Consider the following 57,671-nt stretch of genomic DNA (forward strand, 5'->3'; position numbering starts at 1 on the left):
ATGTGGAAATGGTTAAAAGGAAGCGTCATCGCCAATTGTTTCTATCAAAATCGAGCTGAAATCTGTTCTGCCGTTGATGAATTTGTACGTTTCATTCAGGATGTTCCTCAACAAGTACTAAAAAGAATTAGCGATATTCATATGTCGATAAATTAACCTGAACTTATATATTTCAAAATACCCTAGCACAATTTCATGGAAGACCTGAATTAGTAGAACAAATGAATTGAGAGAACTGCTGTAAAATATAGTTATTTCTTACTGAAAAATCAGGTGACTTTTCTTGAATTTCTGTAGAGAATGGATATTCAAGAACGATCTTCCATCTTCCATTAAATGACGCATTGCTTTAATATGGAATGCGCCTAGCAGGATTTAAAAAGTTTCCTCCTTATTCTCCTTATTATGTTTTTTAATAAACTGACTAATTATTTTATTTAATTCATTCGACGCTTTTGTAGGAATACGATGGTTTACATTTTCAATGAAATATAATTCGTTACATGGTAATTTCTCATGTAATAGTTTGGCATAATAATGAAATTGTTTATCCTTCTTCCCATAGACCAGTATAGTTGGAAGATTGATGTTACCTAGCTGATAGGTACTATTATAGTGCAAACTATAATGGTAGTACTGCTCGATGTTTCTGGCATCTCCTTTTTGAGCAGCTGTAAACATCTTTTTGAACAGCTTTGGAGTATTTGAGTTACTCCAGGATATAGACCACGCCAAAACAGGCACAGCTCCAGCCTTAGCAAGCTTTATTCCAAAAGAAATCTTCTTCTTTAGATGCGCATCACTTACTTCAGACATTCCGCTGATTAGAATCCCTCCTAAAGCTCGGTCTACAGAAGTCAGCAAAAATTCCAATACAATAGATGCCCCGGTAGAATAGCCGCAAATAAATGCTTTTTTAACTCCCAAATGATTCAATAATAATTTTATATCATCAACAATAAGAGGATAGGTTATTGGCTTGTTTGAATAATCACTTCTTCCGTGACCTCTAATGTCAAAAGTAATTACTTGAAAATTACGCGATAATTCCTCTATTTGGTATTCGAAATTAACAGAAGTAAGTACAGGCGGGTGAATAAAAACAATAGGAATCCCTTTTCCCTTAACAGTAAAATATAGGCTAGTCCCATTAACATCCAACATTGGCATGTATTTAATCACCTCAAGTTATTAAAAAAATTAATCCATTTGTTATAAAAGGATAATATAAATCGGTTCATAATATACAATAAATCATTATAGAACATTTCTTTACTTGAAGATTTTCATCTTTCTATACAGACCAAAAATAACAATATATTACAACCTTTTTTTAGACATCGACCATTTTAATCAGTTAAGTTTTTAATATTATTCTATTGTCAGATTTTAAATATACAAAAGTTCCTTAAAGAATGTTTTGGTGAGGTTCCTTAGTATAAGAAAATGTCACTTTGTTATTCACATATTTAATAATATTGTTGAAATGGTACAGTACCCTTTCAGATAATTTTTGAATGGATGCTTTTAATGCAATTACAAAAACGAGGTGAAGGCATTAAAAATGGAAAAAGATAACCGAAATAGTAAAGCGTGTGAGTATTGTGGTAAGGTTGGAATGAATCAATTTAAAAGAATTAAAGTGAATGAAGCGACTATCCATTATTATTGCAGTCATTGTTTAGAGTTTGTTAGAAAAGTTAAAAGTAAGGAATGAATTTAAATTAATGGAGTAATAAAGTTTTTTATATTTTACAGCTTTATGTCTCTCAATAGAAATGAGAGACATATTTTTTTGTATTAAAAGAGTAAAAATTTGCAAAATGTATATATTAAAACTGTTTTCACTTTAACAATGTAAGGAGGTTAAATAATGAAACAGAAAGTAATGTTCTTAATCATGTCGGCTCTTCTTTCATTAAGTATGTTATCTGCATGTAATTTAGATAACAATAATGAAATAAATGATCCTGAGGATGTGAACTATGAACCAGTTCGCTATGACCGTACTAACGATAGAGAGATTGACACCAGAGGTGCAGATTTAGATACGGACCCTCGAAATGTACGTGATCGACAAGAGCCTGATACACCATTTAATATGGATGAAGAAGAACCAGATTTAGATGAAGAACCATCAGAAGAACGACGTGGTTGGTAATTGTGTATAACGTCTTTCTCAATTGAAATTTATAGTTAATATAGAGAGGAAAGAAGTACTTAAAAGAAAAGTACAAATTCTTTAAACTTCATTCTCCCTCTAAAAAAATTCCTGTAATTTAGTACAGGAATTTTTTTATGTATAAATCGGTTAATCGATCTGTTTAATCGTGAAACCTGCTATAAAGATTATTGTACCGTGTTTTCACAATAATAAAGTAAACTCCATTATAAAAGGTTGACTGCTTCTGGGTATGGATACCCATAAATTTACAATGAAATATGCTGTTATTATTAGTTATATTGCAAATCCTATTCTAGAATAAATCTAGTAGAGGTGTAGATGGTGGAAAAGAAAGTGTTGATATTATCGGAGGCCGTTGGTAATGGTCATACAAAAGCTGCAGAAGCGCTAATGCAAGGGATTTCTAATCTTGATCCTTCTATCCATACAGAAATTTTAGAGGTTGGGCAGACACTTCATCCTATTACCACGAAGCTGTTCGTTAATTCTTATCTCAAAATGATCATTTTGTCTCCTCCATTATGGAGAAAAATATATGACTATAAGCAAAACAAGCCTCTTTCCAAATGGAAGAAATTTATTATTCATCAACTGTTTCACCGCAAAATTGAAGTTCTCCTTGATAAGGAAAAGCCAAACCTTATCATCTGTACGCATCCATTTACCAGCTCATCTATATCTCGATTAAAGAGACTAGGTTATCGGTTTACTTTTTGCACAGTGATAACCGATTTTCATGTTCATGGAGCATGGGTTCATTCTGAAGTAGATATTTACTTGGTATCGAGTGAGGATGTGTATCATCAATTAATACAGATGGGAATACCTAAAAGTCGTATTGCCGTTACAGGGATGCCTATAAGACCTAATTTTTGGATCAAGAAAAATAAACAGGAAATGAGAAAAAAATTAAAATTAAAGAATATTCCTTCTGTCATGATCATGGGAGGAGGATTGGGTTTAGGTGGAATCAAAGGGCTCGCTCATGCTCTTTTAAAATGGAAAGAAAAACTTCAAATCATAGTATGTACAGGGAACAACCAAGCACTGAGAAGTGCTTTGTTACGAAATGAAAAGTTTCATCATCCTCATGTCTGTATTTTAGGGTTTGTTAATTTCATTGACGAGTGGATGGAAGCTGCTGATTTACTCATTACAAAGCCAGGTGGATTAACCTGTTTTGAGGCATTATCAAAAGGGATCCCTATGTATATATATCGACCAATTGCCGGTCATGAAGAAAAAAATTGCGACTTTTTAGTAAATAATCATTTGGCTGTAAAAATTGATGATACGAATACAATTGATCGTTTGATTCAAAAGTTACTCTTCTCCCCCCAAGAGATGAAATTTTTGAACAATAGAATAAAGGAATTTCAAGAAAACATAAATCCACTGGCAAGTGCTGAATTTATTACGAACCTCCTTTTTCAACAAGATGATTTGAGTGATGTTCGATACGAAAAATAAATAAACATAGAGTTGTCCTAGGACGATGGAAGAAGTTTATTTAAATCTCAATTTAAATGAACAAATTGGAGCTATTTAGTGATTATTGTAATAAAATGATTGATTTAGTAGTTCTTACATACTTTTGATGAAAACATATGAGAAGAAGTAATAAAAAGTGAGATCATTACTAAAAGTGCGTAAGAACCTTAAAATTAAATTTTTTCATGAACAAACCATTCTGATTATACTATTAGTACTCATAATTTTTTGGAGAGGGTTTCATTATGCATATTACTTCCTTATTTCTTGGACTAGTTATTGTATTGAATATTTTTTTTGCGATTATTGTTATTTTTCGGGAAAGACGAGATGCTAGTTCCTCATGGGCTTGGTTATTGGTTCTGTTTTTTATTCCTGTACTCGGATTTGTTTTATATCTCCTTTTTGGACAAAATCTCAGCCGTCATAATCTCTTTCAATGGGAGGGTCGTAAAAAGATTGAAAGCGAAAAAATGTTAGAAATACAATTAGCTCAGCTTAGTTCTCAGCAATTCCGATTTCGTAATCAAGCAGTAAGAAACAGTAAAGATTTAATATATATGCATTTGATGAACAATGCTGCTGTCTTAACTGAAGACAATTCAGTGGAATTGTTTGTAGATGGTCAAAAGAAGTTTAACGCGTTGTTTAAAGATATCGAAGGGGCAAAGGACCATATTCATTTGCAATATTATATTATCAAGAAAGACGAGCTTGGTAAAAAACTTATAGAAGTTCTAACTAGGAAAGCAAAAGAAGGGATTAAAGTACGTGTTTTATATGATGAACTAGGTTCGAGAAGATTAACTAAACGATTTTTCAAAGAATTTCGTGGAGCTGGTGGTGAGGTGAGCGTTTTTTTTCCTTCCAAATTCCGCCTCATCAATCTACGATTAAATTATCGAAATCATCGTAAGTTAGTTATTATTGACGGGAAAATTGGTTATGTAGGCGGTTTTAACGTTGGCAATGAATACCTTGGCTTAGATCAGAAATTTGGATATTGGCGAGATACACATTTAAGGATACAGGGAACAGCTGTTCATGCGATTCAGACCCGTTTTATTCTCGATTGGAATCAGGCATCTCATTGTCATGATATTAGCTATATTCCAAATCACTTCCCAGGAGATATTTCTCAAGGAAATGTCGGAATGCAAATTGTTACAAGTGGACCTGATTCTGAATGGGAACATATAAAAAATGGATACATAAAAATGATCTCATCAGCCAAAAAATCTGTCCTCATCCAAACGCCTTACTTTATTCCAGATGCGAGTTTATTAGATGCTCTCCGAATTGCATGTTTATCAGGCGTTGAGGTGAAAATTATGATTCCTAACAAACCGGATCATATGTTTGTATATTGGTCAACTCTTTCCTATAGTGGTGAATTACTTAAGGCTGGGGCAACGATCTATATATATGACAATGGTTTTATTCATGCCAAAACCATTATTGTAGATGAAAAAATATCATCTGTTGGAACAGCGAATATTGATGTAAGAAGCTTTAAATTAGATTTTGAGGTGAATGCTTTTCTATATGATCAGGAAATTGCTCAAAGATTGACCAAAACATTTAACGAGGATGTAAATGTGTCTAGGGAGCTCACCCTTGAACAGTATCAACAACGTTCACTATGGATACATTTTAAAGAATCGATATCTAGGTTATTATCCCCTATCTTATAAAAGTAACAGATACTATTCTGAAAGTGTAAAAAACATATCTGTATTAGGGGGGCGCCATTTTCGGTTGTTCGTACGTTAAAACTAATTATGCCAATGCCTCGCATAATTTTTTGTAAATAATGTTTCGCTCTTTTACTCTTTGCATAGTAAATTTGCGTAAAACGACAATCCTGTTCTCCTTAATCTACTCAAATTTGTTTAAAGATGAGTATGTTGTACAGAATTAAGTGGTCACCCCCTCAAATGAAGGGGACACTTTTTTCAACTGATTAGGGTCAAATACAATGTAACTTTCTTTTTTTACACACAAGTTCCTTTTCTTCCATGTTTTCCACGGTAAAAACAGCATAATAACCCCTAATATCTTTCGTAATGAAAAGCGTCTTCAGCTTTTCATTTTCAGCTACAATCATCTATTAGTAGAGGTGATTTATCAAAGTTGAAAGATCAACTTTTCCGTTTCTCATTAATTCAATCGCAACTTCTAGTGCTTTCATCTTCTTTTCTTGATACTCTTCAGTACTATAGGCAAATCTTCCTTGTTTAATGTTAAGCTTAACAATTACTAGATATATTAGATCAATTATTTTTTAAAGATAGTGTTGCTTTAAACGGTAAATGGTCAGATGCGTTGGGACTTTGTGTTACCACTTCTGTTTCAACAACTTGAAAATGACGGCTGCAAAATATGTAATCTAATCTCATTCTCGGTTGAACTGATGGATAAGTCCAACCCTTTCCCTTTCCTGTTCCTGCAGCAATATGCCAAGCATCTTGCATTTCATCGGTTACTTTTTTCCACCCTCTTGATCCCGGTTTCATATTCCAATCCCCCATAATAATAACAGGATGAGAATTCCGATGAAGCTGATGTACAATAAAATCTGTTTGCTTTTTATGAAGAAAGGGATTAAGACTTAGGTGGGTCACATTTATTTGGCATAACTGTTTATTTAGCTGAATGGCTGTTTCAAGTAAGGATCTTCCTTCAATGAGTCCACGGATAAAATCAAACGGATAACTCTTTTTTGTGACAATCTGATATCGAGATAAAAGGGCATTCCCATATTGACGTACTGTTGTTGAATGTTTGGGTTTTAAAGAGAGAGAGGGACTGAACGCCTGATTCATGTTCAATTGTTTGGCAAGCCAACTGATTTGGTCTTCATAGTGACTCCGTTTAGAAAAATGTTTATCAACCTCATTAAGACCAATGATATCTGCATTACTTTTTTCAATAACTTCCGCGATTCTGTCCAAATCTAATTGTTTATCTATTCCTTTACCATGGTGGATGTTATAGGTCATGACCTTGATTTCCATCATATTTCCTCCTTTAACTCCTGCTCATTAACGTTATTTACATAAAAAAGAAAAAGGATTCCATATTAATAACTAGTAAGAGATAGATGGATTGTAAATTAATGTTATTTTTATTCGTTTATTTAAAGAAAAAAGAAACGGAGAGGAGTAATGAATGTACTGAATCAATTATTTTATAAGAAATAAACAAATTTTATTTAAATAAATGGCTAAAAGGATGAAGAAAACATGGATACACAAGCTAAAAAGAAACATGTTATCATGCTTATTATTGATTCCTTGATGAATCCGCCCCTGCAAGAAGCTGTTAAACAGGGAAAAGTTCCCGCACTAAGTTTTTTTATGGAACATGGACATCATTATCCAGATATCGTCAGTTCTTTTCCGACGATGTCTGTTAATATTGACAGTACGCTTCTAACCGGTACGTATGCTGATGTTCATAAACTTCCTGGATTAGTTTGGTTTAATGATAAAGAAAAGCGCCTTATTAGCTATGGCGGCCATATAAGAGAGCTGATAAAACTTGGTCTTGTAAAGTCACTGAAAGATATTCTTTATCATTTAAACAATACTCACTTAAGCAAAGAAGTGAAAACTATTTATGAAGAACTCGCTGATAGAGGAAAATTATCAGCTTCGATTAACGGGCTGATGTACCGCGGGAGCACGGAGCATCTCTTAAAAATCCCCAAGTTAATAACCCTTTTTATGCCGCTTGGAAATATGACAACAAACGGACCACACTTGTTTACTTACGGAGCTTTATCTCAGCTTAGTCAATTGAACCGAAATAATCATTTTTGGCAAAAATACGGATTCAATGATAAATTTGCTGCTCAAGAATTAAAACATCTTATTCAAACAGGCAATCTTCCAGCTTTTACACTCGTTTATTTTCCGAACCATGACCAAAGTGTCCATAAAAACGGCCCGATGGATATAAAAGGAATTGAAAAAGTAGACAGACATCTTCAAAACGTGTTAGATGCTTATGAGTCTTGGGAAGAGGCTTTACAAGATAATATTTGGATTGTGATGGGAGACAGTGGACAAGCCGCCATCTATGGAGATCGAAAAACAGCATTAATTGATTTAAAACAATTATTCAAATCTTACCGGGTGATGAAATTAAAAGAAGGTGTACAAGAAAACGATCAAATTGTACTCGGTGTCAATGAGCGAATGGCGTTTATTTATTCTTTAGACCTCAAGCGTTTACCGCTTGAGAATATAGCGAAAGTTTTACAAATGGACGATAGAATCGATGTGATTGCTTGGAAAAATAAAGAATATATTGATGTAATATCTTCTGGAAGCGATGAAAAGCTCCGTTTTAAACCTAATGGAAAATATATTGATCCGTTTGAACAATCTTGGTCTTTAACAGGTAATACAGATATTTTAGACCTTACATTAAAGAGTAATGAAGTTTTTTATGATCACTACCCGGATGCATTGGCTCGATTATACAGTGCCCTCACTTCTCATGAAGGCAATTATCTCGTTATAAATGCAAAACCAGGATTTGAATTTATTGGTGAAGGCTCTCCGACTCATGTTGGAGGGGCAAGTCATGGAGGATTGCATAAACGGGATTCGCTCGTACCAATGATTGTGGCTGGAACCAATTCTTCTCCAAAACATTTACGAATGATCAATTTGAAAGATTGGATTTTAACGCTTATCAATTAATAAACTAGGCTCTTGCAATTTCAATTCAGTAGCTAAGTCGTTTTTACTTTTTAATAAGAGACCGTGTTCATTTCAGTAGGGTTCTTGAAAATAAGGTCGGAAATCCTAGGAAAATGAATATCCTTCACTGCCTACATGCATATGCTTACAATACAATGAGACCATTATGTGTCATCAATAATCAAGAATGTAGCTGTCATTACATCTCTTTGTTTTAATCGAGATCGAGCATGTTGAATTTTCCTAATTAAGAATTGAAGACGATACCTTTCCATTCGGTTTGAACAATAGAGAGATTCATTTAAAAACGTGTCATAATTACGATATTGGCTTGTAGATCGACAAATTTGGTTAATATTCATGCGGTCATCACAAAAGTGTATAGATCTGTTAGTCCAATTCACATCGAAGCCTCTTCTAGCTCATTTAGTCACTTTCTCTCTACCTTTACTTTCATGGGATTTTTAATTTTGGTAATAATATCTATAATTTTGGAAAAATCTAAGAGAAGTGTGATTTTTGTCACTATTTTTATTTAAACAAAAAAATACATCTATGTGAGGTTAGCTGAAGTGGAAACAATTATGATTGGAATTGATGTTGGGTCTACTACGGTAAAAGCAACCGTAGTCGATCCAAATACGAAAGAGATTCTATGGTCTGATTATCAGCGCCACAATACAAAACAGGCTGAAAATGTGTTAGAATTTTTGGTTCGTATCGGCAATGAATTTTCTGAAGTACCGAAAGAAAAGATTCGAGTGTTTATTACGGGATCCGGCGGCGGCCCAATTGCTGAGCATATCGGTGCCAAGTTTGTTCAGGAAGTGAATGCGGTTACGATGTCAGTTGAACAACTGCATCCTGATGTAGGGAGTGTAGTTGAACTCGGAGGACAAGATGCCAAGATCATTATTTTTAAAGAAAATGAGGAGATAGGTGATAAGCAGGCGATTACTTCGATGAATGACAAATGTGCCTCTGGTACTGGTGCTACGATTGATAAGTGCGTAATTAAGGTAGGAATGCCGGAAGCAGAGGTCGCAAAGCTTGATTTTGATGACTCCAAGCTGCATCATGTGGCAGCGAAATGCGGTGTTTTCGCAGAAACGGATATTGTGAACCTCGTGAAAAGCAGCATTCCTTCTTCGGAAATCATGTGTTCTTTGGCGGATGCGATTGTGATGCAGAATCTTTCTGTATTGACCCGCGGGAATACATTGCGGCATAAAGTTCTCTTGTTGGGTGGTCCGAATACATACTTACCGTTTCTTCAGCAATGTTGGCGCAAGCGAATTCCTGAATCGTGGGAACAGCGGGGTTACAATTATCCGAAAGAGTTACCGATCGATGAACTCATTTTTGTGCCGGAAAATTCTCAGTATTATGCTGCATATGGTGCTGTCATTTACGGACTTCATGAACCGAGTGAAGTTGGCCGCTACAAAGGGTTAGAAGAATTGAAGACATTTATTACCCATGGACGAAAGGCAAAGCTCGGCGAAAAAGCCGGTGCGCCGTTAGTAAAAAGCGCAGAGGAATTGGAAGAGTTTCGCCGTCAGTACAGTATTCCTAAATTTAAGCCAGCTTCCTTTGAACCGGGGCAAACAGTTAGGGCAGTCATTGGTCTTGACGGAGGTTCCACTTCATCAAAGGCTGTGGTAGTTGATGAAGACGGAACGATTCTCCTTAAAGAATATCAGCTTTCGAAAGGAAATCCGATTCAAGATACGAAGGAGCTTCTCGGGAAGATTTATGAAAAAGTTCATGCAGCTGGTGCGAAGCTGGAAATTATCGGTTTTGGGGCAACCGGCTATGCTGCGGATGTCTTGGAAAAAACATTAAAAGCGGACGTCAATATTGTGGAAACAGTTGCTCATATGATGAGTGCCGTTCATTTTTTCGGAGATATTGACGTGATCTGTGATATTGGCGGCCAAGACATCAAAGTCCTTTTTCTGAAAAATGGCGATATCCGAAACTTCCGCTTGTCAAACCAATGTTCAGCTGGGAACGGCATGCTGCTGCAGGCGATGGCTGACCAGTTTGGGATTCCTGTTCAAGAGTATGCCGAAACCGCATTCAAAGCTGACCTGAGTCCGAAATTCTCTTATGGTTGTGCCGTATTTCTTGACTCCGATCGAGTAAATTTCCAGAAGGAAGGCTATGCAAAGGAAGAGCTGTTGGCGGGACTTGCCTTAGTGCTTCCGAAAAACGTCTGGCAGTATGTCGTACAAATTCCGCGTATGGCAGAACTTGGCCGCAAGTTTGTCCTGCAGGGAGGGACACAGCATAATCTAGCTGCTGTGAAAGCGCAAGTTGACTATATTAAAGAGAGGGTTCCGGATGCTGAGGTGTATGTACATCCACATACGGGGGAAGCCGGCGCAATTGGAGCTGCTATGGAAACGCTTCGTGTCGTAAAGCGGCGTGGGTATTCCACTTTTCTTGGGCTTGATGCAGCGATTGGCTTAAGTTATACATCCCGCAATGATGAATCAACCCGCTGCAACTTTTGCCCGAATAACTGCAGCCGCACGTTTATCGATACGACTGCACCTAATGGGCAAACCGCTCGCTATATCTCAGGTTTTAGCTGTGAAAAGGAACGGTTGAAAACAAGGAAGCAATGATTCAGCTGACCCAAGAGCGCAACCAGCTGAAAAAACAATATCCTAATCTGATTGACTATGAATCACGAAGAATGTTCAGGCATTTCTACGATCAAGCTCCGATGCCTTCACCAGAGCAACCTATAGAGGATGTCAAAGCTAAAACGGGTTTATTAGGTCTTGGGATACGAAAAAGTAAATTTACTCGTCAGTTTCAACGTTCTTCTACAGAGGCGATGGAACGACGGAAACAGCTCCGTATAGGCATCCCGAAAGTGTTGAATATTTGGTCGACAGCCCCATTTTGGCGAACTTATTTTGAAACACTTGGCATCGAACAGAAAAATATCGTATTCAGTGACAATACGAGTGAGGAAATGTGGCAGGAGGGCGGCAAGTATGGTTCGATTGATCCTTGTTACCCGTCAAAGGTAGCACAAGCGCATATTCATAATTTGCTGTTCAAACACCATACAGAGCACAAAGCGCTGCACGCAATCGTTTTCCCGTGCATCACCCATATTCCAACTCATCTGCAGAATGTAGTGGATTCCACCAGCTGTCCGATTGTTGCCGGGGCACCGAATGTCATTAAAGCCGCTTTTACGAAAGAAACAGACTTTTTCAAGGAAAGAGGAATTACTTATTTCGATCCGGCGGTGACATTTACAGAACCGAATATGCTGAAAAGCCAGTTATATGAAGCGTTTAGTAATTTCTTACAAATAACAGAAGATGAAAGTAATTTTGCAGTAGATCAAGCATGGAAGGCAATGGAGATGTTTGATCAGGAGATGCAGGAAAAAGGAAGAATGATCCTTGAGCAAGTCGAAGAGGAAAATCGCATTGCCATTCTTATGATCGGACGTCCTTATCATTCGGACCCAGGACTTAACCACAGCATATTGGATGAATTTCAGGTGTTAGGCTATCCGATTCTATCGATGCGCTCGATTCCGAAAGATGAAGTTTGGCTGCGCCGCTTTTTCAAGGCTGATTTAGAAGGTGGAAGAAAAGATCGATTTTCTGGCTTCAAGACGTGTTTTGTACGTTGTTTGATACACAAGTTCTTTCTTAAGTATTCCGTGAAAAGATTCAATACAAGCATTATCATAACAGTTTCCTTTGCGGCTCATGCTGCTTGTCATTTCATATTCTTTTAGTAGTTTCTGATAGTCATTGGAGGCATATTGAACGCCACGATCGGAATGATGAATGAGGCCTTTCCCAGGTTTCTGACGGTTGTAAGCCATTTTTAACGCATCCATGACCAACTCTTTTGTCATGGTGTGATTCATCGACCAGCCAACAATTTTACGAGAGTAAAGGTCCATCACGCTCGCCAAATACAACCAGCCTTCGTTGGTCGGGACATACGTGATATCGGCTACCCAAGATTGATTTGGCTGATCCACACGAAACTGACGGTCTAATACATTTTCACTTACAGGGTGTTTATGGTTTGAATTTGTCGTCGCTTTGTATTTTTTGACTGTACAAGACTTCCACTGGTTGGCTGTCATAATACGCGAAACCGTTCTCCCACTGACCTTTACACCACGCTTATGTAACGTTTTCGTAATCTTTACACTTCCATATCGCTGCTTAAATTCTAGGTGTGTCCGTAAGATGATTTGGGTCAGTTGTTCATGTTTCTTTTGTCGATCACTTTTAGGACGATTTAACCATTTGAAATAGCCACTTTTTGAAACTCCCAAAACGAAGCACATCTTCTCCACTCGGTAATGGGAGCGATTCTTATGAATAAATTCAAACTTTACCGAGGGCTTTTCGCGAAGTAGTGCATCGCCTTTTTTAGAATCTCATTTTCCTCTTCCAACTCACGTAATTGCTTTTTTAATGCTTTTAATTCTGCATCTGAGTCTGAAAAGGTTTGGGCAGCTTTCACTTCAGGCTGCTGGCTGTATTTCTTTATCCAACCATGTAACGTGTTTTCATTGACACCTGTTTCTCTCGCCACTTGTGCCACAGGTTTATTGTTCTCTAAAATATATTTGACCGTTTCTTGCTTAAATGTTTCATCGTAACGTTTTCCTTTTGCCATAGAGGCACACCTCACAAATTGTTATTTAGTTTATTATAACAATCCGTGTCCACTTTTTAGTCTAGCATCATAAGCGATCCATCTCCCTCTCAATTGCTTTTGACAATATTTCATTGCATATCTTTCGCATCCATTGATAAAGAAGAAATTAAATAGGGCGATCATTAGTAGAAATTCTAGTAATAATGAACAAAATGGCTATAGTATAAACGCCTAGCTCCTTAAGAGTATTAAAAATAGGGAAAGAGGATATAATAGATAACTAGATTAGACATACAAGCATTCTTCTAACGAATAGGTATGAGGACGAAAGTAGATAAAAAATAAATGAGAAGACCAATGATAATACGGGAAAAAAGGAGGTCTTCTGTTCGGCTATGGAGAAAGCAAAAATTGGTGCCATTCAACTATTTGCCATGATGTTTATATTTGAGATGGGAACTGCAGTGGTTATAAGTTATGGATCAGCTGCTAAAAAGGATGCCTGGCTTGCTATTCTTTTAGCAATGTTTGGTGGAATTATCTTTTTTTTTTATTTATTACTTTTTATTTCGTCACTATCCCAACCTATCATTCATTGGACATGCTAGAAAAGCATTTGGTAAATATTTGGGATGGATTATTGGATTGTTATACACCCAATTCTTTTTATATATTTCTGCTAGAAATGTGCGAGAGTTTGGTGAACTTCTGCTTACGTCGACATTACCGACTACACCCTTATTCGCAATTAATGCCTTATTGGTTCTTGTTATTTGTTATGTCCTTTATCTAGGAATTGAAGTAGTAGGGAGAACAGCAGAAGTATTTATTGTCATATTGTTCTTGTTTGGAATAGTAGGGAATTTTTTGATCCTTATTTCAGGTAATATCAATCTTAATAATTTGCAGCCGTTTCTAGCAGATGGATGGAAGCCAATTTTAACGACAGCATTTCCACATCTGATTATTTTTCCTTTTACTGAACTAATTGTTTTTCTAATGCTTCTTCCTTACTTAAACAGACCTAAGGCTGTAAAAAAAAGTGTGGTTGTCTGTCTTGATTTCATCCGGTCTTATCTTAAGTTGGACAGCAAGTTTAAATATCGCTGTTCTTGGAATCGACCGAGTGGAGCGGTCCATCTTTCCTTTATTATCTACGATGGGTATGGTAAGTATCGCGGAATTTTTGCAGCGACTTGATGCTATTGTTGTCTTAACCATGTTAATAACAGTATTTTTCAAAGCATCTATCTATTTATATGGTACTGTAATCGGAGTGACTGAGTTATTCAAGCTAAAAAATTATCAACGAATCCTTTTACTAACTGGGGTTATTCTTGTTTTTTTCTCAATGGTAATAGCCCCACATACTATCGAACAGTACGAAGAAGGTTATAGCGTTGGTCATTATTACCTTAACCTTCCTTTTCAAATAATTGTTCCTTTGCTAATGACGCTTCTTGTCATGTTTCGTAATGGTTTCAAGAAGAAAAATAAAGCTAAGGATAAGAAATAAACTAACATCACTTATACCAAAATACCTATTATTTTGTATTAAAAAACAAATTCCAAATAAAAAGAGAATGTGATACTTCTTTTTGGTACCAATGAAATGATAATAGCATACCAACTAATGCAAGTTCTCCAGCTAAGTAAAACACTGTAACAAAGCCTGTTTGCTGACTAAGAGCACCTGCCATAAATGGTCCAAGGAAAATGCCTAATACATAAAGAACTTGGAAAAGTTCCATTGCTGTTGCTCTTTTAAAGAAATTGATTGAATAGCCATTCCCATTAAGAGTGGGATCGTCATTCCTTGTACAAAGCCGTTAAATGCTTGTGTGATATGTAAATGGGGATATGTTCAATCAAAATTAATATGTTTTTCCTTCACAAAAAAATTCACACTCCCCATCTAAAAAGACAAGAACTTCCATCACATCATGACTGTGTAAGCGGAATAACGAATCTAATTGAGAAAATTTTTCTGCTGATTTGTTATGTTTCTTAAGTCTCCTATAGGACTGCGGATGTTTGCTGAAGTAATAAATTTCAAAATATTGGTTGATGAAAGGCATAAAAATAGATTGCTCCATATTGGCGCTCTCCTCTCATACAGCAATATTTACAATCTTTTTAGCAATAAGTATCATTTTTTTTACGTTTTTTGTTGTTATTATAACACTATAAAAGAAAACGATAACAAATTTATGAGCGAGATGACGGGTAGAAGCAAAGAAACCAACTCTTCTTATGAAATTTTATCTCGATTGAGTTTGTTACAAAAATATGTGTGAGATACAAAAATTGGGTACGCTATTATAAGAGATATTGAAGTTAAAAAGCCAATTGATTTATTTCGAGGGATCATGACGGGAAGTCCATTTTAAGGAGGAATTAAAGTGGAAGTAAAAGTAAATCATAAACAACCAGATTTAGAAGTTCGATCAAAGAATGTTATTGAGGTGGATGGTTTAAAATTTAAAGATTTAAATAACGATGGAAAGCTCGATCCGTATGAGGATTGGCGTTTAAGTCCGAGAGAACGTGCAGAAAACTTAGTGTCCTTGATGACTATCGATGAAAAAATCGGTATGATGTTAATTAATTCGCGTAAAATGGGACTTGCTCAGGAAGATAAGAAAAAGACAAGTCATGATGGTATATTAGACGAGGCAATTATAGAAAAAGGCGAAAATATCTTTGCGCAATCAAAAGTATATGGAACTACACATACAATTGAGAAAAGAAATTTAAGACACTTCATTTTAAGAGACAATTACAGTCCTTCTGAAATAGCGGAGTGGATTAATAAAATGAATGAAGTTGCTGAGGGAACGCGCTTAGGTATTCCTGTCTTAGTTACATCTAATTCAAGAAATGAAAATGCAGAATCGATCTTCGGTATGAATGATGCAGGGGGAGTGTTCTCTACATGGCCGGGAACGTTAGGACTTGCAGCAGCAGCAAAAGGTGATATAAAAAATGGCGGCGATGCATCATTAATTAGCGAGTTTACTAAAATTGCTCGCAAAGAGTGGAATGCTGTTGGTATTAGAAAAGGGTATATGTATATGGCTGACACTGTAACAGACCCAAGATGGCAGCGAACGTATGGTACATTTGGTGAAGATCCTGAATTTATTTCTGATGCGATTGGTCGTCTTATTGATGGATTCCAAGGTGAGGAATTAGGCAAGCACAGTATTGCAATGACAACGAAGCATTTTCCTGGCGGAGGAGCAAGGGAAAACGGGTTTGATCCGCATTATAAAGAAGGAAAGTGGAATCTTTATCCAACCCCGGGAAGCTTAGAAAAGTATCATTTACCGCCATTCAGGGCAGCGGTAGAGCACAGGACATCATCAATCATGCCTTATTATTCAATCCCAAGCATCAAGAAGAGTGTAGTGCAGGAGTTTGAAGGCGAAGACATTCCGTTCGAAGAAGTAGGCTTCACATTCAATCACTATTTCATTAACCATATTCTAAGAGGAAAGCTTGGATTTAAAGGCTATATCAATAGTGATAGTGGTATTGTAAATAATATGAGCTGGGGCGTAGAAGAATTAAGTGAGGCTGAACGCTTTGCGAAAGCCGTTAATGCCGGAACAGATATCGTTGCTGACACAAATGATATTGAAAATCTTAAATTAGCTGTTAGCAAGGGATGGATTAGTGAAAAACGGATTAATGAAGCGAATGTACGCCTGCTGACAGAAATGTTTGCATTAGGACTATTTGATGACCGTACGTACGTTTCACCGGACAATGCAAATACAGTAGTTAGTACCCCGGAACATTGGGAAGCTGCTTATGAAGCACATAAAAAATCAACAACAATCCTTAAAAATTCAAATCAAACATTGCCTTTAACAGCTGAAAAGCTTTATAATAAAAAGGTTTATGTGGAAGTATTACACAAAGAAGCAGAACGAGCAGCAAAGTATACCGAGCAGGCAAGAAAAGAATGTCAGGAGCTTGGTCAATTTACGATGACTGATAACTATGAAGAAGCTGACGTAGCGATCATGTTCCTTCATCCAAAATCTGGTTCTTATTTTAATGCGACACCTGGCCTATTAGAGCTTGAGATTTGTGAGGATAAAGTAGTATCAGCTTTAGATGGCTCATTGTATCAAGAAACAACTTTAACGGGTATGAATTATCTGAAAGAAGTGACAAGCAGCCTTCATAGCCGTGGTGGAAAAGTCATTATGAGTGTGAATGTGACATTGCCATGGATACTTGGAAATATTGAACCAATGGCAGATGCATTAATCGCTGGATATGATACGTTTTATAATGCACAGCTTGAGGTTATCGCAGGCAATTACAAACCAACAGGTGTTTTACCATTGACTTTACCAGCGAGTGAGGATGTAATCGCGGTTCGTCAAAATGGTGAATGTGTATCTAGAAACGATGTACCAGGCTATGACAAGGATAAATATATGCCTGAAGGACTTCGCTATGCATATAAGGACAGCGATGGAAATGTTTATAAACTCGGTCATGGATTAACTTATTCGTACAAGTAAAAAGGTTTGTAAATTCTATGGTTAGGACGCACATCTTTATGATGTGTGTCCTTCTTGTTTATTGAGTTATTTTTCCAAAAAGATAGTTCACGTTTAACGGATCATATTATTGTTCATCTAAACTTTACATATACAATCGTTTGATAAACTTAGTCTTAATGATTTTAAGTGAGCAAATATAAAATTATAATTTCTTCCTATTATGGATAGGACTATTATTAGGTTCATTGAGTATGGAGAACTTAGGCATTGGAGGATTATGAATGATAGTAACTTTAGCTTTTTTAATAGTACTAATTTTATCAACGCTTTTATCAACTAGTATGAATATGTATTTATATAAAGTATCATTTAGCGAATCGCTTCATTTTTCATTATATATAGAGTTAGGAACGAGAAAAATGATTGTGATTGCCGCATTAATCAGTGGATTTGCTGCTGCTCTTTTTCTGGATTATCGGTTAAAAAAAGAGAACAGTCAAAATCAAAATTAGGTGAGCCCTCTTATGAAAACAGGATTAGTTGAAAAAATTTCATTATCTCAATTATGTATTCTTGTGAGTACCTTTTTGTTTGGAAGTGCCATTGTTGTTGGAATTGGCGGAGGAGCGAAACAAGATAGCTGGATTGCGATTATCGTTGCTTGTTTGCTTGGTTTGGTTCCTCTTTGGTTTTACATTTTTTTATTATCAAAAATGCCGGGGAAAAATTTATTTGAAATAATGGAAGTTGTCTTTGGGAAAATCGTTTCTAAGATCTTAATTTTATTGTATGTCATTTATTTTTTTGATATTTCTGCAAGAGTGCTTAGAGATTTTGGAGAATTAATTGTTGCTGCGATGCTTATTAACACGCCGATTGAAATCATCTCAGTTACCTTTATGCTGTTTGTTTCCTATGTTCTCTACCTGGGCTTAGAAGTGTTAGGTCGGTTTTCTGAAATTTATGCGCCTTATTTAATAGGTTCGCTTGTAGCTATAGGTATTTTAATTTTTTTAAGCGGTGAATTACAGTTTGAAAATATACTGCCCATTATGCCTGAAGGGCTGGGACCGATTATGAAAGTTGTATTTCCGGAATTAATGACTTTTCCATTTGGTGAACTAATCGCATTCACAATGGTTATTCCGTATGTTAGTAAATTCCGTTATGCAGGTAAAGCAACAATAACCACCTTTATTGTTAGTGGACTTATATTGGCATATTCGTCATTTGTACAAGTTGCCACGCTAGGGCCAGATGCAAAAGGTAGAGCAAATTTCCCACTATTAAATGCAGCCAGAGAAATTTCGTTACTAAATTTCATTGAACGAGTTGATTTAATCATTATTTTTGCTGTAATGTTCGGCATAGTAGTGAAAGTAAGCATCTTTTTTTACGGTGGATTAAAAGGGTTAGAACAAGTTTTTGGCAGACCTTATCGCGTGTTTATTTATCCAATGGCTATGTTTATTGCTTTTTCATCTATTAACATTGGTCATAATTTTACAGAACATATTAAAGAAGGACTCAGCTTGGTACCATGGATTCTTCACCTTCCATTTCAATTCGGTATTCCGTTATTACTTCTCCCGTTTGTTTTATGGAAAACAAAGAAAATAACGAATGAAAGGAGGGAAAAATAATGGGATGGTTGAAAAAAATTTTACTCTCACAAAAATCACACGAGCAGGCTAAATCTACAAATCATGAACTGCTGGCGCTCGGTGAAGATGCTTCTCCATTATCAAAGGATTTTCAACAAAATAAAATTGAAATTGAAAAGGCATTTAAGAATGCTGCGGATTTTCGGATGGAAAAGGTTCATATAGGAAAAGAAGAAGGACTCATTTGTTATTTAAGCAGTATGACAGACTCCTCTTTGCTAGCTGAGCAAATTATGAAACCGCTATCTGTCTCTGCGCAACAAGAACGCTCCATATCTAATTTAAAGGAATTCGAAGCATTTCGTAAAGAATTTTTTTCGGGAGTTGTTTATCAATTTCGTGATACGATCCATGAATTAATTGCTGATGTTTTGGCTGGTTATGCAGTGACAATTATCAATGGACAAACAAAAACTCTTTCACTTCAAGTAGGTAATATTAAATATCGTTCGATCGAGGAACCCAGCACACAAACCGTAATTCGCGGTCCTAAAGAAGGGTTTACAGAATCAATGGATACAAATATTAGTTTACTTCGCAGAAGAATACAAAATCCTTATCTTAAATTTGAAACAACGATTGTTGGAAAGGATACACGTACACCGATTACCATTGCTTATATAGATGGTGTAATAAACGAGGGCATCCTAGAGGAAGTAAAAAAACGAGTAAACAAAATTAGTACCCATGCTATTTTTGATTCTGGAAATATTGAAGAATACATTACAGATAAAAGCCTTACCCTTTTTCCATTAATATACAACACCGAACGGCCTGATAGTGCTGCAGCTAATTTATTAGAAGGAAAAGCTGCCCTCATTGTAAATGGGAGTCCTTTCGTTCTAATTGTGCCAACTGTGTTTGTTGACTTTTTTGAGGCCACAGAAGATTATTATCATTCTTTTTTTATCGGTTCCTTCATTCGATTGATTCGTTATGCTGCCTTTATGGTTGCATTAATTTTACCTTCTTTATATGTTGCCATTACAGCATTTCATCATGAATTAGTTCCGTCAGACTTGCTGTTTAGTTTACAGGCACAACGAGAAGGTGTGCCTTTCCCTGCTGTAATCGAACTTTTAATTATGGAAGTTACCTTTGAAATTTTAAGGGAAGCAGGTATTCGAATGCCGCGGGCAGTTGGACAAACGATTTCAATTGTCGGTGCATTAGTTATTGGACAAGCAGCTGTTGAAGCAGGACTTGTCTCAAATGCGCTTGTAATCGTGATCGCATTGACGGCACTTGCTACTTTTGTATCCCCGATTGCCAGCTTTACAATTTCTGCACGCCTTTTACGATTTCTTTTTGTTTTCATGGCAGCGGTATTTGGGTTATACGGCATTTTACTTGCCCTTTTTTTCATGGTTGCACACTTGGTAAGTTTACGTTCATTTGGTGTTCCTTATCTTGCACCCGTTGCTCCTTTCATTGTTGAAGATCAGGAAGATGTTTTTGTCCGTTTGCTATCATGGGCAAACCAAAGAAGACCGCACTACTTAAAAACCGAATCACCTTTAAAGCATCCAAATTCTGATTCTCCATCACCTCCTACTGATAAAGGAGATGAAGAGTCATGAGAATTATTAGCCTTTGTTTATTCAGCTTGTTATTGATTGGGTTACTTAGCGGTTGTTGGGATAGAAAGGAACTAAACGAGGTGTCTTTTGTTACTGGAGTTGCAATTGAAAAAGGTGAAAACGCCAAATTTAAAGTAACAGTAGGAGTCGCAAATGCAAGCCAACTTTCACCTCAAAAGTCTGAAGGAAACACCCCGTCCGTTACGTTTAGCTTAGAAGGAAACTCCATCTCTGAATTATTGGATAAGATGAATGTAGGATTAACAAGGGAATTAAGATATTCACACACAAGAACATTAGTAATTGATGAAAAAGTAGCTCGTGAGGGAACGGGTGATTTTTTAGATACTTTAGAAAGGTCAGGGGAGTTTCGTAATGATTTTAATATCCTTATCGCCAAAGATGTTAAGGCGTCTGATGTTCTGAACATAACTTTTCCATTGCAAAAAATTCCTTCTCTAAAAATTCATGAGCAAGCGGCTTCGATGTTTCAAGAGTGGGGTGGTGACCCTAATATGCGATTAACTGATTTTATATCAGCCATTTCTTCAAAAGGTCGTCATCCAGTTGCTGAGGCAGTTACTATTATTGGATCACCAAAACAAGGTATGATGGTAGAAAACAATAAAAAATTAGAGCCTGACGCATTAGTAACACTTGAGGGAATAGGAGTTTTTAAAGGAGATAAACTGATCGGCTATTTGAATCTCGAAGACACGCGTAATTATGTATGGACCCAGGATTTACAAAAGACCACTTTAACAATTTCATGTGGTGAAGAAAAGTATATAGATGTAAGAATAATAAATTCAAGTTCAACAATAAAATCAAATTACAAAGGTGAAACACCAAATTTCCAAGTGAAAATCATTGCAGAAGCACAGCTTAACGGTACGCAATGTAAAGATAATCTTGAGAAAATTGATACGCACAGAAAGTTTGAAAGCGATATTGAAAAAAAGGTAGAATCCATGATTGTTAAGACGATTACAAAAGTGCAGGAAGAATACGGGGTTGATATTTTCGGTTTCGGTGAAGTCATGCAGCGGCAGCATTATGACCAATTTCAAAAGGTGAAAGAACATTGGGATAAAGAGTTTGTAAAAGCAGACGTTGATGTACAAGCAAACATATATTTGAGAAGAACAGGAACACATAACAAGAGCTTTTTAACGGAAGAGGACTAGCCGTGCATATGGTGGGTGAAACATTTGCATGCGCTTTTTGTTTCATGACAAAGCACTTGTATAAAAAAGGCTATCTAACACTTCATTAAATAGCCTTTTCCACTTCTCACCCAATGATATGTTTCATTATATACACGAAAATTAAAAAGCGTCCTTCAATTCCTCTGTTAATCTTATAAATTCTCTTTTATTTCTATCTCGTAAGGATTGGTCAATCTTTTGTTGGATTTTCTCTTTTCGGAAATCAAGCAGAGCCTTATCTAACACCATTTCAGCAAATAAAGCACTTGTAATATTTCCTTCAGGTTGAGATGAATGAAGTACATTCTCTTCCATAAAAAATCAACTCCTTGACCTTTTTTCTATCATTCTAGCCATTTTCTCACTATTCAAACATTTAAACTGATAATTTGCTGGTTTGAGAATAATAACTTTCAATCGGTGTTTACAATTTCTTACCGAAATATATTGAACGTTTAGAAAGGGAAACAGGCACGAAACCATGCAGCAACCAAATTGAATTACACCCATTTTTCAATCAAGAACAGCAAAGAAAATGGCATGAAGAAAACAACATTAAAACCGAATCGTGAAGTCCGCTTGCCCCCGAGCAAAGGACGTTTTAGACAATGAAACACTAAAAACGATTACCAACGATCACAACAAAACAATCTCACAAGTTATTTTGCGCTCGCATTATCAATTAAGCGCAATTACGATTCCGAAATCGGCTTCTCCAGACCGCCAGCTTGAAAACATCTCAATTTTTGATTTTACGCTAAGTGAAGCAGAAATGAGCACAATTGCAGAATTGACCTGCCCGGACGTCAGGATTAATGATCAAGATCCTGTGATTTATGAAGAGTTTTAATCCTTGTATGAAACAAAGAGGCGCCTCACTTTTATAAAAAGTGGTGCGCCTCTATAATTAATCAATTAATTGTTCTTTAAAGTACTATTTAGCACTGATAGAAGCCGATTATCAACTTCTGTCGCAGAAGTGTTAAAAGGTTAAGTCTATACTAATTATATTAATTCTCTATTCATTAACTGGGTTAAAGTTTTCATTGCTTCTATCTCGTCTTCTCCGTCAATTTTTATGGAAATTATTTCTCCTCCTTCAATTTCCAGCTTTAAAAGGCCGATCGCACTTTTTCCGGTTGCAATCCTGCCATTGTAACTAATTTTAATCTCAGAGGAAAACTTTTGGGCGATAGAAGCAAACATAGTTGCAGGACGAAGATGAAACCCAAGTCTATTTTTTACTACTATTTCTTCCACAATCATTTAAACTTTATTTCCCTTCTCTTTATCTTCAAATAAAGCTAGCTATTTTTGAAAACTTCAACAACTTCTTCCTCATTCTCAGCATGAATAAGCTGATTTACTTTATCCTTTTGTTCAACGATTTCAGCAAGCCGTGAAAGGGTGGATAATTGATTGTCCCCTTTGCCAGCTATGGCGATTACAATATAAGCCTTCTGTGTATCTGAGAAAGCAATTCCATCAGGATATTGTGCAATGACAATTCCAGCTTTTTTAATCCTATTGCTTTTAGAATCAATCCCATGGGGAATGGCTACACCATTTCCTAGATACGTCGAGAACGCTTGTTCACGCTGCTTCATTTCATCAATATAATCAATGCTTACATTTCCTCTTTTAGCTAATACATTCCCAACCTGCTCAATGGCCTCCCACTTATCCTTTGCTTTCATATTAAGAAGGATGTTTTCCTTATTAAGATTTCTAAAGATGTCGATTTGGGGTCGTGCTTTATTAGAATCTCCGTCCTGTTGGGCCTTAAGCCGAGAGATTAATTCCTCGTAAAATGAGCGGTCAAGAAAGGAAGTGATGGATATATGTTCTGCTTGCGGGGCGCATGCTTGTGCCCGTTCTGTTAAACGAATGTTTGATATAACAATGTCTGCATCGTCAGGAATGTCATCGACGGAAAGATTATCAATCATTATATTTAAACCTTCCTGTTTTAACCTTTTTTGTAACGCGGCTGCTCCCATCGCACTGGAGCCCATCCCTGCATCACAAGCGAAAATAATATTTTTTACTTCCATTTTTTTCTCCTTAGCGCTAGCGCTTGTCGGCGTTAACGTGTCATCATTTTGAACCTCGCTTTGGTTTTTACCTCTCCTTTTCTTATCATAGGAAAGTACGAGCGCAGTTCCACAGAAGCTTACAATAGTCGATGCGAGAAAGCCAGCTGCAACCGCTGCATGTGATCCTTTTGCTGCCATAGCAAGCAGTAAAATAATGCTGCCGGGAGAGGGGGTAGCGGCTAAACCTGCATCAAATAGATAGAAAATTAAGTTTCCGGTTATTCCTCCCAAAATAAGAGGGATAATAAGTAAAGGTTTCATTAGTGCATACGGAAAGTATACTTCGTGAATTCCTCCAAGTACATGGACTGGGAGAGCTGCTTTTACATTACCCTTTTCTTTGCTATTTAAGTAGAAATAGCAGCCTAATAAAAGACCAAATCCGGGACCAGGATTGGTTTCAAGAAGAAATAAAACAGATTTACCATGTTCGTAAGCCTGTTGAATTCCTAACGGCTCTAAAATGCCATGGTTAATTACACTATTAAAAAATAAAGCTTTACCTGGCTCAATAATAAGAGCAATTAACGGTATATATCCAGATTCAGTCAAGAATTCCAGCATACGAAGAACTAAATGCATGGTCTCTATAAAAACAGCATTGATCCAATAAATGCCGATGAAGATAAATAAACATGCAACTAGGCTGTCAATAATGTTGTTAAGTAATAATTCAAATCCTGTGGGAATTTTTCCTTCCAGCCATTCACTTATCTTTTTAATACTATAACCTACGATTGGACCGATTACTAAAGATGGGAGAATTAGCGGCATCTCCGTAGAGTTTTGTGTGACTATCACAAACATAACAATTGCTGCCGCAACGCCTCCCCGATGCTTTCCAATCATCTGACCAGCAGTATAGGCAAAAAGAACGGGAATAAAATAATGAACCATAAGAACGGCGATTTGGTAGATATCTTCATTGGGAGACCACCCAATAGACCCGAACCCTACTCGAATCGCTCCTAAGAGAATTAATACAACCATGTTTTTAAATACCATTCTGCTTATGAAGCGACCTGCTCTATCTATATATTTCATATGTTCACCCACTCAACAACGCATTCGATTTTGCTAAGTATCCTTTTCCGAGAACGGATTTAATTTGATTTCTAGCTTCTTCTGAATCCTTGCCCGTTAGTGATTGGACAAAATCTTCTTCCATTAATGCTTTACTTACTTCACTAATGATTGCGATATGCTCTTTAGGTGCATTCTTTGGAGCGAGTAAAGCTAAAACTGTATGAACATTCATTCCATGTTCCCAGTCCACTGCTTTTTTTAGTTTAAATAAACAGATACACAGCTGATTTATAAGAGGGCTGCGGCAATGAAGCATAGCGAGCTGCTCTTCTTCCATAACCAATGCTCCAATTTCTTCTCTTTTTCGTAATTCTTCTGCCAATGCAGAAGAATTTATTTCGTTAAACTGGGATTGTACATATTCCGCCACCTGCTTGATAACCTCTTCCTTTGATAACGCATTACTGTCATTCGCAATGAAGGTATGGTTTAATAACTGCTCCATTGCTTCGCCGTAACGATTGATTTTCTGAACTTTATCTTCAATTTCAATGTTTTTACGCACAATCTCTTTTTCACCCTTTTTTAAGTTTTTTACTTGTTTCAAATGCCCCTTAATTAATTGAATATCTTGAGGAAGGAGAAACGGATTTACTACAACTACTGGTTGTTCTTCGCATTCAAACGGTACTGTTGAAATAATTACATCAATTGATGGATTGTTTCGAAGCCACTCATTAAGGTGGAGGAGAGAAACGATATCCACTACATTTATATAGGAAAATTGTCTTTCGATTTGAGCTGATAGTAAGTGAGAAGTTCCTATTCCACTCGTACAAACAAGGAGTACACGATAGGAACTATGTTGTAACTCTTCGTTTCTTACTGCTGCAGCACCAAAATGCATAGCTATATATCCAATTTCTTCTTCTGGAACAGGGCAGTGCAGTTCTTTTTCCAAATATACTGCTGCTTTACTTGCAGCAGCAAAGATATGTGGATATTTTTCTTTGATGTTATCCAAGAGAGGGTTCCGAAATTCCATATTTAACTTCATTCGATGAATAGCTGGTCCCAAATGCGTACTTAAGTGTTCAATTAGTATAGCGTCACCAGCCAAACTTACTCCAATCTCACTTTCTACAATTTGAATCATCTGATCAACATATTCATCAACCTCGTTTGTATAAAGAGGAGAAGCGTGTAATCTTTTAAATTTAGCGCCTAAAAGATGCATGGTAATGTATCCAATTTCACTTTCGGGAATACTAATATCAAGTTCAGATTCGAGCTCCTGAGCCATTTGGCTGGCTGCTTGATACTCCGGCATGTCCTTTATATTCTTGAAACCCTCTTGGGCAATTGTAATAACTTCCCCTTTTTTAAGACGTTGAACGGCTAGCGCGATATGTACCACTAACCCTACATAGGCACTGTCAGTTAAGGTGTAACCCCATTTCTCGGTTTTCTGTACAACTGTTTCAATTTTTGTGATTGTCTCAGGGTCAATGAATTGCAGGAGATGATTCTTAATTGAGAGGTGGAGCTTTACTTTATCCGATGAAGAATAGGAATAAGTCGAAAGGACCTCCATCAATTGCTCTTGACTAAAATGCTGATAAAACAAATCAACAATTGCGCCGCGAATGCTTTTTTCACTTCCCTCAATGTAAACTCCAAATCCAGGTTTGCGGATAAGCTTTATGTCATGCTTATCAAACCATGGCTCTACCTTTAATAAATCATTACTAATCGTTGCTTCTGTTACCCTAAATTTATTGCTGAAAGAGTAAAGCTTTGTAGGTTCCTTTAATGTAAGAAGCAGCTGCTTGAGAATATACTGCCGCTCTTCAGGTGCAAAGATCTTATTTGACTGGTTGCTGGACAAATACTGCAGTAATTTTTCCTTTGCATACTTTTCACCATTTAAGGAAAGTCCAACCCCTGTCTTTTTAGTTAAGACCAAATCATGCGACTCTAAAAAAGAATCTAAACCAGATAGTTCTCTTTGAATGGTACGGCCGCTAATTGCCATCTCATTTGACATTTCCTTTAATGTGACTGGAAAAGGAGACTTTAGAAGAAGTAAGAGAATTTGCTGCTGTCTGGAATTGAGTTGAACTCCTTCTTTCTCTAACATCGTAAACACTCCTGACAAGATTTAATATAACAATAATCTTATGTATATTTACCACATAAAGTCAATGGCAAAATTAAATATACATTTTTTGTGATTGGCTTACTTGGACTTATTCTCTTTCATAGAGGTAACCTATAACAATGCTAGCATAGCAATCCTAGTGTGTGAAAGTCGTTAACTTAAGATGTATGTAACAGGTCATAATTTGTTCTTAAGGATATCGCCTTTTTACTAGCTAAACCCTTATTATTAAAAAATGTCACTATATTAATCATGACATCTTTTAAATGGTTGTTCTTAATAAATGTCGTGATTCCAATAAAGACAATGTTGTATATGTAAGTACTTACATAAGGGTTTTTATCGTATATAATAAGTTTCATAGAGAGTCATTCAATTTTGTCACTAAGTGGTCATGCTGATAGTCGACTTTTGAAAGGAGGAAATTCTATGATATGGTACGTCATTATTTTAATTGGCTTTTCATGGCTCCTTCAAAGCATCTTAGGCTTTTTGCAAATTAAGCATTTTAACAAAAAGTATGCTGAGATGAGGAAGTTAGGGAGAGTAGCAATTGGAAGGAAGACCGCACGTTTTCGAGCAGGAACAGTTGTGATGTTTGCAATTGATCGTAAAAATACCATTTTAAAAGCAGGCAAAATGCAAGGAGTAACCGTCTTTTCAAGAGTTAGAAACTTAAAAGGTTTTGAAGGTAAAAAATTATTAACATTAGATGAAGATGATTTTAAGAACGTTAATAAGTTAACGCGATTAGCAATTAAAGATGCATTAAACAGTTATAACATTATTTCTAAAGGAGGTGAGTTAAAAGTTAAAAAAGGCTGGATTGATTTACTTATACCAACTAAAAACTAACTAATATGAGGTGAAAGTGATGGATCTTATTATAAAGATGGCAGATGGATTTATGGGACTATTTAGAGAAGGTGCAGCTGTATTTGTCGATTTGGTCACTGGCATTGTTCCATTATTAATTATGCTTTTGGTCGCGATGAATGCGCTTATTCGCTTAATTGGAGAAGAACGAGTAGAAAAAGTGGCAAAAAAATCAGGTAAAAACCCGTTCACGAGATACTTTGTTCTTCCTGTTATTGGAACATTTGTGTTAGCGAATCCAATGACACTATCACTAGGAAGGTTTTTACCGGAAAAGTATAAACCAAGCTACTATGCTTCTGCATCATTTTCTTGTCACACACACAACGGACTTTTCCCACATGTTAATCCAGGAGAATTGTTTGTATTCCTAGGAATTGCCGCAGGGATTACAACACTTGGCTTTGAAACGACAGAGTTAGCGGTTCGCTATTTCTTAGTAGGGATTGCAACAAACTTCTTAAGAGGTTGGGTAACGGATTTAACGACAGCTTTTGTTGCGAAACAGCAAAATGTGACATTAAAAGATACAGTCGAACTGTAAGGAGGGAAGCAGGATGAGTACAAACAGTTTAGTGATAGAAGGAGAAGGAAAAGTGGGCCAAAACTACAACTCGGTTATTGTAAAAGCAGGACCAGGAGGATTTGGCGGTCCATTGGTGATTACACCGACAGAAGAAAAAAACAAGGTCGTTTATATTACAGGTGGAACAAGACCTGATATTGCAGATAAAATTGCTGAACTAACAGGCTGCGAACTAGTTGATGGATTTAAAACAAGTGTTCCAGAGAACGAAATGGCTTGTGTCATCATCGACTGCGGCGGTACATTGCGATGCGGTTTATATCCGCAAAAACGAATCATGACGATTAATGTAATGCCGACAGGACAGAGCGGTCCATTGGCAAAACACATTACCGAAGACATTTACGTCTCTGGAGTGAAACCTGCCAACATTGAATTGTATGAAGGTGCTGCAACACCTCAAACATCCGATGTTGAAGAAAAGAAAACTGAAAAAAGTAATCAACCTAAGTATAGCGCAGATAAGAAAATTAGTGAACAACAAAAACCAAAAGGTACGATTGCAAGAATCGGTATGGCAATGGGTTCGTTTGTCAGTGTATTCTATCAAGCTGGCCGTGAAGCGATTGATACCGTAATTAAAACGATTTTACCGTTTATGGCATTTGTGGCGATGTTAATCGGGGTTATTAAAGCATCTGGAATTGGTGATCTTTTTGCAAAATACTTGTCACCATATGCGGGTTCTTTACCTGGTTTACTTTTAATTTCTTTAATCTGTTCGTTCCCATTATTGTCTCCATTTTTAGGACCTGGGGCTGTTATTTCACAAGTAATTGGAACGCTAATTGGTGTGGAAATTGGAAAAGGAAATATTCCGCCACATCTGGCATTACCGGCTCTTTTTGCGATTAACTCTCAAGCTGCAGCTGATTTCGTTCCAGTAGGGTTGGGATTAGCAGAAGCAGAAGTGGAAACGATTGAGGTTGGCGTGCCATCTGTTCTTTATTCCCGTTTCTTAACAGGAGCCCCAACTGTGTTTATTGCATGGCTCGCAAGCTTTGGAATGTATGAATAAAGCTTGTGAAGTATAGAAAGCAGTCATTCTTTAAAAGTATTTGCAATGTTTAGTATCAATGTTATTCATCTAAGTCTATTCACATAGAGAGTGGGAGGAGAGTTACTATGAAAACAATTTATCAAACTAAAATTAATAAAATTGGTTCATCCGTGTCTGATTTTCTTGGAGAAAAAATGTTTATTTTATTTGGAGATAATGCCCCAGCGGAACTATCAGACTACTGTTTATTAATTAATGTAAATGAAATTGAAGGTGAAATTGAGCAAGGTGACGTTTTAGCTTTCAATAACCAAGAATATACAATTACAGCTGTAGGGAGTGCCGTAAAACAGAATCTAGGTTCATTAGGACATATTACATTAAAATTTGATGGTTCAGATACTTCTGAACTGCCTGGGACGCTTTATCTTGAAGAAGCCGATATTCAAGTTCCAGAGGCAGGTTCGCTAATTCAAATTCTAAAAAAATAAATTTATTAAAGGCAGTATATGGTCATTAAAAATGCAAGCAAGATGATTGTTAATGAGGGAGCCAATCCAAGCTTCCCTCAAAAGTAAAAATAGCAAGAATTCATAAATTTAAACAATGAATGAAAGAACAATAAGAGATTTTCGTTTTAGATTTTACAAATTACACGCGATTGCTGTGCAAATTATAAGGAGGACGAAAGAATGAACGAATCATGGCTTGAGTTAGAAGGTAAGATAGTTGTTGTAACGGGTGGTGCATCTGGAATTGGTGCTAAAATAACGGCTCATTTAGTGAAAAATGGGGCAAAAGTAGTTGTTTCGGATCTAAATGTAGAGACTGGGGAACAAGCTGACGGAACGTACCACATTCAATGTGATGTTACTAATAAAGAAAGCGTTGAAAACATGACAGGCAAAGTGGTTGAGCTGTTTGGAACAGTAGATGTTTTAGTTAATAATGCTGGTGTGAATTTACCGCGCTTACTTGTTGACTTCCGCGGCGAAAAGCCGGAGTATGAGCTAAATGAAAAAGACTTTGATTTCATGGTGGCTGTAAATCAGAAGGGACCTTACCTATGTGCTCAAGCAGCTGCAAGAGTAATGGTTAAAAATAATAAAGGTATCATCATTAATGTTTCTTCTGAGGCAGGTATGGAAGGGTCTGCTGGACAAAGCGCTTATTCCGCTACAAAAGGTGCTGTTAACGGTTTTACTCGTTCTTGGGCGAAAGAACTCGGCAAATTTAACATTCGTGTAGTTGGGATTGCACCGGGTATCAATGAACAAACAGGTTTAACAACACCAGCTTATAATGAAGCACTAGCTTATACACGAGGAGTAACAGTAGAGGGCCTTGGAACAGACTACAGCAAATCAATACCACTTGGACGCCCAGGGAAGTTGGATGAAATTGGCGAGTTGATCACTTATCTAGCTTCAGAACGTGCAAGCTATATTACAGGTACAACAGTGAACATTTCAGGTGGAAAATCTCGCGGGTAAATAATAAGACTATTTCTATTTAGGTGATGATAAAAGTTCCTTTCTTTTTATATCTACTAATCTATTAAAAATATTAATTGTTTCGCGGGTTGTATGAGAGTAACTTATCGAGTTACTCTCATATTTCTATAGAAAATAGGACGAAGGAGCAGCGTATATGAAACTGTTAATAGATTCAGCAAATTTACAGAGTATTAGAGAACTACATACATTATTTCCAATCGATGGGGTTACTACAAATCCAACAATTATAGTAAAAGAAAAAAGCCCATTCCTTCCATTATTAAAGGAGATTCGTTCTATTATTGGAGAGGAAAAAATGCTTTTCGCTCAGGTGCTGGATGAAAGAGCAGAAGGTATGGTGGAAGAAGGAATTCATTTAAATGAAGAACTTGGAGGAAATCTTTGTGTGAAAGTGCCGGTTACCGATGAAGGCATAAAAGCTATAAAATTACTAAAAGCAAAAGGGGTTAAAACACTGGCTACTACTATTTACACTCCTATGCAGGCGTTTTTGGCAGCAAAAGCAGGAGCTGAATATGTGGCCCCTTATGTCAACCGCATCGACAACCTTACAGGAAACGGAGTTCACGTTGTAAGTGAAATTGTAAAAATGTTTGAACGTCATCAACTTCCTTGTAAAGTAATCGCAGCAAGTTTTAAAAATACTCAACAAGTACATCGCGTTTGTTTGGAAGGTGCTCACGGTATAACAGCAGCCCCGGATATTATTAAAGCGTTGATTACACATCCTTCAACGGAGATGAATGTCAAACAATTTGTGAATGAGTGGAAACACTTTTATGGAGAGAGCTGTGACAGCCTCGTTAGGACAAAATAGAAAAAAATGAGAGGAAGCTATTTTTCTTGAAACACAATGAGGTCAACATTTATAAAAAGAGTGAAGGAGAGCAATTTAAATGGTAGAAAAAACATTTACAGTTATTGATCAGTCAGGGATTCATGCACGTCCAGCAACAACGTTAGTGCAGGCAGCAAGCGAATTTGATGCTGATATTCACTTAGAATATAACGGTAAGTCAGTGAATTTAAAATCAATCATGGGTGTGATGTCTTTGGCAATTCCAAAAGGTGGGGTTATCAAAATTACAGCTAACGGATCTAGCGATGAAGAAGCAATTGCCGTTCTACAAGATTCTATGAAAAAAGCAGGTTTAGCGGAATGATGACAAAAGATATTTTAGGTATTGCAGCATCAAGTGGGATTGCGATCGCGAAAGCTTTTCGCTTAGAAAATTCAGAGTTAACAGTAGAGAAAACAGCCGTAACGAATATCGATCAAGAGGTGGCGCGCTTTAATCAAGCGCTTGAGACATCAAAATCGGAACTAGAAGAAATCAAAGAACATGCTCATAAAGAACTTGGCGAAGATAAAGCAGCTATTTTTGCTGCGCACCTTCTTGTGTTAAGTGATCCTGAGCTGATCAACCCTATTAAAGGTAAAATTCAAAATGAGCAGGTGAATGCGGAATTTGCTTTAAATGAAGTAGCAGCAATGTTTATTGATATGTTTGAAACGATGAAGAATGAATACATGAAAGAACGCGCGGCAGATATTCGTGATGTAACCAAACGTGTCATTGCTCATCTGTTAGGTGTACAAATCCCTAATCCAAGTATGATTTCTGAAGAAGTGATTATAATTGCCGAAGATTTAACTCCTTCTGATACAGCACAATTAAATCGTCAATACGTGAAAGGATTTATAACAGACATCGGAGGACGAACATCTCATTCAGCCATTATGGCAAGATCGATGGAAATTCCAGCTGTTGTTGGAACAAAAACGGTAACAGAGCAAGTGACCCACGGCACATTGCTTATTTTGGACGGTCTTGACGGCAAAATAATTGTTGATCCATCTGCTGAAACGATTTCGGATTATGAAAGGAAAAAAGCCGCGTATGAAGCGCAAAAAGCAGAATATGCGAAGCTCGTAAATGAACCGACGTTTTCTCAAGACGGTCATCATGTTGAGCTTGCGGCAAACATTGGCACCCCAGCTGATGTGAAAAGTGTCATTGAGAACGGCGCAGAAGGTATCGGGCTTTATCGAACAGAGTTTTTATACATGGGGCGCGATAAGCTGCCAACTGAAGAAGAACAGTTTGAAGCTTATAAAGCGGTATTAGAGGGCATGAATGGAAAGCCTGTTGTTGTTCGAACGTTAGACATTGGGGGAGACAAAGAGCTTCCATATTTGAATTTGCCAAAAGAAATGAACCCATTCTTAGGGCATCGTGCAATTCGTTTATGTTTAGATGTTCAGCATTTGTTCCGTACCCAGTTACGCGCATTGCTTAGAGCAAGCGTATACGGCAATCTAAAAGTGATGTTTCCGATGATTGCGACATTAGAAGAGTTTCGCGGCGCTAAAGCGATTTTACTAGAAGAAAAACAAAACCTTGAGGCAGAAGGCATTGAGGTTTCAGACAGCATTGAAGTAGGAATGATGGTTGAAATTCCATCTTCAGCGATTATGGCTGATTTATTCGCAAAAGAGGTGGATTTCTTCTCAATTGGCACAAACGATCTCATTCAATATACATTAGCGGCTGACCGCATGAATGAACGTGTTTCTTATCTTTATCAACCGTATCACCCAGCGATTCTTCGTTTAGTTCAGATGGTCATTAAAGCGGCTCATAAAGAAGGGAAATGGGTTGGAATGTGTGGGGAAATGGCCGGGGATGAAGTAGCGATTCCACTGCTGCTTGGACTTGGTTTAGATGAATTTTCAATGAGTGCAACATCAGTTCTCGCGGCACGGAGCCAGATTTCAACTCTATCAAAAGCAGACATTGAGGCAGTTATTGACACCGTTTTAACGATGACAACGGCTGAAGAAGTGGAGACATTTATAAGAAACACACTCATCAAGTCTCAAAGTCTAACTATGATGAAGTAGAGAAAAGGGCTAATTTTGAATGAAACTCATTATTTAGAATAGAGTGCATGCCGATTAAGCTATGGAATCTATCAAATAATCGGTCATAATGAACCTCCTCTCCCTACCGCTTCGCGCTTGAGGAAGGGGTTTCCTGTTTGAAGTTCACAAGTCCAAAAGCCGTCCTAGCTGGAACAAGTGTCATCAACACTGCCTTTGTGCTTAGAACCAAACATCCCTTTTTTAGGATAGTGGTCTTCTCGTTTCGTGTCTCCCGACAGAAAACTGCCACCGTAGGCAACTTGTGCGTTTCACAACGAACAAGGGGCGGTTCTGCCCGTCTACTACTTCCTTTCAGCAGAAAAAGGTCTTCTTAAGCTGAAACTGCAGGTTGTAGATACGTCGGTCGTACATAGATCGGATCATGAAGCGGATAGTAGATCATCTTCCCATACAGCTGTTTGGTAAGAATGTTCCTTGCCCCATGAAGATCGCGATGTTCCTTATAACCGCATGGACACTGATAGGTTCGATCACTGACTTTTTTGCGGTTTCCACAAACGGGACACGTTTGGGACGTAAAATGCTCATCAACTTTTTCAATCGTCATGCCTCTTGCTTTTAGTTTATAGACAAGAAGGGTATATAACTTTCCAAACGACCAGTTGGACAGCTTCTGATTTGTTTTTTTGCTTCTTTTCTTTTTCGTGTTTCGCTGGACACCTTCTACATCGCCGATGACCACATGATGGACGTCATGTTGAAGACACCAGTCCACGAATTGTTTTGTTGTTTTATGAAGCGCGTCTTTTAGTTGTTCGTCACTTTTAGACAGCACATACTTTTTGGCGCGGTTGTATTTCCGCCATTGTCTGGAGCCTTTTTTACAGCGGCTCATCAGCTTCTGCAGTTCTTTTAGCTTTTTATTTCGTAAACGGTGGATGCTTCTTAGATAGCGGCCGGTGATGACAAGGCTGTCACCATTTTCGGTTACACTGGCAATGGTATGAATTTCTCCGGGGTCGATACTTGCGGTGATACCTTGTTGTTTAGGGGATTCTTCTTCGGTGTTGGTCTCATACGAAAGACAAATCAACCATTTTCGGTCATAAACTAATTCGATTTCTTTCACATTTCCTGGAGGGACTTTAGGGAGTTTAAGCGTTACTTTCGGCTGACGTTTGCCATTCCATATTCCTAATGAAAGGGTGATTTTCTTTCCTTGGAGGGTAAACGATTGTCCGACCCATTTCGGGTTGAATACAAATTTATGCTTCCAAGGATAGCGGACATTGAATCCTGATTTTCTCGCTTTTTGGGCGCCTTCTCTTGCTTGAAGGAATTTATGAGCGACAGCTTGAATCGTTTGACTGTGAAGGGGATAGAGTCCTTTTATTTCTGTTTGAAGATCGCTTTTGGTAATCCATCCACCGCCAAGCCGGTAGTAATAACGAGCGATTTGGACACAATCATTCCAAACAACAGCACAAAGACGGCGGATGTCAAACAACTTTTGAATAGTATCAGCAGAAGCGGAAAAAGGAACTTTCATTGTTCGATACATGGGTTTCACCTCCGTGCCTTCATTTTATCACCAAGAACAAATGTTTTTATATAGGAAAATCTTATTATTTCTGAATACCAAAACAAAAAGCGCCATTCATCCCCCACCTAAAATTCCATCGAATTTTTGAGGAAGGGGACTTCTGGCTGAATTTCGTTAAAGAGATTGTTCGTCATTCGGTAAAATCTTTTCGCGGAGAAAGTGTGCAAAAATCCAAAATAATGGAATATGGCTTATATGGAGACCGCAGCCATGCTTATTTAGACGATACACAAAAAGGAATTTTCTTAACCATAAAACAATTCCAAGAAATGGTTCGATATAAAGCGAGATTTGTGGGAGAAGATTCAATGGATGAATATCCTAAAGTGGAAGTAATCACACCTGAGGGAAAGATTTATGATTGGGAAGATCAAGAATTAATTAAAGAAATGGAAAACAAATCGAAACGAAAAATTTCTACTAAGGAATATACTCCATCACATGTACCTATTGGACCAATTGCAGTAGAGCATATTCTACTAGCAACAGATGCTTCATTAGAAAAGTTGCAAGAACTATGGGGGAAAGACGAAGTTGATTCGAGACGGTTTCGTCCTAATTTAGTTATTTCATTAAAGGATAAGAAACCTTTTATTGAAGAAGAATGGATTGGACGACGTATCAAAATAGGAACTCAAGTAGAAATGAAATTTGTAGAACATTGTAAAAGGTGTATGATTATTGCTGTTAATCCTGATAATGCCGAACGAGATGCAAGTTTACATAAAACGGTTATAAAAGAAAGAAACAATAATTTTGGCGTTTATGCTTCTGTAATAAAAATAGGGGACATTCACGTAGATGATGAAGTTCGTCTTCTTGATTGAATTTTTTACAGAAATAGAAAGAGTGATTAGAACTCTATAAAATAAAAAAGAGCTTAGAGATTCATTCAAAGCACGTTGGTCAGGTGATTATGAAGTTCAAAAAACAGAATGGGTGAAGATTCTAGGCTTGGAACCTTGCAAATAAAACAAAGCAGCGCATCACTTGTATTAAAGTGGTGCGCTTTTATGTTTTATAATATTCTGTTTGCTTCATTCACTAATCAACAACAGTGTAAAAGAAACGGAGAAAAATACTTACACAACGTCTAATGATTGGATTGGTTATTAAAAATATAATGAGCTCATAAGCTTATTGAAGGATTTTTGCTGCACAGCATACGAGTTTGAAAGGAGAACAGCAGATGTTTTTAAAAGAACTAACAAAAAATCGTTTCATTACGATTCATTATCATAAAGACGGAATACTACAAACATGTAAGGGACTTGTTTATAATCTTGATTTATATGAACAAGCTCTTTTATTAAAAGATGAAAGTCAAAAGGTCTGCTCGATTCGCTTATCAGAAATAAAGGAAATTCATTAATTGTTGTTTAGTTATTTATAAAAGACTGTTAAAAATCCAGTAAGTTGTGATCAGTTAACCATGAGTGGGCACAATCAATAAATTTTTTAGCGGCAGGCGACATCGTAAGCTTGGTAGCGATGCCGATCGATCGAAAATATTCGCTTTCCAAATTAACAATCCGAATGTTATCGGGAAGATGAGCTAACGTCATTTCCGGTCTAATGCTGATCCCTAAATTATTTTTTACCATTGCAATGATTGCCTGATCATCTGATACTTTGAATTTTACGTTTGGTTTAATATTGTTTTCTGTAAAAATTTGTTTGATCTCATTGTCCCAACCTTTGCTTGGCATAATTAAAGGTTCTGTTTGAATTTGTTCAAAGGAAATATGGTCTTGGTTATGAAGAGGGTGCTCTTCGGATAAAATACAAAGCATTTTATCTTTTTTTAAAGGGAGAAATTTCAGTGATTGTGATGTTGGTGACGTAATAAAACCACAGTCAATGACTCCGTTTGACACCCAATCCTCCAAGGTCAAGTAATCTCCTTCAAACAATTTAACAGTGATTCCCGGATGAATCTCTTCAAATGTTTTTATAATATGAGGTAACCAGAGGGCGGCAACACTTGTGAATGTACCTATTCTCACTACCCCTACATCTAACCCCTTTATTGCTGCAGCTTCTTGTTTCATGCGGTCATGTAAACTCAGAATGTCACGAATATATGTAAGCATTCTCTCTCCATTATGCGTTAACTGAATACCTGATCGTCCTCTTGTTAGTAAAGGAAATCCTAATTCATTTTCAAGACTAGTAATAGCATGACTAACACCGGATTGTGTTAAATTTAACATTTCGCCTGCTTTTGTAAGACTCCCTGAATCGACAACTGCTTGAAAAACTTCAAATCGACTAATTGTCATCACTTTTCTCCTTTAAGTATTAATTTATCTCATGTATAAGATTATAAACATTCATTTTACTTATGTAAAACCTGTAAGTTATACTGAAAATAAGAGATTGAACTTTAGCTGAATGTTCTAATCTTAGTTTTATTGCAAGTTCAAAAAAAGTTAATTATTTTTTTAGAATAATTGAAAGCGCTTTAAATTTAATCGGGTAATAATCGATTTTCAATTATTTTTTAGTTTGTTTAATTAATATTGTTTTATTTTTCTAGTTGAAAATCTCTTTAATAAGCGATTTTAAAAGACTTTTTCTTCGTGTTGAGAATTGTTTTAAAAATAGTATGGGAGAATATATAACCACATTATGGAAAGTTTATATAATTTTATAGATATAATAAATAATAAGCTAAGAGTAAATGAACAATCTCAATCATAAATTGATGAAGTGAATTGATAACCATTACTTATAAAATGTTATAAAGAAGTCGGCTGCAAAAAAATCTTTACCTTTTTCCAACACTTAAGTAGGGGGAATTTTTAATGGAGTTTGAAATTAAATTATCTGTGCAAGAAATTTTGCAAAATAAACATTTTGGACATACGAAAATAATCGCAGGAAAATCAGGCCTGCTCCGACCTGTCCAATGGGTTCATGTGCTGGAAGTCACCTCTATTGAACATCTTTTAAATGGAAATGAACTGATCCTTTCAACAGGAGTTGGGTGGAAAGAGGACAAAGATGCGTTTGTGTCACTCGTTCAAAAGTTTATTGATTCCAACGCAGCCGGACTTTGCATTGAATTAGGAACGTATATCTCTAAAATCCCGCAGGAAGTGATCGACTTAGCGGATGAAGCTAATTTTCCAATTATTTCTTTCACGAAAGAAGTGCGGTTTATTGATATTACACAGGAGATTCATAGCCTTTTAATACAAAAACATTATCAAATTCTTTCTGACCTGGAGAAGTATTCAAATCGCTTAAATCAATTGCTGCTGTCTGCTACTCCACAGCAAAAAGTGCTCCAGCTTTTACATGAGTATTTAAAAGTGACGGTCGTTTGTATTTCTAATCAAGGAAAAGTTCAAATTATTTCTAAAAAAGCACCGGACGAACAAGAAAAAATTTTTCAAATGTTAAAAGGGAATGAGATACCTCCACATGTAAATGTTGCTCATCAATCTGTACAAGCTTTAGATCAAACGTTTGCAGATTTATTTATTATTTCGGAAGCGGACGTTATTACGGAATTTGAATATTTAATTTTAGACCGCAGTGCGATTGCGTTAGCTCAAAGTCTACTACGTGAGTTATATATTGAAGAACAACGAGTGGCGAAAGAAGCGGAATGGGTGAGCTGTTGGCTTGAAGGAAGACATAGTAATGAACAAATTCATCGCTATCTGTCCGAACTTGAACCTACTCTCACTCCAAATGGAGCGACGGTTTTAGTCTTTAAAGCTAATAATCTCGATAAAATAATGTCAGAATTTACTTATTTTAAAATCTATTTCCGTTCTATTTTTGAAAAACGCGGTATCTTTCTGTTATCTTCTATCCAAAAAAATCAAATGGTTTTTATCCTGCTCAACAGTTGGAAAACGGATGAGTTTAAGCGTAGGGTGCAGGAAGGGATCGAGTCTTTAAAGAATTCTGACTTTATAAAAAAGCAAAAACTTTCTGATCTTGAATTTAGCGTCGGGAAATTTGTTACTAATTTAAGTGAGGTAAAAAGTAGTTACCATACCGCAAAAGAAACATTAAACATTCGCGAAAAAATGCCAAATGAACTGATTAGTTATTTTTATGAAGATTTATATATTTTCCGCCTTGTGTTAGCGGCTAATGAACAAGGAGTTCTTAGTGAATTCATTTCTGATTATTTAGGTCCTGTCTTATCACATGATCAGGAAAGCAATGGAGAATTGTTAAAAACATTAAAAATTTATTTGCAGTGTAAAGGTGCAAAAAAAGAAACAGCTGAACACCTCCACATTGTGCGCCAGACTCTTTATCATCGCCTTGAAAAATTGTATCAACTAATCGGAAAAGACTTTATGGAGCCGTATAAACGTCAAGCTATTGAAGCGGCGATTTCTGCCTATGAATATACGTCTGCATCTAAGGCATCACCTGAATATACTGCTATCTCTAAAACATCATAATTTTTTAAAGAAACCCTTTACTTGGGTTTTTTTTGTACTTTAAGAAAGTTTACCTTTATTTAAAAAGGATTAAAGTGTAAGAAAAACTAAGGCTTTCGCTAAAAAACTTGGCGACAAGACAAGTTCTTCTAATAGTACATCTTGTAAATAGTTAGATAGGTTATCACTCATCATGTAGAAAAAAAACGCAAATTATTTTACACAGTGTCTAATGAGGAAAAGTTTTCTGACAACTATAATGAGTTCAAAGAGTTGTTATCCTTTCAAAAACAGGAGGTTTTACAATGGAATTAACACAAACTGTGCAAACATTAAAAAACTATATCGGTGGACAATGGGTAGAATCAACAAGTGACAAAATTGAAGAAGTACCAAACCCGGCAACAGGTGAAGTAATCGCTCGCGTGCCGATTTCCTCTCGCGAAGATTTAGATCACGCTGTTGCGACTGCGGAAGAGGCATTCAAAAAGTGGAGAAAAGTTGCTGTCCCTAAACGTGCCCGTATTTTATTCAAATACCAACAGCTGCTCGTTGAGAATTGGGATGAATTAGCGAAGCTTGTTACATTAGAAAACGGTAAAAGTTATGATGAAGCATACGGAGAAGTGCTGCGCGGTATTGAATGTGTGGAATTTGCCGCAAATGCGCCAACTTTAATAATGGGTCAGCAGCTTCCGGATATTGCAACAGGTGTTGAATCAGGAATGTACCGTTATCCAATCGGAGTAATTAGCGGGATTACACCGTTTAACTTTCCAATGATGGTACCATGTTGGATGTTCCCGCTTGCGATCGCATGCGGAAACACATTTGTGTTAAAACCATCTGAACGAACACCGCTACTTGCTAATCGTTTAGCAGAACTATTTAAAGAAGCCGGACTTCCGGATGGCGTATTAAACATTGTGCATGGCGCCCATGATGTGGTAAATGGCATTTTGGAAAATGAAGATGTGAAGGCTGTATCTTTCGTTGGTTCGCAGCCTGTCGCTGAGTATGTATACAGAACAGCAGCAGCGAACGGCAAACGTGTTCAAGCGCTTGCGGGAGCGAAAAACCATTCGATCGTTATGCCGGATGCTGACTTAGATAATACGGTAAGCAATATTATTGGTGCTGCATTTGGATCTGCAGGTGAACGTTGTATGGCCGCTTCGGTTGTCGTTGCAGTTGGAGATGTTGCCGACGAATTAGTAAGCCGACTGAAACAAGCAGCCGATGACATTAAGATCGGTAACGGAATGGATAAAGGCGTATTCCTTGGCCCGGTTATTCGCGATTCCCATAAAGAACGTACGATTAGCTATATTGAAACAGGTGAAAAAGAGGGAGCTTCTCTTATTCGCGATGGAAGAAAAGATGCAGCGAATGAGCAGGGATACTTCGTAGGTCCTACACTGTTTGACAACGTTCAACCTGATATGAAAATTTGGCAGGATGAAATTTTTGCTCCTGTGTTAGCGATTGTACGAGTGGAAAACTTAGAGGAAGCAATCGCGCTTACAAATAAATCTGAATTTGCAAATGGAGCATGCTTATATACGGACAGTGCGAATGCAATCCGTCAATTCCGTGAAGAAATAGATGCAGGTATGCTTGGAGTGAATCTTGGAGTTCCTGCTCCAATGGCATTTTTCCCATTCTCAGGTTATAAAAGATCGTTCTATGGTGATCTTCATGCAAACGGAAAAGACGGGGTAGAATTCTATACTCGTAAGAAAATGCTTACAGCTCGTTATTAGAAAAGGGATGGAATACAACCATTAAAGAATAGAATGGGGTTGAGTATTGTGCAAACAACACAACAAACACAAAGCTTGCAGCAAACAGATAAAAAATATCTTTGGCATGCAATGAGAGGAGCAAATCCTCATCAAGCCAATTTAATTATTAAAGAAGCAGAAGGCGCATGGGTAACAGATATTGATGGAAATCGTTATTTAGACGGGATGTCAGGTCTTTGGTGTGTAAATGTTGGCTATGGCCGTAAAGAGCTTGCGGAAGCGGCTTATGAACAGCTGAAAGAAATGCCGTACTTTCCTTTATCACAAAGTCACATTCCGGCGATTAAATTAGCAGAAAAATTAAATGAGTGGCTCGGTGATGAGTACGTTATTTTCTTTTCGAACAGCGGCTCAGAAGCGAATGAGACAGCGTTTAAAATTGCCCGTCAATATCATCATCAAAAAGGTGATCACAACCGCTATAAATTTATTTCGCGTTATCGTGCGTATCATGGGAATTCAATGGGAGCTCTTGCAGCAACAGGACAAGCACAGCGAAAGTATAAATATGAACCGCTTGGACAAGGGTTTCTGCATGTAGCACCGCCTGATACGTATCGCAATCCAGATGATGTTCATACACTGGAGAGTGCTGATGAAATCGATCGTGTGATGACATGGGAATTAAGCCAAACGGTAGCAGGCGTCATTATGGAACCGATTATTACGGGCGGCGGAATTTTAATACCTCCTGATGGCTACATGGCAAAAGTAAAAGAAATTTGTGAAAAGCACGGCGCGCTGCTTATTTCTGACGAAGTGATCTGCGGATTTGGCCGCACTGGAAAACCGTTTGGGTTTATGAACTATGATGTAAAACCAGATATTATTACAATGGCCAAAGGCATTACAAGTGCCTATCTTCCGCTGTCAGCGACAGCAGTAAAAAGAGAAATTTATGAAGCATATACAGGCAGTGACGATTATGATCGCTTCCGTCATGTTAATACGTTTGGCGGAAATCCGGCGGCCTGCGCGCTGGCTTTGAAGAATTTAGAAATTATGGAAAATGAAAAGCTGATTGAACGCTCGAAAGAACTGGGCGAACGATTATTACGTGAACTAGAAGAAATCAAGGATCATCCAAATGTAGGCGATGTGCGAGGTAAAGGTCTTCTTTTAGGAATTGAATTAGTGGAAAATAAAGAAACAAAAGAACCGGCGGCCGTTGAAAAATTAAACAAAGTCATTGCAGCTTGTAAAGAAAAAGGCCTGATTATCGGCAAAAATGGTGATACCGTTGCAGGTTATAATAATATTTTGCAGCTTTCTCCTCCATTAAGTATTACAGAAGATGATTTTAGCTTTATTGTAAATACGTTAAAAGAAAGTATCTTTCAATTGTAGTTGTGAAGCTGTGAAATAGGAGTTAATGAATAGATTAATTAAAAAACGATGGGGGATTTTCCTCATCGTTTTTTATATACTATGATGTAAAAAACTGCGCGTTATTCAAACGGGTGATTTACTAATTGAGCTGTTGGAGTCATAAAAGAGAGGTTTTTTCTCTCCCTTAAAAAGGACAAAGCTTTATTTTAAATTCTCATGTAAAATGATTAGATAGCAATCTTTAACACTATGTCTAATGAGATGATGATGAAAAACTATTATATTTAAATTAGCAAAACATTTCTGAATATTTAGAGTTCATGATAAAAAATTCGTTGTAGGATGGTGAAGCTTAATGCAATCAGTTGTCAATTGGTTGAATGGGATCGTTTGGAGTTCTGCATTAGTCTATCTTATTTTAGGGGTAGGACTATTTTACTCAATCACTACTCGTTTTTTCCAAATCAGGCATCTTAAAGAGATGGTAAAACTAACATTTAAAGGTGATAGTTCTGAAGCTGGCGTTTCTTCTTTCCAAGCCTTATCGATGTCAGTTGGAAGTAGGGTCGGAATTGGTAATATTGCAGGTGTTGCAACAGCGATTGCTTATGGTGGTCCGGGGGCAATCTTTTGGATGTGGGTAATGGCGTTTTTCTCAGCGGGTACTTCATTTGTAGAAACAACGCTTGCACAAGTATATAAAAGTAAACAAGATGGCCAATACCGAGGCGGGTCCCCTTATTACATAGGAAAGGGCCTAAAACTAGAATGGTATGCCGTGTTATTCGCTGTTGTAACAATGGTTTCAATGGCTGTTCTTGTACCGAGCATACAAGTAAATACAATTGCTCTTTCGATGGAAAGTGCGTTTGGTATTAATCCTTTAGTTACTGGATTTATTCTTGTTATCATGCTTGGAGCAGTTATTTTTGGGAGCGTTAAACGAATTGCAAACACTGCACAAATAGTAGTGCCTTTTATGGCGATCGGTTATATACTCGTTTGTGCCTTTGTTTTAATTACAAATCTTTCACAATTACCAGGTGTGATCGTACTGATCTTTTCAAGTGCCTTCAGTGCAGATGCTACTTTTGGTGGACTGATTGGTTCAGCAATTTCTTGGGGCGTACAGCGCGGTGCTTTTTCAAATGCTGCAGGGTTCGGTAGTGAAACATTTGAAAGTGGGGCTGCAGAAGTATCTCATCCAGCTAAACAAGGGTTAGTTCAAGCCTTTTCTGTTTATGTTGATACGTTAATTTTATGTTCTGCAACCGCATTCATGATTCTTGTAACAGGCATGTACAATGTCGAATCCCCGAGCGGCTCGTCCATTGTAAATAATGTCGGTGAAGTTGAACCTGGTTCCATTTACTCTCAGATGGCAGTTGAATCGGTATTACCTGGATTTGGAGCGCCTTTTGTTGCGCTAGCGATTTTCTTCTTTGCTTTTACGAGTCTTATCACGTATTCTTACAAAGCAGAAACAAGTCTTGCTTTTATTAATCGCAATCGAAAAGTAAAGGTAACATGGCCGCTAAATGTGTTAAAGGTAGCTCTTTTAGTTGTTGTTCTCTACAGCAGTACGAATTCTGCGGGCCTCGCATGGTCGTTCGGAGACTTAGGATTTGGAATTATGACGTGGTTAAATCTTATTGCAATCTTATTTTTAACAAAACCTGCATTAAAAGTATTAAAAGATTATGAAACCCAGAAAAAAGCAGGAAAAGATCCTGTATTCAAGCCTTCCAATGTAGGTATTAAAGGAGCAGATTTTTGGGAAGAGGAATATAAGGAAACGCCGAGCCATTTATCGAAAGAAAGAAAATCTGTACCTATGTAAAAGTAGTTATTAATAGATGAATATTACTTATTTTGAACAGACGATTCTTTGAATTGTCTGTTCTTTTTTTATGCAGCATTCTCTCATACCAGCAGATAAAAGGACATTGTGACTATAAAAGTACGATTTCTTTCAATGATGTTAAATAAATAAGGCGATACATTTTACACACTGTCCAATGAAGAACAGTTACAGCTGATGTATCTTTAAATTAGTTGATAATTAAAAAATTCTAAATTTTAAAACTCTAGTGGAAAGATGAAGAGGTGATCGCAATGCTTTTACAAAAAGAAGAGATTCAATCCGTTTTAGTTAGCAATAGTATTACTCAAAAAATGTATATTAACGGCGAGTGGGTACTAAGTGAATCAAATCAAACAAAAGAAGTCATTAATCCGGCAAATGGGGAAGTCATCGGAACATTAACTGATGGATCAGTAGAGGATACAAAAAAGGCAATTGAAGCTGCACGAAAAGCATTTTATGACAATGGCTGGATGAACAGCAGAGCGAGAGATCGTGCCGAGCTTCTTCTTAAAGTTTCCAATAAACTAGAAGAAAGAAAAGAAGAATTTGCTTATTTAGATACATTGGATAATGGAAAAACATTAAGAGAATCATTGGCTGATGTAGAAGATGCAGTCAATCAATTACGTTATTATGCGGGACTTGCGACAAAACCGCACGGTCAAACTTATGATGTGCCGGATGATATTCAAGCAATGGTTGTTCGTGAACCAATTGGTGTTGTTGGAATTATCGTACCATGGAACTATCCGTTAGTAATGGCAAATCAAAAAATTGCTGCTGCTCTTGCTGCAGGCTGCACAGTAATCGTAAAGCCGGCTCAACAAACATCGCTTTCTGTTATTCGCTTGTTTGAGATTATTGATGAAGTAGGCTTCCCGCCTGGTGTCGCTAACTTAGTGTTAGGTTCAGGACGTACAGTTGGATCAGAATTAGTGGCAAACCCTGATGTGGATAAAATCTCTTTTACAGGCGGTACCGATACAGGAATTAAGCTAATGAAGTCGGCCGCTGATACAGTGAAAAAGATTAGCCTGGAATTAGGCGGAAAGTCTCCTAATATTGTTTTTGCAGACGCAGATTTTGAAGCAGCTGTTGATTATGCACTATTTGCTATTTTTGCAAATCAAGGTCAAGTATGTTCAGCCGGATCTCGTCTTGTATTAGAAGAAAGTTTATATGAAAAGTTTGTACCTGAATTAGTCAAACGCGCGAAGCAGATTAAAGTAGGGCCAGGTTGGGAAGATGGCGTTGAAATGGGACCGCTCGTTTCAGAAGATCATATGAACACTGTGCTTGATTATATTGAGATTGGCAAAAATGAAGGAGCGACCCTGCTTTGCGGTGGTAATCGCATTGTTGAAGGAGAGTTTGCAAAGGGTTATTATGTGGAGCCTACAATCTTTGGCGATACAACACCGAACATGCGAATTGTTCAAGAAGAGATTTTCGGTCCGGTTTTAGCTATTCAAACATTCAAAACTGAAGAAGAAGCGATTGAGTTAGCAAATGGTACTGCTTTTGGTTTAGCAGGTGCTGTGTTCACAAATGACGGTGCGAAAGCGCAGCGTGTGATTCGCCAATTACGCGCAGGAATTACGTGGATCAATACGTATCATCCAACATTTAATGAAGCGCCTTGGGGTGGATATAAGCAAAGCGGCATTGGAAGAGATTTAGGAACATACGGTTTTGAAGAGTATTTAGAAACAAAGCAAATTAACATCAACCTTAACGTACAACCATCAGGGTTTTTTGAAGGGAAATAAAAGAAGATAAACGATACTTTCTTAGAGGAGATTACAAATGAAAAGTTTTGATGTAATTGTCATTGGAGCTGGTGTAATCGGATCTAGCGTCGCCTATCATTTGGCAAAAAAGGGGCTCGAAGTGGCATTAATTGAAAAAGGCGGGGTTGCCTCAGGCACTTCGAGCAGATGTGACGCAGTTGCCTTAATTTGTGATAAAAAGCCTGGTATTGATACTGAAATAGGCTATGCAAGTATTCAGCTTTTTAAACAATTAGCCAAGGAATTTTCGGTCGATTTTGAGTTTGCTTCACGAGGAAGTTTATATGTTTGTGAAACAGAAAAAGAACTGGAAATTGCCAAAGGTTATGTTTCTCAACAAGCGAAAGACGGTTATGACATGCGCATGGTTGACAGTCGTGAATTGAAGGAAATTGAACCGTATTTAGCTGATGATTTAGCAGGTGGGATATGGACAGAAGTAGATTCGTCGATGAATCCATATAAATTATGTTATGCGTTTGTTGAGGAAGGAAAAAAGCTCGGCTTGAAAGTTTATGACTATCATGCTGTACAGGATATTACACTCGATGCTAAAGGAAGAGTTGAAAGTGTTGTAACAGACCAAGGCACTCTTAAAACAAAAAGAATAGTGAATTGTGCCGGTGTATGGTCGCCTAAAATAGCAGAAATGGTCGGAGTTCATATACCGATTAAACCAAGAAAAGGCATGGTATTAATATCCGAGAAAACGCCGTTTAAGGTAGCGAGTCAAAAAGTTCATGAATTCGGATATATGTTATCGAAATTCGAAGATATTCAATTCAAAAGAAATGTAAGTGAATTAGTTGAAAAGCATAATGTCGCTTTTACGATTGAACCGACTGATGCACATAACTTTTTAGTAGGCGGGCACCGCGCTTTTAAAGGCTATGACATTCGTTCAGAAATTGAAGTTATACGTGCCATTGCAGAGAGGGCAATTCGCTTCCTGCCGGTATTAAAAGAAATTAACTGTATAAGAGCTTATGCAGGAGTAAGGCCATGGGTGGAAGATCACCTTCCAATTGTGTCAGAAGTGGAAGAAGTACCTGGATTCTTTATTGCCAGCGGACATGAAGGAGATGGAATTAGTATGTCTCCTATTACAGGAAGAATGGTAGCCCAGCTCATTACGGGCGAGCCAACAGATTTTAATATTGATAAGTTGAATTTTTCTAGGTACCAGAACAAAAAAGCTGTCAGTCTCTAAAGTGAATGAATATGAAAGTTAAAATAATCGGTTAATAATAGGAGGAATAGATGATGAGTACTGCACCAAAAGGAATTTTTGTCCCGTTAATTACACCATTTCATGATGATGAAAAAATTGATTTTCAATCTTATAAGGAAGTCATTGATTTTCAAGTTGAAAGCGGCGTTCACGGTCTTCTCGTTGGAGGTACAACAGGAGAATATCATGTGATGTCATTGGAGGAACGCAAAAGTTTAATTAAGGCCGGCTGCGAATATGCTGCAGGAAGAGTACCTGTTATGGCAGGTGTTGGATGTTCAACTGCTGAGGAAACAATCGAACTTGCTAATTTTGCTGCGGAATGCGGTGCGAAATGGGGACTTGCTTTACCTCCTTATTATCATAAAACAAGTGAAGAAGGCATTCGTCAATTTTTTAAAGAAGTAGCTGCAAAATCGAATGTCGGCATTGTTATTTACAATTATCCGGGCGCAACGAACGTAACGATTTCACCTGAAATGATTTATGAGTTAAGTCAGGAAGAAAACATTGTTAGTGTAAAAGAATCTGCTGATTTTGGTCACTTATGCGAAGTTGTCGCTTTAACGAAGGATGTGGAAAACTTCACTGTCTTTACTGGTGAAGAACACTTTATTCTTCCGACTTTCTCTGTTGGAGGACAAGGTGCGTTCGGAATTCTCGTTAACTTGCTTCCTAAAGAACTTGTAGAGCTTTACGAACTAGTCATTGAGAAAAGCGATGTTGATGCTGCGCGGAAATTGAATCGAAAATTATCAAGTATTTATGGCTTAATGGAGGCGGAAGGTAACCCATATCCAGGTCCGGTAAAAGCAGGCATGGACTTAATTGGACTGAAAGGCGGAAAAGTGAGAAAGCCTTTAACACAACCTACTGACGAAATGAAAGCACAGCTTAAAGAGGAACTAACAAAGTTAGGCTATGAATTAAAAGCAGCCGATCAAACGATTAGTTCCGGCGTGTAAATCATAATTAGTAGATTTATTAGAATGTGAGATTTTTTGATAGAAACATATTGAAAGCAGCTGTCTCAAAAGCATAGGGTCAGACCCTCCTCGCCTCATATATAGTATGGTTTTTTATAAAAAGTATCTATATATGATAGGAGTTTAAGGGGGTCAGACCCTATTGAGACAGCCTCAGTTCCATAAGGAGGGGCCGGGGTTGAATTCTAAATTTTTAACCAATGAGCGGGAATATGGGTATTTAGGAAGAGAAAAAGAAAGCTCGATTATTACGATGAAAAAAGGTCAGTATGTAGCAGGATATTCAGTTGGAATTCTATATCTCGATGAATGCTGGTACCCTGTTTTACCGGGCAATGTTGCCAATTTATCGACTTATGACTTTCCTGTAAGACTAAAAGTAGTGCCAAATTGCAATCAAGAACGAATTCATGTTGGGGATCCTACATTACTAGATGATATTATCAAAGCGACAAAAGAATTTGAAGCAGAAGGAGCACGTGCAATATGCGCGGCATGCGGATTCTTTGGTAACTTCCAAGATAAAGTAGCAGCAGCTGTTGATATTCCTGTTTATCTTTCAAGCGTTGTTCAAGTACCTTGGATTAAGACAGGCTTAAAACCTAGTCAAAAAATTGGAATGCTGACAGCAGATGCGCATGGTATTACACCAAACCTATTTAAAAGCTGCGGCATCGATGATCCTAGTATTTGTGTTGTAAGAGACTTAGGTAGATTGCCTGAATTCTCAGCGATCATTGAGAGCCGAGGATCGTTTGATAACGAAAAGGTAAGACAAGAAGTAGTAGAAGCAGCGGTTAATATGGTGAACGAAAATCCTGATATTGGCGCAATTTTATTGGAATGCAGTGATTTACCGCCATATGCAGCTGACATTCAACGAGCTGTTAAACTGCCGGTATTTGATTTTATTACGATGATCAAGTGGGCTCACTTTGCTACGAGCCAAAGACCATATTACGGGTTTATTTAAAAAAATAAACATAAAGTAAGTGAAATGTAGCATGTAGACACATAACAATCGGAGTATCTCAATTAGTTCCTCTGATGTGCTGCTTTGTACGTATAAGACATCAAGCATTCTCTTCTGCGTAAAAATAGTTGACTGCACATCTATTTTACAAAGAATGAATCGCGATGTCTCTTTGCTTTATATAACTGTCACTATTTTAGAAGTATTGGAGGGAATTTCCATGAGTGAAAATCAAACCGTCATATGCAGATGTGAAGAAATCACGTTAAAAGAAATTAAAGAAACGGTTGAGCGCTTTAAATGCTCCTCACGTGAAGTAAAGCTCAGAACACGTGCAGGAATGGGTCCATGCGGGGGCCGTACATGCCGCTGTATGATTGATCGGATTGTAGAACAATTAGGCGGACCTTCGATTTCAAACGAAGTATCACTGAGCTATCGTCCTCCTGTACGACCTGTTTCATTTGGAGTCTTAGGAGGAGAAGCGAAATGAATTCAATGAGAGTGAATCATCATCCTGTTCTAGGCGATCTCAAAGAACAAAAGAAGGTTACGATTTACTTTGACGACAAACAATATGCAGCTTATAAAGGAGATACAATTGCCTCTGCCTTGCTTGCGTGCGGAGTTCGGACTCTTCGTCATCATGAGGACAAGGAGACTCCGCGTGGTATTTATTGCAATATTGGGCATTGCTTTGAATGTCGGGTAACAGTAAATGGCAAAAATACAGTTCGTGCTTGCTTAACTCCAGTAGAAAATAATATGAGAGTTGAATCAGGTAGATCTCTTGCTGAAACTGCTCTACAAGGAGGTAAATTATGATCGATCTTGTCATTGTAGGTGCGGGACCAGCTGGGTTAGGCGCAGCAATTGCGGCTGCTGAAAATGGATTAGAAGTGTGTATACTAGATGAGTTTGTAAAACCTGGCGGGCGTTTATTAGGACAGCTTCACGAAGAGCCTGATGGCAAGTGGGTGAATGGTATTGCTGAAGCACAAAAGCTTTATAATCGTGCGGTCGAGCTTGGAGTCGATATTCAATGCGGCGTTTCTGTATATGATCTCATTGAATTGGACAATGGTTGGTGTGTTTATACGACCAATCAAGCAATTGAGTCTAAATGTCTTTTACTTGCGACAGGAGCATCGGAAACAGCTATTCCGATTCCGGGATGGACTCTTCCGGGCGCGATGTCAATTGGCGCAGCGCAGGTAATGGGGAATGTGCATCGTGTAAAACCGGGAGAAAAAGGAATTATTATCGGTGTAAATGTCCTTTCTGTGGCAATTGCGAGAGAACTGCAGTTATGCGGCGTTCACATTGAAAGTATCTTACTGCCGCAGCCAAGCCTTATTTCAGGAAATGCTTCAAATCCGGAGAAAATGATGGAATCCCTGCTGAGGTTATCTCATCTCGCTCCTTCACCTTTAATTCGCTTTGGTGGAAAGTGGGTGAGTCCAAAACTTGGTGCACGTTTGTATCCGAAAAATGGCTTTAAAATGTGGGGTATTCCGATTCAACTGCGCAAAACAGCGCTTGAAATCGTTGGGGAAAATCAAGTAGAAGGCGTTCGAATTGCTGACATTTCAGCAGCTGGGGAAGTTGCAGCGGGAACGGAAAAAACAATATCTGCTGATTTTGTTTGTATTGCGGGCGGTCTTACACCGATGTCCGAACTTGCGGCAGTTGCCGGCTGTTCTTTCTGTTATGTTCCTGAACTTGGTGGACATGTTCCTCTTCATAATGAATATATGCAAACGAATCTTAAAGGGTTATATGTCGCAGGCAATATTACAGGAGTTGAAAGCGCTAAAGTAGCGAAAACTCAAGGAACGGTAGCTGGACTTTCGGCTGCACGTGAATTGAACGCGCTAATGAGCAGTGCTAACGAAAAAATTAATACAGCAATTGCGGAAGTTATTGAAACAAGACGCAAAGCACTTATTCAATTTCAGCCTGGCATTGAAGAAGCACGTACATTCCTTCATACTAGATATTATGAATCTGAAGGGGAAATGATCTCGGTTTAATGATTAATCGTATTTTCTTCGTCTGTTCGTCTTTTACTGAATATAAGTATTATTTGTTTATACAAAAATGTTAACTTCCCGTATTAGAGATCGAACTAATGCGGGCATTTTTCGTTTACTTATGCAGAAGATTATTTTTATTAAGTGCCAAGACGCAAATTATACATGGAGGTTATATTAATGAAAGTTTTAGTAATTGCAGCACATCCAAATATTGAAAACTCAACTGTAAATAGAACATGGATTGAAGAATTAAGGAAGCATCCGGAGATCACGGTTCATGAACTGTATAAGCAGTATCCCGATGAAAAAATTGATGTTGAAAGAGAGCAAAAATTATGTGAAGAGCACGATAGGATCGTGTGGCAGTTTCCGTTTTATTGGTACAGCTCTCCGCCGCTTCTTAAAAAATGGCAGGATAAAGTACTCACTCATGGCTGGGCTTACGGATCAAACGGAAATAAACTGCATCATAAAGAGCTCATTTTAGCGGTAACAACGGGAAGTGCAAAAGAAAGATACCAAGCAGGCGGCCGTAATCAATATTCGCTGAGTGAACTTTTAAAGCCGTTCCAAGCAACGAGTAATTTAATAGGAACGAGATTTTTACCAGCTTTTATTTTCAATGGAACGTATACGGCAATGGAAGATGAAATAAAAGAAAGTGCCGAAGCATATGTGAATTATATTCTTGCCAAAGATATTTTTGAGTAAGCAGATTGATAGTTAACTATTCACCTTAATTTGTAGACAGCGGATGTTTTCTAATCTTTAGGAGACATTCGTTTTTTAATTTGAGGAAAAAATTAACCATTGTAAAATGCGTGCCCGTAATGTCGTATGAAATTAAGTAAGTATTTGACAGTATGTCTAATGAAGCGGACTAAACGAAGAATTATACTTAACATACAATCCTAACCGTCATTACAAGCAATGTTTATTTAAAAGGTTGGAGAAATGGATTTCAGGATAAGAAACTAGAAACTAACTACCTTTAGGAGGGAATTTAAATGATTATCGGAGTACCAAAAGAGATTAAAAATAATGAAAACCGTGTTGCACTTACACCAGCTGGGTTACTATCTTTTGTCAATGCAGGTCATAAAGTATTAGTGGAGAAAGATGCTGGTGTTGGAAGTGGTTTTACAAACGAAGATTATGCGAATGCCGGGGCAGAGATTATTGATGCTGCTGAGGATGTATGGGCTCAAGCTGAAATGATTATGAAAGTAAAAGAGCCTCTTTCAAGCGAGTATGGTTATTTCCGTGAAGGCTTAATTTTATTCACGTACTTACACTTAGCTGCTGAGCCTGCCTTAGCTCAAGCTCTTAAAGAAAAAGGCGTCATCGCGATTGCTTATGAAACAGTTGAGGCAAATCGCACGCTTCCACTTCTGACACCGATGAGTGAGGTAGCAGGTCGTATGGCTGCACAAATTGGTTCGCAATTTTTACAAAAAGCACATGGGGGTAAAGGAATCCTTCTTGCCGGTGTTCCAGGAGTTAGCCGCGGTAAAGTAACGATTATTGGCGGCGGTGTAGTAGGCACAAATGCAACGAAAATGGCAATTGGTTTAGGTGCTGATGTGACGATCATTGACTTAAGTGCGGATCGCTTACGTCAATTAGACGATATCTTCGGTAACCAAATTAACACGTTAATGTCGAACCCGCTTAACATTGCAAGAGCTGTATCAGAAGCTGATCTTTTAATTGGCGCGGTATTAATTCCGGGAGCAAAAGCGCCTAAGCTCGTAACAGAAGAAATGGTAAAAGCGATGAAGCCTGGTTCTGTTGTTGTAGATGTTGCGATCGACCAAGGTGGAATTGTTGAAACTGTGGATCATATTACAACACATGATAACCCAACCTATGAAAAACACGGTGTTGTTCATTACGCAGTCGCAAATATGCCTGGAGCGGTTCCAAGAACATCGACAATCGCCTTAACAAATGTAACAGTTCCTTATGCATTACAAATCGCCAACAAAGGTGTACACAAAGCAATCTCCGAAAATGAATCTTTAAAACTTGGATTAAATGCAGCAAACGGTGAAATCACATATGAAGCTGTCGCAAAAGATCTTGGTTATACCTTTGTCGCACCGGAAAAGGTTTTTGAAAAAGAACTTGCGAGTGTTTAAGAAAGGTTAGTATATAGGAAGAAACACGTCAAAAAATAAGCATCTGCCTCTACAATATAGAGGAAGATGCTTTTTTAAAATAGGGGGAAGACATTATTTATTCCGCCATCTTCTTTTGTAGGGAAGCATTATTTTCTATCATGCCTCTTTTTTTAGAGCAGCATTATTTCCTTTATCAGAATCCAAAAGGTGATTCTTTTTCTTCAGCAGATTGCCACCAATGCGGAAGTTTTCAAGGAACAACCACAGCATTGGAATCGTCATCAGCAATCCTCCCAGATTCAATAGACCCTTAACGGAATCAGAACCTCCAGAAGTCACTAAAAGGTAAGAGACTGTGGTCACAATCATTCCCATTAAAATTTTAATCTTTGTAGGTGGTTCATCATCAATTTGCTGGTCACGAACACACAGAGTAGCTAGTACAGAGCTCATGGGATCGGCCAGAGTTACAAAGGAAAAGATAACGGTTACGAGGAAAACTATTTGAATGAAAGTACCGCCGGGCATATTACCAAGAACTTGATAAATTGTAGTCTGCATTCCGAACTCTTGTACAGCAGCCCAGACATCTACTCCACCAGAAGACTGCACCTTCATAATCATACCGGCAAAAACCCCAATCCAGATGATACAAAAGATAGATGGTACAAGGATGTTAAACAACAAAAATTGGCGAACAGTTCGCCCTTTTCCCAGGCGAGCCAAAAACATTCCTATAACAGGAGCAAAGATTATAAACGCATTCCAGTAAGTAATCGTCCACTCATTCGACCACTGATCCTCGGGCACCATTGTATTATTATAAGTAATCTTGCTCCAGAAATTATCCATGATATTGCCAAAAGCTTCAGTGCTGATTTTACCGATAAACTGGGCGTCTCCGAAAGTCAACACATATCCCAACAAGAAAAAGAGCAGCATCATGGTGATGGATGAAATTTTCGTCAGTCCCTTAGAGATACCGGTAATACAGGAGATGATAAAAAATGCACCAACAAAAATCGCGATGAACAACCAGACCATATTCCCTTGTGTTATATGAAATACACTTTCAATACCGGCACCTATCTGAAGAAGACCAGCACCCATCGAGTTGGAAACTGCACTGGCAAGAGCATAAACAGCAAATACCTGTACCACGGTGGTCAGCCAAAAAATTTTACGATTAAAACTATGCTCTACGAGTGAACCAAAGGAAAGACTTTTCTTGGAATTATAAGTAAGCAGAGCGAAGGCGAGACCACATAAAGAATACATGGCGTACTGAACGAACGACCAGTTAAACATTGCCTGACTGACTGCGAAAATTGCAGCCTCCCGGGAACCGGCCTCTACACCGGCAGCTGCAGGCGGTGTCATAAAGTGGTAGATTGGCTCTCCCATAGCCCAGAACAGCAGGCCAACGCCAATGCCTCCACAGATAGTGATGGAAATCCATTGCCAGTTAGTGTACTCCGGCTTTGCATCCTCACCTCCGATACGAACGTCCCCATACTTAAATATCACGAAACAAATTGCAAAAATAATGGATAACACTGATAAAATATTAATCCACCAACCAAAATTATCTCCTACCCAATAAGTAGTATGATTAAGGATCGTACCAAACTCTTCTGTAAAAAACATACCGAAAAGAATTTCTACCGTAAGAATAATTATAGCTGGGATAAATACTGCCTTATACAGTCTATATGTTTTTTCATTTTTTCTCATATATTTCTTCTCCCTCTCTATATTTAATATATTCTTGTTGATTAAGTTTATACACCCCCTTACCTTCTTATTTCTATTAGAAAAAACATTAAGGTCCAGGCGAAATATAAAACATTGACACCCTGGTATAATTAGATCATAAACGTTTTCAATAACTCCCACTGGTATAGGAAAACATTTCCTTGTTTACGAAATGAGGAAATTGGTCGAACTGATGATCACTATTTATTAGTAAGCGTTTGCATTTTTGTGGTTGGGGAATTCGTCGCTCACTTTCGCCATGTATTATATTCATTAAAGTTGTAGATAAGGTTATTGATTAAATAGTGTAAGATTGTAATTTAAATAGACTGAAGACCTTTCGTATTCGATCACCTAAAAGGTTTTGGGAATTCCCTCATAAACTCACATCATTGATTGTAAATGACTAGGTTTAATGAGGGTTTTTCAATCTATATAAGTCTTGAAAATCATGGTAATTAATTAGAAACCACAGTCTTGAATTTCTTCTCTTTTTGAGATTCAAGAAGTCCGAATTCCAGGAAGCTATTAATACTTTGTGCTGCAGTGAATCCTGTTTGAATGGCTGTTTCAGTGTAATAGCTGCCTAAATAATCACCTGCTAAGAACAATCGCCCCGCAGATTTTGTTAAAATTGGCTGCAGTTCTGCACGACCTGGGAAAATATAAGCTGATCCGAATGGAAATTTCATTACGTGAGCCTCCACTACATGATCACTAAAACCAGGAAATATTTCATTTAAATCTTTCAATTTCAATTGAATAATTTCCTCATCAGATTTATCAATTAGCCGACGCCCGCTTTCCCCCGGTGAAAATGTCATAAAACTACTTCCTGGTTTCCTCTCAGTTTCTACTGAACGGACTAGATTCGATTGATGAAGAATAATGTCAAATGACCTTTTAGGCGTAGCAAAAGAATAGACATCATCCCAAACTTGTGGTCCTGTTTCATTTGTTAAAAATGCTGCACTCACATGGGGACCATATTTAATCTTACCAAGAGCGTCTGCGATTTCTGGGTCAATGTTTTTCGCTATTTTTTTTGTAATTGTGGCCGGAGTCGCAAGTACTGCATAACGTGCTTCCACCACATGATTCACGCCATCTTGAATATAGCTTACGACAACAGAGTCTTTTTTCTGAAGAACTTCTAAAACTTTTGCATTTAGTTGAACCCGTTCACCTAATGTTGATGCAATCGTGTTCGTAAGCGTTGATGGTCCCCCAACAATGTTATTCCCTAACCCATCATCTTTGTTCCATACAGTGTGGAAATACCCTACACCTGATCCTGCAGTCATTGTCTCAGGACTGCCAGTCGAACGGCTAACTGTAGGTCTAAAAATTGCATCTGCGTCTGGTGGTAATTTACCAGTAAAGTCGGCAAAAGTTCGATCATCCATAAATTCTAAAATTCGTTGTTGTCGAACTCGATAGTCCTCTCCCGGACGTTTTTTTGCTATTTTGCCATATTTGATAACAGCTGCACGCACTTTAGCACCTGCACGTATCATCGCAAATCTAGCTTTCCATGACATAGGGGCCCTAAATGGATACAGTTCAACTGGACCATCTTTAAGCAGCTTC

General features: G+C 37.5%; 49 protein-coding genes and 3 pseudogenes (1 of these 52 running past the window's edge). 37 read left to right on the plus strand and 15 right to left on the minus strand.

The annotated features are described in order from the left end of the window. Nucleotides 1-375 precede the first annotated feature (375 nt). Entirely contained in the window at nucleotides 376-1,170 is a 795-nt protein-coding gene (locus tag DS031_RS16035) for an alpha/beta fold hydrolase (RefSeq protein WP_113807085.1), read from the minus strand. Nucleotides 1,171-1,873: 703 nt separating this feature from the next. Between DS031_RS16035 and DS031_RS16040 the strand changes: the two genes are divergently transcribed. The 3 genes from DS031_RS16040 to cls all read left to right on the plus strand — a co-directional run bounded on the left by DS031_RS16040 (nucleotide 1,874) and on the right by cls (nucleotide 5,370). Then, nucleotides 1,874-2,161: a hypothetical protein gene (locus DS031_RS16040; protein WP_113807086.1), complete on the plus strand. Its 288-nt coding sequence runs from the start codon at nucleotides 1,874-1,876 to the stop codon at nucleotides 2,159-2,161. A 345-nt stretch (nucleotides 2,162-2,506) separates the two neighbouring features. Beyond that, complete coding sequence (locus tag DS031_RS16045; protein ID WP_113807087.1) at nucleotides 2,507-3,655, plus strand: MGDG synthase family glycosyltransferase; 1,149 nt, start codon at nucleotides 2,507-2,509, stop codon at nucleotides 3,653-3,655. A gap of 266 nt (nucleotides 3,656-3,921) precedes the next feature. After that, nucleotides 3,922-5,370, plus strand: a complete 1,449-nt coding sequence (gene cls, locus DS031_RS16050) for a cardiolipin synthase (RefSeq protein WP_113807088.1) — start codon at nucleotides 3,922-3,924, stop codon at nucleotides 5,368-5,370. Nucleotides 5,371-5,949: 579 nt separating this feature from the next. Here the strand turns inward: cls and DS031_RS16055 are convergent. Then, a complete protein-coding gene (locus DS031_RS16055; RefSeq protein ID WP_113807089.1) occupies nucleotides 5,950-6,693 on the minus strand; it encodes an endonuclease/exonuclease/phosphatase family protein in 744 nt (247 codons plus the stop codon). A gap of 228 nt (nucleotides 6,694-6,921) precedes the next feature. Between DS031_RS16055 and DS031_RS16060 the strand changes: the two genes are divergently transcribed. After that, a complete protein-coding gene (locus DS031_RS16060; RefSeq protein ID WP_113807090.1) occupies nucleotides 6,922-8,388 on the plus strand; it encodes an alkaline phosphatase family protein in 1,467 nt (488 codons plus the stop codon). A gap of 164 nt (nucleotides 8,389-8,552) precedes the next feature. Here the strand turns inward: DS031_RS16060 and DS031_RS23365 are convergent, their stop codons facing one another. After that, entirely contained in the window at nucleotides 8,553-8,792 is a 240-nt protein-coding gene (locus DS031_RS23365; protein ID WP_142675786.1) for a hypothetical protein, read from the minus strand. 180 nt (nucleotides 8,793-8,972) lie between these two features. Here DS031_RS23365 and DS031_RS16065 point away from each other — a divergent pair. Further along, nucleotides 8,973-12,013: pseudogene (locus tag DS031_RS16065) on the plus strand (BadF/BadG/BcrA/BcrD ATPase family protein); the annotation flags it as partial. Here DS031_RS16065 and DS031_RS24710 read toward each other — a convergent pair. Together DS031_RS24710 and DS031_RS16075 are read right to left on the minus strand one after the other, a co-directional pair. After that, a complete protein-coding gene (locus DS031_RS24710) occupies nucleotides 11,999-12,766 on the minus strand; it encodes an IS3 family transposase (RefSeq protein WP_425451979.1) in 768 nt (255 codons plus the stop codon). The pseudogene DS031_RS16065 and the gene DS031_RS24710 overlap by 15 nt on opposite strands. Before the next feature lie 11 nt (nucleotides 12,767-12,777). Then, entirely contained in the window at nucleotides 12,778-13,065 is a 288-nt protein-coding gene (locus DS031_RS16075) for a transposase (RefSeq protein ID WP_113807092.1), read from the minus strand. Nucleotides 13,066-13,442: 377 nt separating this feature from the next. Between DS031_RS16075 and DS031_RS24225 the strand changes: the two genes are divergently transcribed. The 3 genes and pseudogenes from DS031_RS24225 to DS031_RS24500 all read left to right on the plus strand — a co-directional run bounded on the left by DS031_RS24225 (nucleotide 13,443) and on the right by DS031_RS24500 (nucleotide 14,563). Further along, nucleotides 13,443-13,655: a GerAB/ArcD/ProY family transporter gene (locus tag DS031_RS24225; protein WP_245947475.1), complete on the plus strand. Its 213-nt coding sequence runs from the start codon at nucleotides 13,443-13,445 to the stop codon at nucleotides 13,653-13,655. Continuing rightward, nucleotides 13,579-14,025: pseudogene (locus DS031_RS24230) on the plus strand (GerAB/ArcD/ProY family transporter); the annotation flags it as partial. The gene DS031_RS24225 and the pseudogene DS031_RS24230, both read left to right, overlap by 77 nt. Before the next feature lie 64 nt (nucleotides 14,026-14,089). Beyond that, nucleotides 14,090-14,563, plus strand: coding sequence for a GerAB/ArcD/ProY family transporter (locus DS031_RS24500; protein ID WP_342767255.1), 474 nt, complete (start codon nucleotides 14,090-14,092; stop codon nucleotides 14,561-14,563). 28 nt (nucleotides 14,564-14,591) lie between these two features. Here the strand turns inward: DS031_RS24500 and DS031_RS16085 are convergent, their stop codons facing one another. Together DS031_RS16085 and DS031_RS16090 are read right to left on the minus strand one after the other, a co-directional pair. After that, nucleotides 14,592-14,798: a hypothetical protein gene (locus tag DS031_RS16085; RefSeq protein WP_113807093.1), complete on the minus strand. Its 207-nt coding sequence runs from the start codon at nucleotides 14,796-14,798 to the stop codon at nucleotides 14,592-14,594. Nucleotides 14,799-14,921: 123 nt separating this feature from the next. Further along, on the minus strand, nucleotides 14,922-15,143 hold the full coding sequence (locus DS031_RS16090) for a hypothetical protein (RefSeq protein WP_181833191.1): 222 nt from the start codon (nucleotides 15,141-15,143) through the stop codon (nucleotides 14,922-14,924). A gap of 306 nt (nucleotides 15,144-15,449) precedes the next feature. Between DS031_RS16090 and DS031_RS16095 the strand changes: the two genes are divergently transcribed. The 5 genes from DS031_RS16095 (at nucleotide 15,450) to DS031_RS16115 (ending at nucleotide 22,001) form a co-directional block, all read left to right on the plus strand. After that, nucleotides 15,450-17,588, plus strand: coding sequence for a glycoside hydrolase family 3 protein (locus DS031_RS16095; RefSeq protein WP_113807094.1), 2,139 nt, complete (start codon nucleotides 15,450-15,452; stop codon nucleotides 17,586-17,588). Nucleotides 17,589-17,851: 263 nt separating this feature from the next. Further along, the gene (locus DS031_RS16100) at nucleotides 17,852-18,082 is read left to right on the plus strand and encodes a hypothetical protein (protein WP_113807095.1); all 231 of its coding nucleotides are present in this window, start codon (nucleotides 17,852-17,854) and stop codon (nucleotides 18,080-18,082) included. Between the two features lie 12 nt (nucleotides 18,083-18,094). Further along, nucleotides 18,095-19,213 (plus strand): GerAB/ArcD/ProY family transporter, encoded by a 1,119-nt coding sequence (locus DS031_RS16105; RefSeq protein ID WP_113807096.1) that lies wholly within the window; start codon nucleotides 18,095-18,097, stop codon nucleotides 19,211-19,213. Beyond that, nucleotides 19,213-20,814: a spore germination protein gene (locus DS031_RS16110; RefSeq protein ID WP_113807097.1), complete on the plus strand. Its 1,602-nt coding sequence runs from the start codon at nucleotides 19,213-19,215 to the stop codon at nucleotides 20,812-20,814. Before DS031_RS16105 ends, DS031_RS16110 begins: the two co-directional genes overlap by 1 nt. Then, complete coding sequence (locus DS031_RS16115) at nucleotides 20,811-22,001, plus strand: Ger(x)C family spore germination protein (protein ID WP_113807098.1); 1,191 nt, start codon at nucleotides 20,811-20,813, stop codon at nucleotides 21,999-22,001. The genes DS031_RS16110 and DS031_RS16115 overlap by 4 nt, the downstream gene beginning before the upstream one ends. A gap of 141 nt (nucleotides 22,002-22,142) precedes the next feature. On the opposite strand, the gene DS031_RS16120 is transcribed toward DS031_RS16115, so the two are convergent. Then, nucleotides 22,143-22,337: an IDEAL domain-containing protein gene (locus tag DS031_RS16120; protein WP_113807099.1), complete on the minus strand. Its 195-nt coding sequence runs from the start codon at nucleotides 22,335-22,337 to the stop codon at nucleotides 22,143-22,145. 98 nt (nucleotides 22,338-22,435) lie between these two features. On the opposite strand from DS031_RS16120, the pseudogene DS031_RS16125 reads away from it, so the two are divergent. Continuing rightward, a pseudogene (locus DS031_RS16125) lies at nucleotides 22,436-22,872 on the plus strand (aldo/keto reductase); the annotation flags it as partial. Between the two features lie 155 nt (nucleotides 22,873-23,027). Here the strand turns inward: DS031_RS16125 and DS031_RS16130 are convergent. The 3 genes from DS031_RS16130 to DS031_RS16140 are packed head-to-tail and all read right to left on the minus strand — an operon-like array spanning nucleotide 23,028 to nucleotide 27,284. Then, nucleotides 23,028-23,288 (minus strand): HPr family phosphocarrier protein, encoded by a 261-nt coding sequence (locus DS031_RS16130; protein WP_113807100.1) that lies wholly within the window; start codon nucleotides 23,286-23,288, stop codon nucleotides 23,028-23,030. 38 nt (nucleotides 23,289-23,326) lie between these two features. Continuing rightward, the gene (locus DS031_RS16135) at nucleotides 23,327-25,162 is read right to left on the minus strand and encodes a PTS sugar transporter subunit IIA (RefSeq protein WP_113807101.1); all 1,836 of its coding nucleotides are present in this window, start codon (nucleotides 25,160-25,162) and stop codon (nucleotides 23,327-23,329) included. A 4-nt stretch (nucleotides 25,163-25,166) separates the two neighbouring features. Continuing rightward, a complete protein-coding gene (locus DS031_RS16140) occupies nucleotides 25,167-27,284 on the minus strand; it encodes a BglG family transcription antiterminator (RefSeq protein ID WP_113807102.1) in 2,118 nt (705 codons plus the stop codon). A 450-nt stretch (nucleotides 27,285-27,734) separates the two neighbouring features. Here DS031_RS16140 and DS031_RS16145 point away from each other — a divergent pair, with 450 nt between their 5' ends. From DS031_RS16145 to ptsP, 8 genes are all read left to right on the plus strand, one after another. Next, complete coding sequence (locus DS031_RS16145) at nucleotides 27,735-28,160, plus strand: transcriptional regulator GutM (RefSeq protein WP_113807103.1); 426 nt, start codon at nucleotides 27,735-27,737, stop codon at nucleotides 28,158-28,160. 19 nt (nucleotides 28,161-28,179) lie between these two features. Next, on the plus strand, nucleotides 28,180-28,725 hold the full coding sequence (gene srlA, locus DS031_RS16150; protein WP_113807104.1) for a PTS glucitol/sorbitol transporter subunit IIC: 546 nt from the start codon (nucleotides 28,180-28,182) through the stop codon (nucleotides 28,723-28,725). Between the two features lie 13 nt (nucleotides 28,726-28,738). Continuing rightward, nucleotides 28,739-29,785 (plus strand): PTS glucitol/sorbitol transporter subunit IIB, encoded by a 1,047-nt coding sequence (gene srlE, locus DS031_RS16155; RefSeq protein ID WP_113807105.1) that lies wholly within the window; start codon nucleotides 28,739-28,741, stop codon nucleotides 29,783-29,785. 107 nt (nucleotides 29,786-29,892) lie between these two features. Beyond that, a complete protein-coding gene (locus DS031_RS16160) occupies nucleotides 29,893-30,258 on the plus strand; it encodes a PTS glucitol/sorbitol transporter subunit IIA (RefSeq protein WP_113807106.1) in 366 nt (121 codons plus the stop codon). 201 nt (nucleotides 30,259-30,459) lie between these two features. Further along, nucleotides 30,460-31,260: an SDR family oxidoreductase gene (locus DS031_RS16165; RefSeq protein ID WP_113807107.1), complete on the plus strand. Its 801-nt coding sequence runs from the start codon at nucleotides 30,460-30,462 to the stop codon at nucleotides 31,258-31,260. Between the two features lie 157 nt (nucleotides 31,261-31,417). Further along, nucleotides 31,418-32,101 carry a transaldolase family protein gene (locus DS031_RS16170; RefSeq protein ID WP_113807108.1) on the plus strand — a complete coding sequence of 228 codons (684 nt, stop codon included), beginning with the start codon at nucleotides 31,418-31,420 and terminating at the stop codon, nucleotides 32,099-32,101. Between the two features lie 79 nt (nucleotides 32,102-32,180). Further along, nucleotides 32,181-32,447, plus strand: coding sequence for a phosphocarrier protein HPr (locus DS031_RS16175; RefSeq protein ID WP_113807109.1), 267 nt, complete (start codon nucleotides 32,181-32,183; stop codon nucleotides 32,445-32,447). After that, on the plus strand, nucleotides 32,447-34,189 hold the full coding sequence (ptsP, locus tag DS031_RS16180) for a phosphoenolpyruvate--protein phosphotransferase (protein WP_113807155.1): 1,743 nt from the start codon (nucleotides 32,447-32,449) through the stop codon (nucleotides 34,187-34,189). Before DS031_RS16175 ends, ptsP begins: the two co-directional genes overlap by 1 nt. A gap of 352 nt (nucleotides 34,190-34,541) precedes the next feature. Here ptsP and DS031_RS16185 read toward each other — a convergent pair whose 3' ends face one another. After that, a complete protein-coding gene (locus DS031_RS16185; protein ID WP_113807110.1) occupies nucleotides 34,542-35,732 on the minus strand; it encodes an RNA-guided endonuclease InsQ/TnpB family protein in 1,191 nt (396 codons plus the stop codon). Nucleotides 35,733-35,878: 146 nt separating this feature from the next. Here DS031_RS16185 and DS031_RS16190 point away from each other — a divergent pair, with 146 nt between their 5' ends. Both DS031_RS16190 and DS031_RS16195 read left to right on the plus strand, forming a co-directional pair. Then, entirely contained in the window at nucleotides 35,879-36,601 is a 723-nt protein-coding gene (locus DS031_RS16190) for an MOSC domain-containing protein (protein WP_281269137.1), read from the plus strand. A gap of 362 nt (nucleotides 36,602-36,963) precedes the next feature. After that, entirely contained in the window at nucleotides 36,964-37,146 is a 183-nt protein-coding gene (locus DS031_RS16195; RefSeq protein WP_113807111.1) for a YolD-like family protein, read from the plus strand. Nucleotides 37,147-37,174: 28 nt separating this feature from the next. Here DS031_RS16195 and DS031_RS16200 read toward each other — a convergent pair whose 3' ends face one another. Further along, the gene (locus DS031_RS16200; RefSeq protein WP_113807112.1) at nucleotides 37,175-38,056 is read right to left on the minus strand and encodes a LysR family transcriptional regulator; all 882 of its coding nucleotides are present in this window, start codon (nucleotides 38,054-38,056) and stop codon (nucleotides 37,175-37,177) included. 525 nt (nucleotides 38,057-38,581) lie between these two features. Here DS031_RS16200 and DS031_RS16205 point away from each other — a divergent pair. From DS031_RS16205 to ald, 13 genes are all read left to right on the plus strand, one after another. Then, nucleotides 38,582-40,207, plus strand: a complete 1,626-nt coding sequence (locus tag DS031_RS16205) for a PucR family transcriptional regulator (RefSeq protein WP_113807113.1) — start codon at nucleotides 38,582-38,584, stop codon at nucleotides 40,205-40,207. A gap of 284 nt (nucleotides 40,208-40,491) precedes the next feature. Next, nucleotides 40,492-41,949, plus strand: coding sequence for a CoA-acylating methylmalonate-semialdehyde dehydrogenase (locus DS031_RS16210; RefSeq protein WP_113807114.1), 1,458 nt, complete (start codon nucleotides 40,492-40,494; stop codon nucleotides 41,947-41,949). Nucleotides 41,950-41,982: 33 nt separating this feature from the next. Beyond that, nucleotides 41,983-43,338, plus strand: a complete 1,356-nt coding sequence (locus DS031_RS16215; RefSeq protein ID WP_181833193.1) for an aspartate aminotransferase family protein — start codon at nucleotides 41,983-41,985, stop codon at nucleotides 43,336-43,338. Between the two features lie 337 nt (nucleotides 43,339-43,675). Further along, entirely contained in the window at nucleotides 43,676-45,160 is a 1,485-nt protein-coding gene (locus DS031_RS16220; RefSeq protein ID WP_113807116.1) for an alanine/glycine:cation symporter family protein, read from the plus strand. Between the two features lie 275 nt (nucleotides 45,161-45,435). Then, the gene (locus DS031_RS16225; protein ID WP_113807117.1) at nucleotides 45,436-46,956 is read left to right on the plus strand and encodes an aldehyde dehydrogenase family protein; all 1,521 of its coding nucleotides are present in this window, start codon (nucleotides 45,436-45,438) and stop codon (nucleotides 46,954-46,956) included. A 37-nt stretch (nucleotides 46,957-46,993) separates the two neighbouring features. Continuing rightward, on the plus strand, nucleotides 46,994-48,187 hold the full coding sequence (locus DS031_RS16230; protein WP_113807118.1) for an NAD(P)/FAD-dependent oxidoreductase: 1,194 nt from the start codon (nucleotides 46,994-46,996) through the stop codon (nucleotides 48,185-48,187). A 53-nt stretch (nucleotides 48,188-48,240) separates the two neighbouring features. After that, complete coding sequence (dapA, locus tag DS031_RS16235) at nucleotides 48,241-49,173, plus strand: 4-hydroxy-tetrahydrodipicolinate synthase (protein WP_113807119.1); 933 nt, start codon at nucleotides 48,241-48,243, stop codon at nucleotides 49,171-49,173. A 199-nt stretch (nucleotides 49,174-49,372) separates the two neighbouring features. Continuing rightward, on the plus strand, nucleotides 49,373-50,167 hold the full coding sequence (locus DS031_RS16240) for an aspartate/glutamate racemase family protein (protein ID WP_113807120.1): 795 nt from the start codon (nucleotides 49,373-49,375) through the stop codon (nucleotides 50,165-50,167). 220 nt (nucleotides 50,168-50,387) lie between these two features. After that, a complete protein-coding gene (locus tag DS031_RS16245; RefSeq protein WP_113807121.1) occupies nucleotides 50,388-50,660 on the plus strand; it encodes a (2Fe-2S)-binding protein in 273 nt (90 codons plus the stop codon). Next, the gene (locus DS031_RS16250; RefSeq protein ID WP_113807122.1) at nucleotides 50,657-50,992 is read left to right on the plus strand and encodes a (2Fe-2S)-binding protein; all 336 of its coding nucleotides are present in this window, start codon (nucleotides 50,657-50,659) and stop codon (nucleotides 50,990-50,992) included. Before DS031_RS16245 ends, DS031_RS16250 begins: the two co-directional genes overlap by 4 nt. After that, the gene (locus tag DS031_RS16255; RefSeq protein WP_113807123.1) at nucleotides 50,989-52,200 is read left to right on the plus strand and encodes an NAD(P)/FAD-dependent oxidoreductase; all 1,212 of its coding nucleotides are present in this window, start codon (nucleotides 50,989-50,991) and stop codon (nucleotides 52,198-52,200) included. The genes DS031_RS16250 and DS031_RS16255 overlap by 4 nt, the downstream gene beginning before the upstream one ends. A gap of 180 nt (nucleotides 52,201-52,380) precedes the next feature. Further along, on the plus strand, nucleotides 52,381-52,914 hold the full coding sequence (locus DS031_RS16260; RefSeq protein WP_113807124.1) for an NAD(P)H-dependent oxidoreductase: 534 nt from the start codon (nucleotides 52,381-52,383) through the stop codon (nucleotides 52,912-52,914). Nucleotides 52,915-53,210: 296 nt separating this feature from the next. After that, nucleotides 53,211-54,344 (plus strand): alanine dehydrogenase, encoded by a 1,134-nt coding sequence (gene ald / locus DS031_RS16265; protein WP_113807125.1) that lies wholly within the window; start codon nucleotides 53,211-53,213, stop codon nucleotides 54,342-54,344. Between the two features lie 138 nt (nucleotides 54,345-54,482). Here the strand turns inward: ald and DS031_RS16270 are convergent, their stop codons facing one another. Further along, nucleotides 54,483-56,060 (minus strand): BCCT family transporter, encoded by a 1,578-nt coding sequence (locus DS031_RS16270; RefSeq protein WP_113807126.1) that lies wholly within the window; start codon nucleotides 56,058-56,060, stop codon nucleotides 54,483-54,485. Between the two features lie 479 nt (nucleotides 56,061-56,539). Further along, a protein-coding gene (locus tag DS031_RS16275; protein WP_113807127.1) for a protoporphyrinogen/coproporphyrinogen oxidase crosses the window boundary here: on the minus strand, nucleotides 56,540-57,671 show its 3' portion. It continues 260 nt past the right edge of the window; the window shows 1,132 of its 1,392 coding nt (coding positions 261-1,392); its start codon lies beyond the right edge, outside the window; its stop codon occupies nucleotides 56,540-56,542.

Source organism: Bacillus taeanensis, from assembly GCF_003318295.1.
Taxonomy (GTDB): domain Bacteria; phylum Bacillota; class Bacilli; order Bacillales; family UBA6769; genus Maribacillus; species Maribacillus taeanensis.

Coding starts and splice junctions, on each gene's coding strand:
- DS031_RS16035 (WP_113807085.1), bottom strand. CDS start 1,170: ATGCCAATGTTGGATGTTAATGGGACTAGCCTATATTTTACTGTTAAG.
- DS031_RS16040 (WP_113807086.1), top strand. CDS start 1,874: ATGAAACAGAAAGTAATGTTCTTAATCATGTCGGCTCTTCTTTCATTA.
- cls (WP_113807088.1), top strand. CDS start 3,922: ATGCATATTACTTCCTTATTTCTTGGACTAGTTATTGTATTGAATATT.
- DS031_RS16055 (WP_113807089.1), bottom strand. CDS start 6,693: ATGGAAATCAAGGTCATGACCTATAACATCCACCATGGTAAAGGAATA.
- DS031_RS16060 (WP_113807090.1), top strand. CDS start 6,922: ATGGATACACAAGCTAAAAAGAAACATGTTATCATGCTTATTATTGAT.
- DS031_RS16075 (WP_113807092.1), bottom strand. CDS start 13,065: ATGGCAAAAGGAAAACGTTACGATGAAACATTTAAGCAAGAAACGGTC.
- DS031_RS24225 (WP_245947475.1), top strand. CDS start 13,443: ATGGAGAAAGCAAAAATTGGTGCCATTCAACTATTTGCCATGATGTTT.
- DS031_RS16085 (WP_113807093.1), bottom strand. CDS start 14,798: ATGGAACTTTTCCAAGTTCTTTATGTATTAGGCATTTTCCTTGGACCA.
- DS031_RS16090 (WP_181833191.1), bottom strand. CDS start 15,143: ATGGAGCAATCTATTTTTATGCCTTTCATCAACCAATATTTTGAAATT.
- DS031_RS16100 (WP_113807095.1), top strand. CDS start 17,852: ATGATAGTAACTTTAGCTTTTTTAATAGTACTAATTTTATCAACGCTT.
- DS031_RS16105 (WP_113807096.1), top strand. CDS start 18,095: ATGAAAACAGGATTAGTTGAAAAAATTTCATTATCTCAATTATGTATT.
- DS031_RS16110 (WP_113807097.1), top strand. CDS start 19,213: ATGGGATGGTTGAAAAAAATTTTACTCTCACAAAAATCACACGAGCAG.
- DS031_RS16115 (WP_113807098.1), top strand. CDS start 20,811: ATGAGAATTATTAGCCTTTGTTTATTCAGCTTGTTATTGATTGGGTTA.
- DS031_RS16120 (WP_113807099.1), bottom strand. CDS start 22,337: ATGGAAGAGAATGTACTTCATTCATCTCAACCTGAAGGAAATATTACA.
- DS031_RS16130 (WP_113807100.1), bottom strand. CDS start 23,288: ATGATTGTGGAAGAAATAGTAGTAAAAAATAGACTTGGGTTTCATCTT.
- DS031_RS16135 (WP_113807101.1), bottom strand. CDS start 25,162: ATGAAATATATAGATAGAGCAGGTCGCTTCATAAGCAGAATGGTATTT.
- DS031_RS16140 (WP_113807102.1), bottom strand. CDS start 27,284: ATGTTAGAGAAAGAAGGAGTTCAACTCAATTCCAGACAGCAGCAAATT.
- DS031_RS16145 (WP_113807103.1), top strand. CDS start 27,735: ATGATATGGTACGTCATTATTTTAATTGGCTTTTCATGGCTCCTTCAA.
- srlA (WP_113807104.1), top strand. CDS start 28,180: ATGGATCTTATTATAAAGATGGCAGATGGATTTATGGGACTATTTAGA.
- srlE (WP_113807105.1), top strand. CDS start 28,739: ATGAGTACAAACAGTTTAGTGATAGAAGGAGAAGGAAAAGTGGGCCAA.
- DS031_RS16160 (WP_113807106.1), top strand. CDS start 29,893: ATGAAAACAATTTATCAAACTAAAATTAATAAAATTGGTTCATCCGTG.
- DS031_RS16165 (WP_113807107.1), top strand. CDS start 30,460: ATGAACGAATCATGGCTTGAGTTAGAAGGTAAGATAGTTGTTGTAACG.
- DS031_RS16170 (WP_113807108.1), top strand. CDS start 31,418: ATGAAACTGTTAATAGATTCAGCAAATTTACAGAGTATTAGAGAACTA.
- DS031_RS16175 (WP_113807109.1), top strand. CDS start 32,181: ATGGTAGAAAAAACATTTACAGTTATTGATCAGTCAGGGATTCATGCA.
- ptsP (WP_113807155.1), top strand. CDS start 32,447: ATGACAAAAGATATTTTAGGTATTGCAGCATCAAGTGGGATTGCGATC.
- DS031_RS16185 (WP_113807110.1), bottom strand. CDS start 35,732: ATGTATCGAACAATGAAAGTTCCTTTTTCCGCTTCTGCTGATACTATT.
- DS031_RS16195 (WP_113807111.1), top strand. CDS start 36,964: ATGTTTTTAAAAGAACTAACAAAAAATCGTTTCATTACGATTCATTAT.
- DS031_RS16200 (WP_113807112.1), bottom strand. CDS start 38,056: ATGACAATTAGTCGATTTGAAGTTTTTCAAGCAGTTGTCGATTCAGGG.
- DS031_RS16205 (WP_113807113.1), top strand. CDS start 38,582: ATGGAGTTTGAAATTAAATTATCTGTGCAAGAAATTTTGCAAAATAAA.
- DS031_RS16210 (WP_113807114.1), top strand. CDS start 40,492: ATGGAATTAACACAAACTGTGCAAACATTAAAAAACTATATCGGTGGA.
- DS031_RS16215 (WP_181833193.1), top strand. CDS start 41,983: ATGGGGTTGAGTATTGTGCAAACAACACAACAAACACAAAGCTTGCAG.
- DS031_RS16220 (WP_113807116.1), top strand. CDS start 43,676: ATGCAATCAGTTGTCAATTGGTTGAATGGGATCGTTTGGAGTTCTGCA.
- DS031_RS16225 (WP_113807117.1), top strand. CDS start 45,436: ATGCTTTTACAAAAAGAAGAGATTCAATCCGTTTTAGTTAGCAATAGT.
- DS031_RS16230 (WP_113807118.1), top strand. CDS start 46,994: ATGAAAAGTTTTGATGTAATTGTCATTGGAGCTGGTGTAATCGGATCT.
- dapA (WP_113807119.1), top strand. CDS start 48,241: ATGAGTACTGCACCAAAAGGAATTTTTGTCCCGTTAATTACACCATTT.
- DS031_RS16245 (WP_113807121.1), top strand. CDS start 50,388: ATGAGTGAAAATCAAACCGTCATATGCAGATGTGAAGAAATCACGTTA.
- DS031_RS16250 (WP_113807122.1), top strand. CDS start 50,657: ATGAATTCAATGAGAGTGAATCATCATCCTGTTCTAGGCGATCTCAAA.
- DS031_RS16255 (WP_113807123.1), top strand. CDS start 50,989: ATGATCGATCTTGTCATTGTAGGTGCGGGACCAGCTGGGTTAGGCGCA.
- DS031_RS16260 (WP_113807124.1), top strand. CDS start 52,381: ATGAAAGTTTTAGTAATTGCAGCACATCCAAATATTGAAAACTCAACT.
- ald (WP_113807125.1), top strand. CDS start 53,211: ATGATTATCGGAGTACCAAAAGAGATTAAAAATAATGAAAACCGTGTT.
- DS031_RS16270 (WP_113807126.1), bottom strand. CDS start 56,060: ATGAGAAAAAATGAAAAAACATATAGACTGTATAAGGCAGTATTTATC.